This window comes from Sphingobacterium sp. UBA7249 (assembly GCF_002472835.1).
Taxonomy (GTDB): domain Bacteria; phylum Bacteroidota; class Bacteroidia; order Sphingobacteriales; family Sphingobacteriaceae; genus Sphingobacterium; species Sphingobacterium prati.
On record NZ_DKST01000004.1, the window covers coordinates 57,672 to 115,342 of the forward strand.

Genomic DNA, 57,671 nt, shown 5'->3' on the forward strand with positions numbered 1-57,671 from the left:
GGGGATTTGCCTCATAAATGGATGGCATTTGGTTGGGAGGTTGTTGAAGTTAGGCGGGGAAATGATGTTGGTTCCGTCATTGCCGGCCTTCGAAGAGCTCAGTCGATGACAGTCAAAAAAGCTCCGATCATGGTATTGTTGCACACAGAAATGGGCAATGGTGTTGATTTTATGATGGGATCACACAAATGGCATGGTGTGGCACCGAATGACGCTCAATTGGAGTCAGGATTAAGCCAAAATGCGGAAACGTTGGGCGATTATTAGTATCATGCATTAAGAGATTTCGAAATTGATTAAATTAAAATGAAAAAATATACATACACAGAATCCAAGGATACGCGATCTGGATTTGGTGCTGGTTTGCTGGAAGCGGGGAGACAAAATGAAAATGTGGTAGCGCTCTGTGCTGATTTAGTTGGCTCCCTCAAAATGAACGATTTTATCAAGGCTTATCCGGACCGTTTTTTTCAGATTGGCATTGCTGAAGCGAATATGATGGGCATCGCTGCTGGACTTACCATTGGCGGGAAAATACCTTTTACCGGTACATTCGCCAATTTCTCGACCGGGCGTGTGTACGATCAGATTCGTCAGTCCATTGTCTATTCGGATAAAAATGTGAAGATTGCGGCTTCGCATGCGGGGCTTACTTTGGGAGAAGATGGGGCAACTCATCAAATCCTGGAAGATATCGGATTGATGAAAATGCTCCCCGGGATGACTGTCATCAATCCATGTGACTATAACCAAACCAAAGCGGCAACAATAGCAGTGGCAAAACATAAAGGTCCTGTTTACCTGCGTTTTGGACGCCCTGTTGTTCCTGTTTTTACAGCCGAAGATCAGGAATTTGTGATTGGCAAAGCTGTGCTGCTCAATTCAGGTGTTGATGTTACTATTATAGCGACTGGACACTTGGTATGGGAGGCAATCCGGGCGGGCGAGGAATTGGAAAAGCTGGGAATTGATGCAGAAATCATCAATATACATACCATCAAACCTCTTGATAAGGAAGCTATACTGGCATCTATCGAAAAAACGGGTTGCGTGGTGACGGCCGAAGAACATAACCGTATCGGTGGGCTTGGCGACAGTATCGCACAGCTATTGACCAAACAAATGCCTGTACCTCAAGAATATGTTGCCGTAGATGATAGTTTTGGTGAATCGGGAACACCGAGTGAACTCATGGATAAATATGGGCTAAATGCCGATGCCATAGTGGCATCTGTACTTCGAGTACTAAAAAGAAAACAATTCAAATAGTCAAAAAACGGGGACTGCCCCATATTTTGACTACTAATCAACCAATTGTAAAAATGAGAAAGATTATTTGCACAGCATTATGTATGATGTCGATCAGCTTGTTGTCCCATGCACAACAGGCTGCACCAAAGGGATTTGACGTGGAAAGGAAACTGATGTCTACTGGGAAAATAGATTCTATTATTTATCCGTCTAAAACGGTGGGCGTGTCCAGAAAAGCACTGATATATACACCTCCAGGATATAATTCCGAAAAAGAATATCCTGTACTGTACCTCTTGCATGGAATCGGAGGTGATGAACGTGAATGGTTGAGGCATGGAAATCCACAGGTTATTTTTGACAATCTCTATGCCGAAGGTAAAATGGAACCCATGGTGGTGGTGATGCCCAATGGTCGTGCGATGAAAGATGACCGGGCCGGAGGAAATGTCATGGCACCGGATCGCGTAGCTGCATTCTCGACTTTCGAAAGAGATCTGCTTGACGACCTGATTCCCTTTGTTGAAAAACAATTTCCAGTTGTCCAAGACCGTGAGCATCGTGCGATCTTTGGTCTATCTATGGGTGGTGGTCAGGCATTGAATTTTGGATTAGGCCACATCGATACGTTTGCATGGGTGGGTGGGTTTTCTTCTGCCCCCAACACAAAGATGCCACAAGAATTATTACCTGCTCCAGAGGAAGCTAAAAACAAGCTAAAAATGTTGTGGGTTTCCTGCGGCGACCAAGATGGTTTGCTCAATATAAGCAAAAGGACACATGAGTACCTTTTGGATCATCAGGTGCCTCACATATACTATTTAGAATCTGGAGGACATGATTTCAATGTGTGGAAAAATGACCTTTATAATATTTCTCAGTTGTTATTTAAGGCGGGCAAGTAGCATAGCTATGATAACGACCTTACGAAAGGTGTTAGCTATTGGATTAGATGTAATTTAAATAGGGTGTCGTCGCATGAAAAATAATTTTGAAAACTTTAGTAAGAGAAATAATGGGAAATTTTATTGTGAAGTATGGAGGTATATTGACGGTGTTTTTTTTATTGAATACGACACTATCGTGTGCGCAAAAGAGATCCGAGCTGACCATGTGGTATGACCGCCCCGCTGATTCAACGATCTGGGAACAAGCCTTGCCACTTGGAAATGGAAGAATGGGAGCCATGGTTTATGGCATTCCGTCTTGTGAAAAAATACAGCTCAACGAAGAGACCATATGGGCTGGCGGGCCTTATCGCAATGATAATAAGAAGAGTGGGACTGCTTTAAAAACGATTCAGAGCGATATTTTCGCGGGAAGATTAGCCGAGGCCGATAAACTCGCAAACCAAACTTTTTTTACAAAAACACATGGCATGCCCTATCAAACTGGGGGAAACATCCTATTAAGATTTCCAGGACATGAACAGTATCAAAACTATTATCGCGCACTTGATCTCGAGCGTGCTATCTCCTTGACACGGTATACAGTAAATGGAGTCACCTTCACACGCGAAATGTTTGTCTCCTTTGCCGATGATGTCATCGTGATGCAGATAACATCAAGTAAAAAAGGACAAATTAATTGTGAATTAAGCTATGATAATGAATCGCAACACCGTATTTTTAAAAGTGGTCATTCGCTGGTCTTGGAAGGAAAGGGTAGTGATCACGAGGGGATCGCTGGTCAAATTGTTTATCAAACACATACAGCCATACAAAATACAGATGGACTAGTAGATGTTTCGGATAAAAAAATTGATGTGAAGGGAGCAACTCGGATGCGTATTTATATCTCGATGGCGACCAATTTTAAACATTACAATCTACTGGGTGCTGATCCATTCAAGCAAGCTGCGGACCGACTGTATAAGGCAATGTCTGCTCATTATCCATCTTCACTAAAACGCCATACAGGGATTTACGCTAGGCAATTCCAACGCTTTAAGCTTCGGCTTGGAGAAGGAACGAATCAAGTGGACCAGCCCTTGCAAGCCCGTATAGCTAACTTTACAAAAACACAAGATCCTGAACTTGTGGCTCTGCTAGCACAATTCGGACGTTATTTGCTGATCTGTTCGTCACAACCTGGAGGACAACCCGCCAATTTACAAGGGATATGGAATAGCTCCATGTCACCAGCTTGGGATAGTAAATACACCATCAATATAAATACAGAGATGAACTATTGGCCCGCGGATGTCACGAATCTTTCGCATACGCAGTACCCCTTATTTGAGATGATCAAGGAGCTCAGTGAAAGCGGAAAAGAGACAGCTCAAACGATGTACAATGCTAGGGGGTGGGTTGCACATCACAATACGGATATATGGCGTGTGACGAGCCCGATTGATTTTGCGGCGGCTGGAATGTGGCCCAGTGGCGGATTATGGCTATCACAGCATCTTTGGGAACATTATCTGTTTAGTGGAGACAAAATATTTCTAAAACAAGTTTATCCCGTTATGAAAGGGGCTAGCGAATTTCTACTTTCGGCACTTATCCAACATCCAGCCTATTCAGACAAAGACTGGTTGGTGCTTAGCCCCTCAATATCACCGGAGCAAGGACCTTTGTCTGCAGGTGTGACTATGGATAATCAGCTCTGTTTTGATATGTTGACCCGTACGGCTAAGGCGGCAGAAATCCTGGGAGTCGACGGTCTTTTCAAAGATAGTTTGTTGATGACGGCAAAACGTATTCCACCCATGCAAATTGGCAGATATGGTCAATTGCAGGAGTGGCTTGAGGACTTGGACGATCCCCAGAATCAGCATAGGCACGTCTCACATTTATATGGTTTGTTCCCTGGTAATCAGATTTCTCCCATTCGTACACCTGAATTGTTTGAGGCTGCGCGCAACTCATTAATGTACCGCGGTGATTTTGCAACAGGATGGTCTATCGGTTGGAAAATCAATTTGTGGGCACGCTTATTGGATGGAAACCATGCCTATGAAATCATTCAAAAAATGCTGACGATAGCAGATCAAAATCATCCTGAAGGAAGAACCTATCCGAATATGTTTACTGCTCATCCTCCCTTTCAGATTGACGGTAATTTTGGATTGACGGCGGGCGTAGCGGAAATGTTGGTTCAAAGTCACGATGGTGCTATACACCTGTTGCCGGCCATTCCTAATCGCTGGAAGAAAGGCGCTGTACAAGGGATAAAGGCTCGTGGCGGTTTTGAGATCGAACTCTGTTGGGAAAATGGCCGTATAAAAAAGGTTATTGTGTCTTCATCACTGGGTGGAAACTTGCGATTAAGAACAGCATCAGCACTGCGAGGAAAGGGGTTGCAAACGGTTAATAAAGTACAGTCTAACCCTTTGTTAGTTCCAGCAAAAACGCCCGCAGCCATGATTTCGCCGGACGCAAATTTGAAAGGAAACAATTTGCAGAGCTATCATGAATATGACGTGCCTACTGTGCCTGGAGGAAAGTATACTTTTAGTGGTCTATAGAATTAATCCTATTATTTAACCTGATCAACAACTTAACAATGAAAATTATCGTGCTCGCTCTATCTTTTTTTGCCTTGTTTACAAGCGCTTCAGCGCAACAGGCGAAAAACCCGATCATTTTTGCTGATGTACCTGATATGTCGATGATACGTGTTGGCGATACCTATTATATGAGTAGTACAACCATGCATATGAATCCCGGACTTCCGATTATGAAATCAAAAGATCTAGTTAATTGGACATTGGTAAATTATGCGTATAACATTTTGGCAGATACCGATGAACTAAATCTGTCGCAGCATAAAAATGCATATGGACATGGCTCATGGGCGAGTAGCTTACGTTTCCATGATGGTAAATACTATATCAGTACATTTTCCGCAAATACAGGAAAAACTCATATCTACACGACGAGAGATATAGAAAATGGTCCTTGGGAAGCAAAAGAATTTACGCCAATGCTGCACGATCATAGCATATTCTTTGAGAATGGGAAAACCTATATACTGTGGGGCGGGGGGCGTTTACATATGGCCGAGTTGGCACCAGATTTTTCAGGTATAAAACCCGGGACGGAGCGGATACTGATCGAAGATGCTTCCTTGCCAAGTCTGCCCAAAGACGGAAAGATGGGCCTACCTGCCGAAGGATCACAGTTGTTTAAGATAAATGGTATGTATTATCTTTTTAATATTTCTTGGCCACAGGGAGGGATGCGTACGGTTATCGTGCATCGGGCTGCCCGACTTGAAGGACCTTATGAAGGTAAGGTAGTCCTACAAGATCAAGGAGTAGCACAAGGTGGCTTGATCGATATGCCGAACGGGAAATGGTATGCTTATCTTTTTCAGGACTATGGCGCAGTTGGCCGAATCCCATTTTTGGTACCTGTCAGTTGGGAAGATGGATGGCCTATATTGGGTGTTCAAGGGAAGGTACCAGTTGAATTAAACCTCCCAGCTAACAAAGCGCTAATGCCTGGTATTGTTAATTCGGATGATTTTAACAGAAAAAAAGGACAACCAGCCTTGCCTTTGGTGTGGCAATGGAATCATAATGCTGATCCTGATCTATGGTCAGTAACCGAACGCAAAGGCTTCTTGCGATTGAAAACAGGGAAACTTTCGGATGACTTTTTACAAGCCAAGAACACACTGACACAACGAACTATTGGTCCTACCTGCAGTGGCTCTATTGCTATTGATGTGTCGGAGATGAAAGATGGTGATTTTGCAGGTTTGTCGTTGTTGCAAAAAAACTATGGCCTCCTTGGGGTTCGTATGGAAGGAAACAACAAATCACTGGTTATGGTCAATGCGACTACGGGAATTCCGGAAGAGGTAGCCAAGATCAGCCTGAAGGAGCAACGTATATTTCTTAAGGCGAGTTGTGATTTTACAAATAGAAGAGACATTGCCGAATTTTTTTACAGTATCGACGGACGCGATTGGACTGCCATAGGCACCCCGTTAAAAATGAGCTACACGATACCTCATTTTATGGGGTATCGGTTTGGACTTTTTAACTATGCTAGCAAAGCAGCTGGCGGTTATGTTGATATTGATTATTTCCATATTGCTACAAATTAATACGATATGAGACGACAATTTTTTACGTTGGTAATTTTCTGGTTTCTGATCATATTGTCTGTAAAGACAAATGTATTAAGGGCCCAGAATCCAATTGTACAAACAGCATATACGGCGGATCCCGCCCCTATGGTGTATAATAATCGCCTGTATCTCTACACGACACAAGACGAAGAAGAGTCCACTTGGTTTAACATGAACAATTGGCGTGTTTATTCAACCGATGATATGGTTAATTGGACCGATCATGGTGCGATTTTGTCCTATTCTGATTTTGAGTGGGCAAAAGGTGACGCTTGGGCGGCGCAATGTGTGGAGAAAAATGGTAAATTTTACTTATATGTACCTGTTATTTCCAAATTGAACAATCGGGGAGCAATTGGTGTAGCAGTAGCAGACAGCCCGCTGGGACCATTTTATGATCCATTGGGAAAACCGCTTGTACAAAGCGAGGCGGGAGATATTGATCCGACCGTATTTGTCGATGATGACGGACAAGCCCATATGTACTGGGGTAATCCAAAATTGAAGTATGTAAAACTCAATGCAGATATGATTTCGTATCAGGACGATATTGTGGAAGTTCCTATGACGGCAGCATCGTTTGGCAAAAGAGAAGGAGATCCCAAACGACCATCTACTTATGAGGAGGGGCCGTGGTTGTACAAAAGAAATAACTTATATTACCTTTTTTGGCCAGGCGGTCCTTTACCTGAATTTATTGGTTATTCGACCAGTAAAAAAGCAGAGGGTCCATGGAAATATGGTGGTGTGGTCATGCCTGCGGAAGGCAAGGCTTTTACCAATCATCCCGGTGTGGTCGACTTTAAGGGAAAGAACTATTTCTTTTACCACAACGGAGCTTTGCCGGGAGGAGGAGGTTTCACGCGCTCGGTCGCTGTACAGGAATTGAAGTTTAATCCTGACGGTAGTATCCTCCCAATGAAAATGACAACAGGGATTACCGGAGCACTTAAAACTGTGAATCCCTATAGCCTTATACAGGCTGAAACAATATCTTGGTCTGAACATGTTAAATCTTTCCAAAATAATAAAGTAGGCGTTTTTATTAAAGCGCTCAAAAACGGCGCATATACAAGCATAAAAAACGTTGATTTTGGCGACAAGGGTGCGATGAACTTCTTTGCGCGGGTAGGCACTACACACAATGGTGGTATCAGCATGGAGGTGAGGTCAAATGCAGTTGATGGACCTATTCTAGCTACAATCCAAGTCCCGATGACAGGCGGTGATGACAGATGGACGACAGTAGACAAACAATTGTCCAATAAAGTGACGGGAGTCCACGATTTATATTTTGTTTTTAAAGGTAAGGTACCTTCCAATATTCTATTTTTTGATTGCTGGAAATTTGGTGGCTTGGGTGTTTCCAACCTAGGCGGAGAGACAATGTCAGATTAAACATTGATCAGGGAAGCCAAATTCTCGCTTGGCAATAAAATACCCTTGATAGACTAATAGTGACTTATCATCGTGCAGAATCAATCAAAGGTTAAACATCCCAAAGCGGTATGCTATATCTGGCAATAACCCCGAAGAGTGTAATCTGATAAATAACGAAGGATCGTTGGCGGATTCATTTCGTGCCGACAATTGGTATGTAAATATGCATTGAATAGCAATGTAATAATAAAAACAACAATAAATCAATAAAACAGGAATAGAAGTAACTTAATTATACAATTTTATGAAGCAACTAAGTATTGTCTTTAAAAAAAGGACAATGGTATTATTCTTATCCTTTACAGGAATTTTGATGACGACAACGGCAACTGGGCAGCAACAAAATGTCGTGAAGGATGTTAGTAAAGGTTTCGTACATCAATCTATTGGAAATCCTTATTTACCACTTTGGGAGCATCTTCCAGATGGCGAACCCCGAGTTTTTGAAGATCCAGACCTGCCCGGAAAATACCGTGCCTATATCATCGGCTCACATGACTTGCGTTTTACAAGTTACTGTGGACCTGATATCAGAATGTGGTCAGCACCGATAGAAGACCTGACGAGCTGGCGCGATGAGGGAGCTATTTTTACTTATCCAATGGATGGTAAATGGGATGTCATGTATGCACCGGATCTTGTGGAGGTCAAACGAAAAGATGGAAAAAAAGAATATTACTTGTTTCCACACAGTAGAGGCGAGCATCGCGAAGCCATGGTCGTCAAAGGAGATCGGCCGAATGGTCCGTTTAAACCGGTAAATCTGACTGCAGATGGCAAACGTACCTTGCCAGGAAGTATCTTGGGATTCGATCCGGCAGTTTACATTGAATATATTACTGATCCGAAAGATCCTGATTTTGAAATAGGCTTTCGCGCTTACGGCTTCTGGGGATTCCAACGGTCAATGGCAGCTCAGTTGGATCAAAAAACAATGTATTCACTAAGGCCTGGAACTGAAATTATCAATTATCTTTTGCCAGCGAGTGCGCGTTATGGAGAATTACGTGATCCTAAAGGAACGTTGTATCCTGCCATCTTCCAAGGAGAAGACCTAGGGACGTTCAATTTTTTTGAAGCATCGTCCATCCGAAAGGTGGGAAATAAATACGTCACGGTCTACAGTGGATATTCTGGCCCTGAATATGGGGTCAGTAGCTCCAATTCAACCCTAAGGTATGCAGTGGCAGACTCACCTCTAGGACCATGGAAAAGCGGAGGTGTCTTAGTCGACTCACGGGCCCCAGTATTGAATCGTGATGGATCGGCTATCGAGACCACAAATGCTGGCCATAATACGCATGGTAGTATAGAACTAATTAATGGACAATGGTATGTATTTTATCATCGCCCACCACGAGGATTTGGTTTTGCCCGGCAGGCAGTAGTTGAGCCCATCAAAATAGAATGGGATGAAAAAGCAGTGAAAGATGGCGGAATGGTTTCTATCCATGCTTTCGACCCCTATCAGAAAAATTTGACGATCAAAGATAAGCAAGGAAGGGAATATAAAGGTGCCGAAGTGACCTCTGAAGGATTTCATTTTTATGGTTTGAACCCATACCAATATTATTCTGCAGGATACGCCTGCTATCTATCTGATATAAGCTTACAGCAAGACTCATGGGATGTCTGGGATAACCATATGCCGGTGACAAATATGAAAAATGGAAATATTGTAGGGTTTAAATATTTTGGATTTGGAGGGTTGAATCAGGATAAATTTGGATTGAAGGCTTTTAGCGGAAGTAAACAAGGAAATAATACGACATTCAATTTATTTATTACCCCAAAAACCCAAGCCGCATTTAAAGTTAATGTTTGGCTGGATGGTCCCTGGGATAATGATACCTGGAAAGGCACAAAGATAGCCCAAATCTCCATTCCAGAAAATGCTAAGTCTGCTGTGACACAGTTTACAGTTGATGTATCAAAATACGTCGATCATCTGGATCGAAAACATGCTCTTTATCTTGTGGCTGAAGGTGAAGATGGCTCAGCTCTTTTTGATTTTATCGGATTGGGATTTAGTTCGAAAGAACAAAGAATTGAGCGTCCAGTTTCACCTACAGTGGAGATTACTGTAAACGGTAAAAAACTGTCATTACCTTCAATACCGGTTAGATCCACGGATGAGAATGGCCTAGTTGGTTATAATACTTATGAGGTTGTTTCTCCTATTGACGCAAAAGACAAAAAAATTCCTGTTGTAAGAGCATCGGCTGACAACGCTGAGGTTAAGATTATGGTCAAACAGGCGAGTTCGTTGACAGATCATGCTCAGGTTAATTGTATTTACAAAGGCCAAACGAAGAGTTATCTGGTGAAATACATATTAAATTGAACCAATCGGCAATAACGCGCTTTTTCAACTGGCGGGCATAGAAAGGGCAGCAGAATATAAAAGATTGGTGTCAGGTACGGGTGTTAGGGGGGGCTGGCAATATACGTCATTTCCAAATATGAGCTGGATGATGCAACTACCGATAAAATCATTGGATATTGAATCCAGACATAATTATTAAAAAAAATAAACTATGAACATAGTAACAACAATCGTTTTGACCGTAACAACGTTATTAGGAGTTACGTGTGCGCGAGCAAATATACAGGATCTGGAACATGCTCCTGACTCCATATGTTTGAAAGAAGCTTTCGAGGATAAGTTTTTTATTGGTACAGCCCTCAATCTTGATCAGATCTGGGAGCAAAATACCAAAGCTGTTGCAGTAGTCAAAAAACAATTCAATTCCATTGTTGCTGAAAACTGTATGAAAAGTATGTTTCTTCAACCCAAAGAAGGCGAGTTTTATTTTAAGGATGCTGATCGGTTCGTAGAGTTTGGTAAAAAAAATAAGATGCAAATTATTGGTCATACATTGATTTGGCATTCACAGACACCGGCCTGGTTTTTTATCGATAAAGATGGGAAGGATGTTTCCCGTAACGAGCTGATTGCACGCATGCGCAATCATATAAAAACTGTTGTATCGCGATATAGAGGAAAGGTATTTGGTTGGGATGTCGTTAATGAAGCAATATTAGATAATGGAGAATGGCGTAAAAGCAAATTCTACCAGATCATCGGTCCAGAATTTATTGAATTGGCCTTCAAATTTGCTCACGAAGCTGATCCAGATGCGGAGTTATACTATAATGATTATTCAACGTCAATTCCGGCGAAGAGAAAGGGTATTATCGCGATGGTTGAGCGGGTGAAGACGGCGGGCGCATCTGTGCATGGTATCGGTATGCAGGAGCATAATGCGTTGGACAATCCATCTCTTGAAGAAGTGGAAAAGACCATTCTAGGCTTTGCTAATCTTGGGGTCCAGGTTATGGTTACCGAAATGGATGTTTCTGTGCTTCCACATGTGCGCCCAAATATGGGGGCGGAGATCAGTGAACGCCTTGATTATAGTAAAAAGATGAATCCATATGAAAAGTATTTACCTGCACGAAAAATGTCAGAATTGGGAAAGCGCTATATTGATTTTTTTAGGTTATATATCAAACACAAGGATAAAATATCCCGTGTGACTTTGTGGGGCGTTGGCGATGGCGATTCGTGGAAAAATAACTGGCCCATTTTGGGACGAACGGATTACCCCTTATTATTCGACCGTCTATACCAACCCAAGCCATTTGTAAAAGATATTATCGCATTGACTCAAAAAAAAGAGGTAAAGAAAATGAGCAGAAGTAGATATTTATACCCTAATGACTACATGGCTGACCCTTCGACCCATGTTTTCAAAAACAAAATCTATATTTATCCATCGCATGATCGGGAAAGTGGCATAAAAGCTAACGATAATGGAGATCATTTCGATATGCAGGATTATCATGTTTTTTCGATGGATGATGTCGATGCTGAGGTTAATAATCATGGTAAGGTGTTGGATATAAAAGATATACCGTGGGCTGGTAGGCAGCTTTGGGCTTCGGATGTGACCGAGAAAGATGGCAAGTATTATATGTATTTCTCTCTTAAAGACAAAAACGATATTTTTAGAATAGGTGTGGCAATAGCAGATCAACCCTATGGCCCTTTTATCCCTCAGGCTAACCCAATCAAAGGGAGCTACAGCATAGATCCCTGCGCATTTAAAGATGATGATGGTTCATATTATTTATATTTTGGTGGTATTTTGGGGGGACAGCTACAATTTTATAGAAACAATAAAATTGTTTCGCCAACATCATTACCGCATGTAGATGAGGCGGCATTGAGCCCAAAGGTTGCTAAGATGTCCGAAGATATGTTAGAATTCTCGGAGCAGCCTAAGGATCTTGTTATTTTGGATAAAAATGGAGAGCCATTAAAACATGGAGATAATGGAAAACGATTTTTTGAAGCTTCCTGGATGCATAAGTATGGGGGGAAATATTATTTTTCCTATTCTACAGGAGATAGCCATTTGATCTGTTATGCGATTGGGGATAATCCATATGGTCCATTTACTTACCAAGGTGTCATATTATCTCCTGTAGTAGGTTGGACTACTCACCATAGTATCTTACAATTCAAAGGCAAATGGTATCTTTTTTATCATGATTCAGCGCCATCGGGCGGAAAGACATGGCTAAGGAGCATGAAAGTCACCGAACTTGAATATGATGAAAATGGAAGGATAAAGCAAATTAATGGCTTGTCTTCCTAGCTCATTTTCAAAAGAAGGCTGAGGTAGCTTTAGACATTTTTCCAGGTTCTTGATTTAGTCAAATAGGTGTACGTTGCGATTACCGGCATTTTTCTCCTTCAAAACTTTTAGAGCTGTGGAAGCATAGCTAAGGAGGTCGTCAAAGCGTAGGGACAAATCGTTTCGGTAAAGACTATCTTTCTCAGGGCCACAGTGTTTTATTGCTTTTTTTGATTCATAGAATTAGTTTACCAATAGAAATGGAGCGAGTATTTTACTTGGGCAAATAGAAACAGATTTAGTTTTTTTTGTAGAAATAATAAATTATTCTTTCCTATTTAGAATTTAAATGTTAAATTGACACTAATTATTTGTTTTTATAGCTTACTTTATCTGTGAACATGAAAAGTTAAGTGTTAAAACAGGTGTAAATTATAACCAAATTTAGCTAAAATGCAGATTATTTGAGATATGGAGCGGGTAGCCAATGCTGATCGGTAATGATTGAGATATGCGTTGGTGACGAAATACTTGGACGAAATGTTCTTGTGCAAAATAACGCTATTAAAATCTTCGTAGCAGCTGATTAAGAAATTATGACCCTTGTAAACTAATAAAGTCTTTTATAATGAAATTAAAATTTATAATAGGAGTTGCATTTGCGCTGAGCAACGGAATGTTATTTGGTCAAAGTAGCGTGAGATTAGAGCGCCCACACGAGAAACTGACAATAAGCCGGCATATTTATGGACATTTTGCCGAACATTTGGGACGCTGTATTTATGATGGTTTTTATGTGGGTGAGAAAAATGATTCTATTCCTCATAAAAACGGTGTACGGACTGACGTTATTGAAGCCTTAAAGAAGCTGAATATACCGAATCTCCGCTGGCCTGGAGGATGCTTTGCTGACACCTATCACTGGAAGGATGGTGTGGGACCTAAGGCACAACGTCCTTCCATGGTGAATAGCTGGTGGGGTGGGGTAACGGAGGATAATACTTTCGGTACCCATGATTTTCTCAATATGTGTGAATTGTTGGGTGCAGAACCGTACTTGGCCGGTAATGTAGGAAGTGGTGAGGTTCAGGAACTGACGGATTGGGTCCAATATGTGAACTTTTCGGGTAAAAGCCCAATGTCGGATTGGAGACGAAAAAATGGGCGGGATGAACCATGGAAGGTTAAGTTTTGGGGTGTAGGAAACGAAGCTTGGGGCTGTGGTGGGAATATGACTGCCGACTATTACACGGACATCTACAGAAAATATGCCACCTTTATGTCTGATTGGACCAATGGTGGTGGCTTGTATCGTATCGCCTCTGGAGCCAATAGTGCTGATTATAATTGGACTGAAACGTTAATGAAGAAAATTCCGAGTAGCTTGATGAAGGGAATGGGGCTGCATCACTATGCTGTGATTAATTGGGATAAAAAGGGTTCTGCTGTAAATTATTCGGAGGAGGAATATTTCAAAACCATGAAGTCGGCCTGGTTTATGAATGAGCTGGTGGAAAAGAATATCACTATCATGGACAAATATGATCCGAAAGGGAATGTCGATTTGATCGTGGACGAATGGGGTGGTTGGTATGAAGTTGAACCGGGTACAAATCCAGGTTTTTTGTATCAACAAAATACCATGCGTGATGCCATGATAGCTGGAATGACGTTAAATATTTTTAATAATCATGCACGCAGGGTCAAAATGGCGAATTTGGCGCAAGCAGTAAATGTACTGCAAGCTGTTGTTCTGACTGAAGGTAAAAAGATGATTTTGACACCTACCTACCATGTAATGGAGATGTATAAAGTGCATCAGGATGCAAAATTAATTCCCATAACGCTGCAATCAACAGATTTTGAATTGAACAACGAAAAAATTCCGGCGGTATCTGTCTCGGCTTCCCAAGATGCGGAGGGACGTACACATATCTCTTTGGTCAATATTGATCCGAAAAAGAAAAATAAGGTACGTGTGGATCTGGCTTCGTTGAAGGCTTCAAAAGTCAGCGGGCGTATACTCACTTCAGATAATCTGAGGGATTACAATTCATTCAAAATGCCAGCAAAAATCGCTCCTGCTGTGTATAAAGATGCGAAGTTATTAAATGGCGCTGTCGAGGTCGATATTCCTGCATTTTCGGTAATTGTACTGGAGCTAATATAAATTGTAAAATAAACCTTAAACGGATGAAAAAAGTAGTGTCAATGACGCTGTTGCTTGCGACTCTAGGTACTTGGGCCGTGGCTCAGTCCCCGATTGAATTAAATATCCAATTGGATCAGGCCAGTGGCAAAATATCACCGCATATGTGGGGGGTATTTTTTGAAGATATCAACCTTGGAGCAGATGGGGGAATCTATGCGGAACTGGTTAAAAATAGATCTTTTGAATTTGATCAACCTTGGATGGGTTGGAAAAAGCTGGATAATGCGGGCGAGGGGACTTATTTACTGCTGAATGATGGTCAACGCAAAGGAAATAAACGTTATTTAAGACTAAATAATGTGTCGAATTTAAAATTAGGATTGCAAAATGAGGGTTTTCGTGGTATGGGAGTAAAGGACGGGGAAGAATATGAATTCTCATTGCAGTACCGTAGTCCCAATGCGAACATGAAAATCCACGTAGAGGTGTTGGATGAACAGGATAAGGTGATTGGATCGGCTGTATTGCCATTGGCTTTGTCAGCTAATTGGTCTGAGGGGGCCATCAAATTTCCCGTGACCTCAACAACAGCGAAAGCTAAGTTAAATGTTTGGTTTAGTGGTGCAGGAGTGCTCGATGTCGATATGCTATCGTTATTTCCGAAGGATACATGGAAAGGACGATCCAAAGGATTACGTAAAGATATGGTGCAAATGCTGGCAGACATGAAACCTGGATTTATTCGTTTTCCGGGTGGCTGTATTGTAGAAGGGAGGGACTTGGCTAACAGATTTCAATGGAAAAAAACTGTCGGTCCGATAAATGAGCGGGAGTTAATCATTAACCGTTGGAATACCGAATTTAAGCATCGGTTGACCCCGGATTATTTCCAGACTTTTGGTCTAGGATTTTACGAATACTTCTTGTTGTCCGAGGATATTGGTGCAGCACCGGTGCCAATTCTTAATTGCGGCATGGCCTGTCAGTTTAATACAGGAGAGCTGGTTCCGCTGGAACAGCTGGATGAATATGTACAGGATGCGTTGGACCTGATTGAATTTGCAAATGGATCGGCCGATACAAAGTGGGGCAAATTACGCGCAGAAATGGGGCATCCGGAGTCATTCAACTTGAAGATGATCGGTGTGGGTAATGAAAATTGGGGACCACAGTACATTGAACGGCTCGCAGTATTTAAAAAAGCCCTGAATGAGAAGCATCCTGAAATTGCAATCATCGCAAGTTCGGGAACAGATCCTGAGGGAGATCGTTTTGATTTTCTGAATAATAAGCTCAGAGCTATGAATATCAATATCATAGATGAACATTATTATCGTCCACCATCCTGGTTTTTATCGAGCGCGAGCCGTTATGATCATTATGACCGAAAAGGCGCAAAGATTTTTGCAGGAGAATATGCTTCTCATACAACTCGACCCAATGGTCCGGGTAAAAGTACCTGGGAAGCTGCGCTGTCAGAGGCTGCATTCATGACTGGCTTAGAGCGAAATGGTGATGTGGTTGAAATGGCCTCTTATGCACCTTTATTTGGACATGTTGATGGCTGGCAATGGTCTCCCGATTTAATCTGGGTTGATAATTTACAGGTATACGGAACGCCGAGCTACCAAGTCCAGAAATTATATTCTACCAATAAAGGTTCGGAAATTATTCCCATCACCCGTGCCGGGCAGCCGGTCGCCGGGAAGGATAGTCTATACGCTTCTGCGGTATATGACCAAAAGCTAGGTCACTTGATAGTCAAACTCATTAATTATAATAGTAAACCTGTAGAGGTTAGTTTTGATATTGCTAGCAGGAAGAAACTTGCAAACATTGGGGAGAAGATAATCTTAGCGGGAAAAGACTTGAATGGGAGTAATAGTATTGAAGAACCATTGAATATTCAACCCAAACAGGAACCGATTACTTTTAAAGGGAAGAAACTTACCGATAGATTAGCGCCATATTCGTTTACACTGATCAAGCTACAAGTCCGGTAAAAGGCTCATCCAAGAGAATAAAGTAGTGTTGATGGGGTAGCGCGGATTAATATCGCTCTGAGGTAGCCTAATTGAAATAGGCTGATCAAGTGTATTACTAATTAAAAAGTATTTTTGACATGAAGAAACGAATTATTGTCACTGGAATATTATTGTTACTATTTTCGGGCCTGTCCGCTCAGGAACTCAAGGTGTCTGGTCCTGATGGAAAATTGGAAGTAGATCTATCCTTGGATCAAGGTAGACTTTATTATCGAATTCATCTTGAGGGGCAGGAGATGTTAGCGAAGTCGCCCCTGGGATTAAAAGGCGAAAATGTTGACCTGTTCAGTAACATGAGTTTGGTGGATTCCAATACAAAAAATATTGATGAGCACTATGAAGAACCCAAGATTAAACGTCGCCAAGTGCATTACAAGGCAAATGAATTGCAATGTACTTTGGAAAATGACCTAAAACAAAAGCTCATTGTTATCTTTCGGGTCAGTAATAATGATATTGCTTTTCGGTATGGTATTCCGCAGACCGGCGAACCTGCTAACTTAACGGTCAGGGAGGAAATAACTGGTTTCAAATTTCCGGAAATAACAACAACATTCCTCACACCGCAAGCTTCACCAATGATCGGCTGGAAGAAGACAAAACCGAGCTACGAAGAATCATATGTGCCAGACGAAGCGATGGGAACTGCTTCCAAATATGGGCTGGGGTATACCTTTCCCGCATTATTTCATATCGGTAGCCGGGGTTGGATTCTGCTATCGGAGACGGGAGTGAATGCCAGTTATTGTGGTGCCAAACTCAGTGAGGGAACGAAGCAGGGATTGTACAAGATTGCTTTTCCTGAAATAGGAGAGAATAATGGGATTGGTGCAGCAAACCCCACACTATCTTTGCCGGGCTATACGCCATGGCGAACGCTGACAGTAGGTAGCTCTCTAAAGCCGATTGTCGAAACGACGATCCCATTTGATGTCGTCGAAGCGCAATATACAGCGACGAAATCCTATAATTTTGGCCGAGCGACATGGAGCTGGTTGGAGTGGCAGGATGAAAGCATCAATTTTAATGATCAGAAAAAGTTTATTGATTTATCGGCGTCAATGGGCTATGAATTTGTTTTGGTTGACAATTGGTGGGATGAGCGCATAGGAAAGGTTAAGATCGAAGAGCTGGCAAACTATGGACGTGAAAAAGGGGTGGGGCTTTGCCTATGGTACAATTCCAATGGCTATTGGAACGATGCCCCGCAGACACCCAAAAACAAGATGAATAGTAGCGCCGCGCGAAAAAGAGAAATGGCTTGGATGCAATCTATTGGTATCAAGGGTATAAAAGTGGATTTCTTTGGTGGAGATAAACAGGAAACGCTAAAGTTATATGAAGATATCCTTGCGGACGCAAATGCATATGGCTTGGCAGTGATTTTTCACGGCTGTACCTTACCCCGTGGTTGGGAACGTATGTATCCTAATTTTGTAGGAAGCGAAGCTGTGTTGGCCTCTGAGAATCTGATTTTTACACAGCATGCCAATGATATGGAGGCTTTTAACGCTACGCTGCATCCTTTTATCCGTAATGCAGTAGCTGCAATGGATTTTGGGCCGGTGCTGCTCAATAAACGCCATAATAGGGAAAATAATGGTGGTACCACGCGCAAGACAACCGAAACATTTCAGCTGGCGACGGCGATACTATTTCAGACTCCCGTGCAGAATTTTGGCCTAACACCAAATAATCTGTTGGATATGCCCAAACATGTTATTGATTTTATGAAGCAGGTGCCGACAACATGGGATGAGACGGTGTTTGTGGATGGCTATCCTGGAAAATACGTGGTATTGGCCAGACGGAAAAATCAGCAATGGTATATTGCAGCAATTAATGCGGAAGCGAAAACAAAAGAAATTGACATAAATTTGCCAATGCTTTCCGGTAAATCCATACAATTGATAAGCGATACAAAAGAACGTGAATCCGTACAAAAAATGATAAATCTCAAAAGAGAAAAAACGATCAGACTGACTTTACAGCCAAATGCTGGAGCATTGTTGTTTGGAGAATAGCAGTTTTTTATTTTTTTTGCTTTTTTTTGTCGAACTATGAAGAAATTGTTGATTGTACTTGCCTTTCTTTCGCCATGGTTGGTTGTAGGGCAAGCAAGTCGCCCTTATTTTTTTTCACTTCAGGATGGATTGACAAATCAACAAGTGTTGGATATCGTGCATGACGATGATGGTTTCATGTGGGTAGCAACAGAACTTGGACTCAACCGTTTTGCGGGTAAAGCCTTTAAATCTTACTATGCCTCAGAAAAACAAGATGGGCTCTCCGTCAACAGCAACGAAATCAATACATTACTTTATGACGATCGAAAGCTATATATCGGTACACGATCGAATGGATTGAATGTACTCGATTTAACGACGAATAGATTTACCTACTATTTACATAATCCGACCGACGCAAAGTCCATAGCTACAAATGATATCACAGCTATGCTTAAGGCAAGGGATGGAAAGCTGTGGTTAGCGACTTATCATCAGGGATTGCAGCACTTTGATCCGATAAAAAAAGAATTTAGCCATTTAAATAAAAAGAATTTACCTGGATTTCCTGAAAACAGTATATGGTCACTCGCGGAAGATCAAAAAGGAATGTTGTACGTAGGACACGTCAAAGAGGGATTAACGATACTGGATCCAATTCGTCGATCGGTAAAAAGATTCACGCATCAAAATACCGCTGGTGAATTACCGGACAATGAGGTTAAAGCCTTACATTGTGATCGTTTTAATAATATCTGGATCGGTACCCGCAAAGGACTTGCGGTTTACCATAGGTCGAGCAGCCGGATCATGCGTATTCCTTTGGCTGGATCATCAAAAAATGGAAATGAGCCCTTTGTTTACGCAATTAAAGAAATAGGAGATACCATTTGGATAGGAGGAGAATCGTCTCAGCTCTTTGCTTTACAAGCTACCTATGGATATGATAGACGGATTGAGGGCGTTAAGCAACTGCAGGTTTTTGATCTAGGAAAAGGAAATAATGCAATGGTGCAGGATATCGCCGCAGATAGATTTGGTAATATTTGGTTGTCGGTATATGGTGGCGGTGTGGGTGTTATCAGTCATATTAGACCTTTTTTTAATGTTTTTCCATCAGCTGGACTTCTTTCAGATCGGTTGGCAACAGTGAGTAATATAATCGTAGGCAATAATGAGGCGGTTTGGTTGGCAACTGAAGGATCTGGAATTGTGGAGATCGACAGAGATGGCGATTTGCTCAGACAGATGACTCAGAAGAATGGAAGCCCTGAGGATTTTATATTGACAGCGTTTAAGGATCATAATCAACATATTTGGTTAGGTTTGCGAAAAGGGGGAATAGCAGTCTGCTATGCTAGATCGGCAAAATGGCATGAAATTGACCTGGGGGAGCCTGTGTCCGAGGTGCGGGCTATTTATGAAGATCATCGTGGAGCAATTTGGATTGCTGCATACCAAGGTTTATTTATCTACGATCCGTTTACCCATAGCGTTCAAAAATTGTTAATCAACAATCCTATGCTAGGAGACTATGCCCCTAGAGCGTTGGTGGAAGATGGACAGCACAATATGTGGGTAGGGACGTATGGGCAAGGACTCTACGTATATAATGGCAACCGAAAATTGATTCGGAAAATGGATAACGGAAATGGGTTGCGCAACAATACCATTAATCATTTGATGCGTGACAAAAACAATGATATCTGGATTGCGACAAATCAAGGAATGGCATTGCAGGAAGCGAGAAAAAAAATCGGGGACCTGATAATTTTAATGCCTCCAGGTGATGACGCTTGGTTGTTTGTCAATGGGCTCTCGGAAGATCAAAATGGCCATATTTGGTGTTCTACCAAATCAGGTATGTTACGCTATCTACCCAAAGAAAAGCGTTTTCTTCAGTATGACCAATCATTTGGTTTACCACTCGGGGGCTTTATCAATGGAAGTGTGGGGCAAGATCTAAAAGGTCGGTTGTTTTTTGGGATGCAAGATGGAATATGCTATTTTGACCCGAATGAAATCCCATCAAATCTACCGACATCTCCGTTGCGCGTCAGTCGATTTATTGTCTTTCGATCTGGAGAGTCAAATACACAGGAGGACAAATATCCCTCAGAATTCAATGAGATTAGGCTTGCACATGATGAAAATAGTTTTCGGATCGAGCTTGCGGTAATGGATTATGCGTTAGACGGACTGGTCGAATTCGGTTATCAATTGCAGGGACTAAATAATGACTGGATTTTTCTCGGTAACGAGACCAATCTTGACTTTCGAAATATTCCGTACGGCGATCATGAGCTGTTGATCCGTACACGTTTAAAAAATGGATCTTGGTCGCAGACATATCAGCGTTTGCTGATCAAAATCACACCACCTTTTTACCTGAGTCTGACCGCAAAGATCGCTTATCTACTGATCTTTTTGCTGATTATTTCTACGCTCATTTTCTTTTATATCAAAAGAATGAAAGCAGAATCTGAATTGAAACTCAAAGAGCGGCAGCACCGCCAAGATGAACAGTTGCATAGCGAGCGAATGAATTTCTATACGCACATCACCCATGAGCTTCGAACGCCATTGACACTGATACTTGGTCCTCTTGACGATCTTTCTCATGAGGAAGAATTATCTCCAAAAAATAAAGGATTAGTACATACCGTTCAGAAAAGTGCCAATAGACTTTTTACATTGGTCAATCAACTTTTGGAGTTTAGAAAAGTCGAATCGCAGTTTAAACCGCTTGTACTTGAACCGGGCACATTGAGTGAAATGCTCAGGGATATCTTGGAAAAGTATATGACCTTAAATAATAAGCCCAAGGTTCAGCTGCTGTCTGATCTGCCCCAAACAGATATCCGCACGTTATTCGATGGTGAAATTGTTCAGTTGATCGTAGATAATCTACTGTCGAATGCGTATAAATATACCGATGCTGGGTATATCAAATTAAGCCTGGTGTATGAGGAGTCAAATTTGGTCAATTGGGCAATATTGTCGGTTGAAGATACAGGTTGTGGTATTCCAGCAAAAGAGATTGATCGAATTTTCGATAAGTTCTACCAAATTCCAAAGGGGGGAGTGCATGGTACTGGGATAGGTTTGGCGTTGGTAAAAGACCTAACGGTGATTCATCAGGGAAAGATAGAAATTAGTAGTACCGAAGGTTTGGGAACGAAAATATCGGTACGATTTTTAGCAAATAAAGTCGCTCCTGAAAGCGGGACTGAAACAGATTTGGTGATAGAAACGGAAAATAAGGAAACAGAGCATGGTCGTCCGCTGATCCTTTTGGTCGAGGATGATAGGGATTTACGTGAATATTTAGGAAATATATTGCGCATAAATTATGATGTTTTGTTGGCCGAAAATGGTGTAGTTGGTTTAGAAATAGCGCAAAATAGCGTGCCTGATCTTTTGATCAGTGATATTATGATGCCAGATATGGACGGCTTTGTTTTGGCGGAGCGATTGAAAGCGGAGCGAGCGACAAGCCATATCCCCCTAATTTTATTGACCGCAAAGGATACGGAGTTGGATCGGCAACGGGGGTATGAACTCGGTATCGACTCCTATCTAACAAAACCGATTGGGGGAGCATTGCTGATCAAACGCATTGAGAACTTACTTCGTAAGCAGAAGGCTATGAACGGTGCTATTTTACAGAAAATAAAGGTGAATGATCCAAAAGACAGTGTAAAAGGTAAGGAAATCGAGAAAGATGAATTATGGCGCGAAAATGCCTTTGTACGGGATTTTGTGTCCATTGTCGAGCAGCATATGCAGGATGAGGTATTGGATGCGGCTACGCTGGCCGAAAGAATGAATATGAGCCAGTCTACCTTATATCGGAAACTCAAAGGAATCACAGGTAAGAATATCAATCAACTTGTGCGTAAAATACGGATACATAAAGCGGCCGAATTGCTACGATCTGGTGCATTCAATGTAACCGAAGTTTCATTTATGGTAGGAATCAATAGTGTTATTTATTTTAGACAGTGCTTCAAAGAAGAATTTGGCAAGCTTCCATCGGACTATCAAAAATCCCAGACTAAAGCCTGATCAATGTAGGATGATGTATGCTTGCTGTCGTCGCTCCGTCGAGGTAAGCATACACAAGTCTTCTATGTAAAACGCCCGTAGAAAAACTCACCCATCAAAATGAGGTAGTAATAGAAATATATGTAAATTGGAGCTTAGAAGCTGTTTTTTGACCGAAAATTATATGTTATTTGACGGATTTGTATACGGTAGGATGCTTTAAAATCCACTAAGTTTGACGGTATAATCAATTATAAATCTGGGTAGGGAAACAGCAATGCAACTGATGTAAACAATGCAAACCATAGTTTATCATCTCCACTGACTTTTCTGACCAGATTGTATTATTTACTGTTTAATTCGTATAGAAATTTATGAACAACCTAAAAATTGTTTCTTTGTATACCATGCTGAGCGTTGCGCCAACTATGTTATACGCCCAAGGGAAAATTACGGGGCAGGTCTTGAATAAAGCCAATGAACCTATCATAGGTGCAAGTGTGATTATTGAAGGCGGAGGTAGGGGGACCTCAACGGACAAATCAGGAAAATTTGAACTGAATGCCAGTAAGGGTATGCTTGTCGTATCGTTTGTCGGATATAAAACCTATAAAGCACCCTTGAATGGAACGACAAATCTGGTGATTCAGCTGGAAAGTGATGATCATGTTTTGGAAGATGTGGTGGTAGTAGGTTATGGTACACAACGAAAAGCAACTGTGACGGGATCTATTTCGGAAGTGAAAGGAAAAGACCTTGTTAAAAGTCCACAACCAAATTTGTCAAATTCGCTTGCCGGCCGCTTTTCGGGCGTGGTGATTAACAACCGCAGCGGAGAGCCTGGATATGATGGCTCGTCGATTACAGTGCGTGGGCAGGCGACTACTGGAAGCAACGATGTTTTGGTTGTTGTGGATGGTGTGCCTGGACAAATAGGCGGTTTGGAACGCCTGGATCCGAATGATATCGAAAGCGTTTCTGTGTTAAAAGATGCTTCCGCTGCTATTTATGGTAACCGCGCTGCCAACGGAGTTATTTTGGTAACCACCAAACGTGGAAAAAGTGGTAAGCCAACGATTACGTATAGTGGTAACCAGGGTTTTAGTTCACCTACAAGGCTGCCAAAAATGGCCGATGCGGTGACATACGCCATTTTACGCAATGAAATTGCCTACGGAAATAGTCCTGCTGGTGGAATGAACCAAATTTATTCAGAACAACAGCTCCAGCAATTTAGAGATGGTTCTGATCCGCTTTTGTATCCAAATACTAACTGGGCAGATGTTACTCTGAAGAAGACGGCTTTACAAAATCAGCATAATCTCTCTGTTGCCGGTGGTACTGAAGATGTACGCTATTTTATGTCTTTAGGATCTGTCTATCAGGACGGACTATACAAAAAGGGGATCACAAAATATAAACAGTATAATTTTAGAACAAATTTAGATGCTAACATCACCGATCGGTTTAAAGTCGGATTGTCTCTATCAGGGCGGCAAGAAGATCGGAAATTTCCGATTGCGTCGGCTGGCGACATCTTTCGCTCGATTTACCGTGCTTACCCTACTGTCAGTGCTTACTATCCAAATGGGCTGCCGACTCGGGGAATTGAAGGTTCTAACCCAGTGTTGATGGTAACAGATATCGGCGGAACAGTAGACAACCCAAAACAAGTTTTCAATGGTATTTTAAGAGCAAGTTACCAACTCCCATGGGTAGCAGGCTTATCGGTAGACGGTTTCCTTTCGGTGGATAAGTCAGCAAATTTTGGGAAAAATTTCAGTGTTCCCTATGTTTTAAATAATTACAATCAGGCTAAAAACACTTATGAAGAATCAATCGTGGGTGGGAATAATAACAAGGCTACTTTAACCGAATCGCATACCAATGAATCGCTGATTACAAGTAATCTTAAACTGAATTTTGACCGAAAATTCGGTGAACACGCCGTCAATGCATTTATTGGATATGAGCAAAGTAAACGACATTTGGAATATTTTGATGCACAGCGTTTTAACTATCTTTCTACTAAATTGCCCGAATTGTCACAAGGTGGATCCGCTTCCACGGATTACCTGAACTCAGGTTATAGTACGAATTATACCCGGCAAAGTATCATTAGCCGTATAGCGTATAATTATGACGAGAGATATCTGTTTGAGGGACAGCTTCGTGCGGATGGATCTTCGATTTTTCCTGAGGGTAAAAGATGGGGGTATTTCCCTTCCGTATCAGCGGGATGGCGTATTAGCAAGGAAGATTGGTTTTCAGAAAATGTAGGCTTTTTTGACGATCTGAAGATTAGGGCTTCTTACGGTACGCTGGGGAATGACAATGTCAATGGATTCCAGTATTTTGATAATTATACCCTCGTAGGGAATGGCCTGGTCGCTCTTTTAAATGACAAAAGCCAGATAAGTCCAAATGTTAAGTTGGCAAAATTGGCAAATCCAGCTATTACTTGGGAGGTATCCAAGAAGCTAGATATTGGGTTAAACGCTCAATTCTTAAAAAACTTTAGCTTAGAAGCGATCTATTTTCACCAGAAAAGATCCGATATTTTAACGACCCGTAATGCTTCTATCCCTGCAATTTCCGGTATTGTAAACCCTTACGATGCAGATCCACTCGTACCTTCTGAGAATATCGGTAAAGTGAATAGTGAGGGGGTTGAAGCGACACTAAGCTATCAAAAGGCGGGCGATTTTAGTTGGGGAGCGTCCGGTAATTTTACACTTGCCAAAAGCAAAATCATCTTTATCGATGAAGCCGGTGGTACATTGGATCATCAGCGCCAGACTGGAAGGTCGCTGGGTACGTATCTTTTATATAACGCAGTGGGTTTAAACAGAAACGCGGCAGATCTTGCGGACTCTCCTCAGGCTCCTGGTGCTCAGGTCGGCGATTTAATTTATGAAGATTACAATCAAGATGGAAAGATCACCGCTGATGATATGGTGCGAACTAAATACGGTAATATTCCGCAGATCACTTATGGTTTCAGTTTGAATGCTGCATACAAAAATTTTGATGTTGCAGTTTTGTTTGCCGGGCAGGCAAAAGTCAGTCAGTACGTGCTCCCTGAGTCCGGCACAGTGGGCAACTTTTACAGCAGTTGGGCAGATAATCGTTTTAACGAAGTGAACAACCCTAGTGGCACCTATCCAAAAGTAGCTGAACGAGCTTCTTCAGCGGTCAGTGGCGGTTTGTATAACAATACATTTTGGTTGAATAACGCATCTTTCTTGAGATTAAAAAATGTAGAAATAGGTTATACGTTTACAAGTCAAGCCTTGTCAAAACTGAAATTGGGCGGGCTTCGCTTCTATATGAATGGGTTCAATTTAGTGACGTTGACCAAAGTGAAAGACTATGATCCCGAAGGAAGTAGTGGCAGCGGCCAGTTTTACCCGCAACAACGAATCATTAATGTAGGTGTAAATTTAAAATTTTAAGAAGGAAGGTAATCAATGAAATCTTTAAATAAATATATCGTGTTATTAGCCTTGGGAGCAATGATCTTCTCAGCTTGTAATAAAAACTTGTTGGATGTCACCGCTACGGATCGGATCTCGACTGAAGCGATAGAGACTGATACAGCTGTTTTGGAAGCCTTTATTATCAATAAATATATCGGGGAGCGAATTATATCAAATGAAGCAGATGGTACCAATCCGGGCTTTGGTCGGGGATTTGAATACGCGCTATGGTCTTCATTGACAGACGAGTCAATGTATACCAATGATGACAATACTTGGCTTATTATACGAGGACAGCTTTCTCCCGAAAATTTAGGTACAGCAGGTTCGCTCTGGGCACGCAGCTACCGTAGTATAAGGGAATGCAATTACGCTAAAAAGGTGTTGGCAAATATTCAGATGAGCACATCACATAAGCGTCAACTCGAGGGTGAACTGCAATTTATTCGTGCGTTTCGTTATCATGATCTCATTCGAAACTTTGGTCGGGTTGTTTTGATGGGCGATACCGTGTATGGTTTAAAAGATGATTTAACGACAGCGAATTTGTTTCAACGAAAATCAATTCAAGAGGGAATGGACTATGTCATTAAGGAATTGGATGATGCCATTGCGAAATTGCCTAAGGACAATAACGATGCAACATGGGTGACCGGTAGAGCTACAAAAGGTGCGGCTATGGCGCTAAAATCAAGACTGTTATTATACGCAGCAAGTCCACTCTATAATGTTGGCTCTTGGGCAGCTGCTGCCCGAGCCGCACAGGATCTGATGGTGCTCAACAAATATAGTTTGTATACTGGTGGATATCATTCCTTGTTTTTGACAGATCGTAATCCCGAAACTATTTTCGCCCGTTATTATACAAAGAATGCGAACCATGTGCACCTAGAAATTGCTAACGGACCAAATGGTTATGGTGGTTGGGGGGGGAACACGCCTTATCAAAATTTAGTAGATGCCTATGAGATGAAAAATGGAAGAACTCCTTTTAATCCAGATGGAACGATAAACACTGCTTCTGGATACGATCCCAATAATCCTTACAACAATCGTGATCCACGTTTTGACGCGACGATCTTATATAATGGTTCCATGTATAGAGGAAGATCTATCGAAACCTTTACGCCTGGTGGGCAAGATAGCCCGCAAGGAAATGATAACTGGAATACGTCAAAAACAGGGTATTATCTACGTAAATTTATGAATGATGCTTATCCATTGCAAAATCCTTGGGGAAATGCAGGATTTCAGCCGTGGAATTACTTCCGTTACGCCGAAATTCTATTAAATTATGCGGAAGCTGCAAATGAGGCTTATGGTCCGGATGTAACTCCTACTGGTGGCGATTTAACTGCTAGGCAAGCTTTGAACCTGGTTCGTACAAGACCCTCAGTAGAAATGCCTGAAATCCCTATTGGGCAATCGAAAGATGAGTTTAGACAGCATGTGCGTTATGAGCGTCGGGTAGAACTGGCGTTTGAAGAACATCGTTTTTACGATGTAAGACGTTGGAAAATAGCCATGGATACGGAGAACGTTGCAGCCTACGGAATGACAATAACAAAGGGAAGTGGCGGGCTTACCTATACACGAAAAGAGGCATTATCGGGCCGTCGGTTTGAAGAAAAGCACTATTGGCTTCCAATTCCACGTTCAGAAATATTGTCATCAAATGGACAATTGGAACAAAATCCAGGTTATTAATGCTAATTTATTAAAAAATGACTTAGTAGATGCGCTAGTTCGGAAAAAGAAACCTAGCGCATCGTTGTCAGATTACGAACCTTTTACTAATTTATTTTATACATGAGATTTACAATTATAGCATTTTTATGGATGAATATTGCGGCATCGGTATACGCACAGGACTATAAATATGGACCCGCCGAGAAGGATTTTGCAGGTTACCTGTTTGCTTACTTCAAGGGGAATGCAGTAGCGGATGAAGCAGTCTGTTTTGCTATCAGCACGGATGGCTATACCTACCGGGCACTTAATGACAATCGCCCAGTCCTGGATTCGAAGAACATCAGCAAAACTGGTGGAGTACGTGATCCGCATATTCTCCGTGGAGAAGATGGGAAAACATTTTATATGGTATTGACGGATATGACATCATCCAAAGGTTGGGAGTCCAACCGAGGCATGGTCTTGTTGAAATCATCAGATTTGCTGCATTGGTCCTATCAAAAGATTGATATTCAACAACGGTTCAGAGATCATGAGAACTTGAAAAGAGTATGGGCACCGCAAACTATATTTGATCCTGCTGTTGGAAAATATATGGTGTATTGGTCCATGAAACATGGGAATGATCCGGATATTATCTATTATGCTTATGCAAATAGGGATTTTACGGATTTTGAGAGCGAACCACAGGTATTGTTTCTCCCTAAAAATGGTAAATCATGTATTGATGGGGACATTATCGAGAAAAATGGCCTATTTTATCTATTCTACAAAACAGAGGGCCACGGCAATGGAATCAAGCTTGCGATAACAGATTCCCTAACTTCAGGAAAATGGATCGAACAGCCGGGGTATAAACAACAGACCAAAGATGCTGTGGAAGGATCCGGTGTCTTTAAATTAAATCAGTCCGATAAGTATATCCTCATGTATGATGTCTACGGTAAAGGAAAATATCAATTTTGCATATCCGAAGATCTTGACCGCTTTAAGGTAATTGATCATGCAATTGATATGGATTTTCATCCGCGTCATGGAACCATCATTCCTATTTCTAGAAGAGAACTTCTCGCGCTGACTTCAAAATGGGGAACTCCCAAAGATATTCAGATCGGAGGACGAAAGAATCCTATTTTGGAAGGTTTCTACGCCGATCCAGATGTCCTTTATTCCAATAAAACAAAGCAATACTATATCTATCCTACTAGTGATGGTTTTGATGGCTGGGGTGGTTATTATTTTAAGACTTTTTCATCTCCCGATTTAAGTCACTGGAAAGATGAAGGCGTTATTTTGGATCTTAAAAAAGATGTTGCCTGGGGGGCTAGAAATGCTTGGGCACCTACGATCACTGAAAAGAAAGTAAAAAACAATTACAAATACTACTATTATTTTACGGCAGCACAAAAGATTGGTGTTGCGGTGGCGGATCTACCATCTGGACCTTTCAAAGATTCGGGCAAACCGCTGATCGATTTCAGGCCTGAAGGTGTAAAGGGAGGACAGGAAATTGATCCCGCAGTGTTCAATGATCCTAAATCAGGAAAAAGTTATCTGTATTGGGGGAATGGCTATCTGGCTGTTGCCGAACTCAACAAGGATATGATCTCCATCAAAAAAAATACTGTAAAAGTGCTTACTCCGGATAAGACATTTCGTGAAGGTGCATATGTTGTCTACCGTAAGGGGCTTTATTATTTCTTTTGGTCGGAAGATGATACTCGGAGCGAAAATTATCGGGTACGTTACGGGACTTCCACTTCGCCTTATGGCCCGATCACTGTGCCAGAGAAAAATTTGATTTTACAAAAAGATCCTGCCAAAGGGATTTATGGCACAGGGCATAATTCAATCCTGCAGATTCCTGGTAAAGACGAGTGGTATATCGTCTATCATAGATTCAACTATCCGAAAGGTATTGCAATGGGGGATGCCGCAGGATTTAATCGGGAGGTATGCATGGATCGCCTGTATTTTGACGGACAGGGACGAGTTGTGCCTGTTGTTCCAACGCTTTAATCATCAAAACTTAATGTAAAAAAGAGGATGAAAAAAATAATAAAAAACTTGGCGGTATTAGCGCTCGGCATGGGAATGGGAACTAGTGCTGTATATGCTCAACTTGGATTTGGCGCCGCTGAGCGCGTGAATTCTGATTGGCGCTTTCATTTGGGCGATATTAAAGGTCCGGCAGAAATGAAAAATGAAGGCTGGCAACAGATCCGTTTACCGCATGACTGGGGTGTCAAATACCCCCTTAGCCCAAGTCTTGCCAGCGCAACTGGATATTTACCGGGTGGTATTGGTTGGTATCAAAAACAGCTATTGATACCAGTAGAAGACCAAAGCAAAAAGATATTTATATATTTTGAAGGAGTATACAACCGAAGTGAAGTTTTTATCAATGGAAAGTCAGTTGGAAAACGGCCTAATGGATATGTATCTTTTGCATATGATATCAGTCCATATATTGAGTTTGGGAAAGAAAATACAATCGCCGTTAGGGTAGACCACAGTCAGTATGCGGATTCCAGGTGGTATACAGGTTCGGGAATCTATCGGGATGTCTGGCTGGTGAAGGCCAGTCAATTACATATAGACCAATGGGGTGTATATGCTTATCCAGAACTGAAAGGAGAAGAAGGGATTCTTAATTCCGAAATTACTATTGTCAATAGTTCTACGGCGGCTAGCCCAATTACTGTGCAGCAAGAGTTGATTGAGGCGGGGGGGAAACTCGTTTCAAAAAAAACAAAAAAACTTAGTGTTAATACTGGCGAAAAAGAAACTGTACAGCAGCAATTGACGTTAGCAAAGCCTAAATTGTGGAGTTTGGACAATCCTATACAGTATACGTTGCGTACAACACTATGGCAAAATGGGAAACAGATTGACCAGTCCGAAGTAAAGACTGGCTTTAGGACATTTACGTTTGATCCCAACAAGGGCTTCGCTTTAAATAACGAATGGATGAAAGTGAAGGGCGTCTGCCTACATCATGATGCTGGTGTGCTCGGGGCTGAGGTCTATACCGAAGTATGGAAGCGTCGTTTGCTCACCTTAAAATCGCTGGGCGTTAATGCCATTCGTACGAGCCACAACCCCCAAGCCTCCTCGTTATATACGTTATGTGATGAGCTTGGCCTATTAGTCATGGATGAAGCATTTGATGAATGGGAATTTCCGAAACGAAAGTGGTTACAAGGTTGGAATGTAGGTATGCCAGGATTTGAAGGTGCATATGACTTTTTTGAAGAATGGGGTGAGCGGGATTTGGCGGACATGGTCAAAAGGGATAGAAATCACCTTTCTATTTTTGCCTGGAGTATAGGTAATGAAGTTGACTATCCAAATGATCCTTATTCGCATCCGATACTAAACGGTGAAAAAAAAGAAGGCGACTTTACACAGGCCTCTTATGGAGGGTATAAAAAGGAGGCACCGGATGCGATGCGCTTGGGGGATATTGCCAAACGCTTGGTTGCCGTGGTGAAAAAATACGATCGAAGCCGAGCGGTGACAGCCGGTCTAGCTGGTGTAGCGATGTCCAACGAGACTGCCTACCCCGGAGCGCTGGATATTGCCGGGTACAATTATACCGAAAGCCGCTATCAGCAGGATCACAAACGCTATCCGGCACGTGTGATCTTCGGTAGCGAAAATAGACATGATTTGCCTGCGTGGCTGGCTGTACGTGACAACACGCATATATTTGGCCAATTTTTATGGACTGGGATCGACTACTTAGGGGAGTCAGGACGCTGGCCTTCGCGTGGGTTTTATTCGGGACTATTGGATTTTGCAGGCTTTATCAAGCCTCGTGGGTATTATCGTCAGTCTTTATGGACGGAAAAACCCATGGCCTATTTGGGAACTTACCCATTGGGTGGGGGGAGCGGTGTGTCTGACCTTTGGACAACTTCGGAATCAGAGCAGCGGCCACGAAAGAATGAAAACCCTTCGATGGATGCGTGGCCGATCTGGAATTATCAGGATGGCCAGCTGATCCGTGTGGTATGTTATACCAATAGTGCTGGAGCTCGACTGGAACTGAACGGCAATATTGTTGGCGAAGAGAAAGAATACGATGCGAAGACGGGGATCATCTTTTGGGATATTCCGTATAAGGCAGGCAAGTTGGAGGTTGTGGGGTCGGATGTAAACGGAAAACAGGCTGTCCGCCATGCTATTCAATCTAGTCAGCGGCCAGCTTCCATCCAAGCGGTAGTGGTAGAAGATCAGCAAACTAATGCGGGTGCTGTTGTTCAGATTGCTATACAGATTGTAGATGAAAAAGGTGTTCCCGTAGCTTTATCTGACGATGAGGTCACCTGTGATGTGATTGGAGACGCACGCCTACTTGGCTTGGAAGCAGGAAACAATACAGATATGGGCGATTATACGGATAATAGACAACGGGTTTACCATGGTAAAATGATGGTGTATGTTCAATCTTTAGGCAAATCGGGAGATAAAATCAATCTTCGATTTACTTCGCCATGGCTGAAAACAGCTACCGTAGCTTATGTTATCAATTAAAGCTCCGATCAATCTGATCGGAGCGTCCGTATTTCTAAGATTTTATGAGTAGGGGACGTTGATGTCCCCTTAATTTTAACTTCTATTGTAGATGTATTGGAAATTTCTTTTGGAAGTTCAATTTGTATGGTTTTAACTTCTAATTGATTGCCTTTGTTTTTTAACGTTTCGACAGGGATTCCATTGACCAAAATTTCGGTATTATGCACAGCGGTGTCTGTCATAAATTTTAACAATAGCACGCTATTGTTTGTATTTTTCATCTGGTAACTGAACCAGCCCTTGGCTTCACGCCAACGAGTATCTTCCGTTACGCCGGCGTTGCTATTTTCTTCACGAAAGAAGTGATCTGACTCAGGTTGTTGTTCACCAGGAGTCACCTTGTCAATAGTAATAGCCGTCAAGGCCAAGCTTTCACGTTCATCGCGATCGATTTTCTCTTGTTGTTCTTGAAGTTGCGCTGCTGTTGCCTGTGGCCAATATAGAATGTATCGGCTATCGTGGATACCATAGAAAGGTTCCAATTCCATTTTAAGGCTATCTTTACCCTGACGAAGTCCGTTAAGCGTGAAGTGTAACGGTTTGGATGAGATCTGATGCACGAGCGATGGAATTGCGTCGGGATGGGTTGTCAGAATAGGAACATCACGCAAAGGAATTTGCTTGCCAGAAGCAATATGGCCCATCCGGCTGTCGTCAGCCTTGAGTCCCCGTAAATCTTCTGTACCTGAACGGGCTGCAAGTACAATGGGACCACATAATATACTGAAATAATTACTTTGATCAGGTAACTGTTCGACATGGATGCCCATTGGCAGTTCCATTCGTAACAGATCTCCAGGCTTCCAAGTACGTTTTATTTTGAGATGTGTTGCTGTAGAATCGGTAATTGTATAGGGGGTTCCGTTAATTGAAATAGTTGGTATGGCAGCAAGCCAAGTAGGTTTGCGAAGGTACAACGTAAACTCCCGCTTCCGTTGCGTATTTATTTTAAGCGTTGTATAAGCTTCCTTTGGAAAGTTGTTGTCTTGGATAATCTCGACACCTTTTTCCCTCCAATTTAATCGTGAGGGAATAAAGAGATTGACGTATAACTCATCGTGTTTATGCGCATATATGATCTCACCATATTTGGCGTGACTTTCCATTCCCGAACCTACACAGCACCACATGCTTGTTTGGGGCTGTGAATAAACGCGATAATGTCCGGGACGTATTTGTGTAAAATACACGAATCCGCCATGTTGGGGATGTTGGGTGGACAGGATGTGATTATATAATGCACGTTCATAAAAATCCAGATATTTACCCTGTTGGTCTGTCCGATACAACATTTTTGTCAACCGCAACATGTTATACGTATTACAAGTCTCAGGTCCTTCGATGCTATGGACCATTTTGGAGAAATCGTCGATCGGATTAAAATGTTCACTGACGCTATTTCCACCAATGGCAATCGAGCGATGTTGTACGACATTGTCCCAAAAGTAACGTACTGCTTCGGTCAGCTGCTGATCATCAGAGAGCTCAGCAATCCTTCTGAAACCAAGGACTTTTGGGATCTGCGTATTGGCATGTAATCCCGTTAATTTATCACGGTGTTCCATGAGTGGCGTTAAGATGGACTGGTGACTGAATTTTCGCGCAAGTTGGAGGTAGCTGGGATTTTGGGTAATTGCGGCGACATCTGCAAAAACCTCGTTGAGTCCACCGTGTTCGCTACGTAACATATCCTGTATTTGTGCTTCAGACAATTGAGAAACCAATTGTACAGCCCAGTCTGTCATGCTAATCAGCATGTTTTTAGCGGTCTGATCCGCGGTCAATAAGTAGGCATCACGTAATCCGGCATAAGTTTTATGAATATTATAAAGCGGAACCCACTTGTCATTTAGGCTAAAGGTGCCTGATCGGATATTACCTTTTTGAATTTCTTCCCAAATAAGTTTACCCCCAGGTACTCCGCCAATATATCCATTACCGTTGGCATCCTGACATTGTTTCAGATTGGAAATCATGTAATCAAGTCGTTCTTTAATTCGGGAATCGCCAGTTGATGCATACATATAGGAGAGAGCAGAAAGATAATGGCCACCTATATGTCCATCCAAACCTGTGTTTTCCCAGTTCGTATAGGAGTCTTTCTTAGTGGGCAAACCGGCTTCACGCATAAAGGGGGCTAATAGGCGATCTTGATCCATTTCAAGTAAATACGATAGATCGAGCTGCTCAGCGTGCTTAAAAGGACTGGGCAATAATCGGACATCCTCTATAGCGAAATAATTCAATGATTTGGAAATTTGTGCATATAAGGGCAGGCTAAAAGTTGTCGCAAAAATAAGATGGAAGAGGCTACTTTTTAATTTCATTTTATTGCAATTTATAGTCTATAATCAGCATTAAGAAAGCATGCTTTTATTTGGTTAGCGATCTGACGAAATGTATATTGACCGACATATCAAAGATATAAATTAGGTTACATTTATTAAGTGTTTTTTTTACATTTATTTAATATGTGTTCAACTTTCCTTTTGAACAGTTAATTCATAAACAGCGTTTTTAGGAAATCATCTTTCTATATAGTGTGCGCTACGCATTCCTCTTCGCCATAAAAAACACCGATAGCTGTAAAATTTATTGAAATAGCTCGTTTTTTGAAACAATTTCTGATTACATATTGTCTTATGGTTAATTGAACGATTAAAACATGTACTTATGAAAAGAATAATTCCTTTTACTTTAATGTCGAGTTTACTAGTACTCGTTTCTAGCTGTGCCGCGATAGAAGGCATATTTAAAGCCGGTGTTTGGTCCGGAATATTGATGGTAGTGGTTGTAGTAGCCATTATTATTTGGATTATTAGCAAATTGTTTGGTGGATCTAAGTGATATAAATAGATCGCTAATTTATTACGGGCAATAAACGCTTAAATCTTTTCAACTAGATATTTCCAGTATCGTTTGGGGACATGTCTTAAATGCAATTTCAAATTCTTCCGGGATTCGATAGTAGTGCTTTTAAAATAGGTCTTCCAAAGGTGCTGGAATTCTTTTTCTTTGGGATCGAGGTCGACTTCAATGCAATAAGGATCCTGAATATCTTGTCCATGTATGTGGGATACTTCCTGTACGGTGCGACCGTCATAATAAAAACCATAATTGCGCCGAATATCATAGATCAACCATTGCTGATCGGCGAAGCGGTTCTTGAAAAAATCGATAACAAGTGGAATAACATTAAAATCTGGTTCTACAATAGCGGTATAAAGGTTGTTATAGGATTTGACAAATCGTATAAATGCTTTCATCCTATGCCTCTCCCGATTTATTTTCTTAATGCTTTGATGTAGACGCAGCAAGTCTGGCCTACCATAATTTTGCATCTCCAGATGCTGCGATTTAAAAAGCTCCACAATAAGCCGAAATCCGTTCGTCCATTCCAATGAATTATCGGCTAGAAAATTATGATAAAATAGTCTTGCATTATGTTTTCCAATTATTTTCTCCATCCCTGAAATGATACGCGAAGCTTTCTTTGAACAGCTGGAGATCTGACGTTTCTCGGAAAAGATATTGGCTACCATTAATTGTTGTGTTGTCGGTATAATATCGAATTCTTTTCGTTCAAAAGCTTCAAAAACACAGCATAAATAGCCGCAATAACTTCCATCGAAAATATAGTTCATGAAAATAGTGTTAACTGCGTTTGCGAATTGATCAACTTAGGCCGGGGATTATATTCAAGAATGGACTTTTTGATCTGCTCGGGATAGTGAAATCCGGTGCTAACGATACTGTCTTGGCAAATCATAAAGTATTTGGCCCTATTAAAAGCAATCCCGAGTTTACGTAATTGAAATTCTTTTAATTTTCCATATTTGCGTGCCTGCACGATTTTATTTGCAGATTGTCTTCCTATTCCTGGTATTCGAATAATCCAACTATAATCGGCGCTATTGATATCGATCGGAAAAAACTGAGGATTACGCAGCGCCCAGGCCAGCTTGGGGTCTATATCTAATTCAAGCTGCTGATGCTTGTTGTTTAAGATCTCATTCAAGGAGAAACCATAGAACCGTAATAACCAGTCTGTCTGATACAATCTGTTTTCGCGTATCAACGGTGGGGTGGTGCCAATTTGTGGAAGGCTGCTATCCGTTGCGTTGATCGGTATATAACCTGAATAATAAACCCGCTTAAGCTGATAATCCTTGTAAAACTCGTTGGCAGTCTGCATAATCTGTAGGTCTGTTTCCGGGGTGGCACCGATGACCATCTGTGTACTTTGACCTGCTGGGACAAATAGTGGAGCTTTTTTATCAATCTTCTTATGCTGTTGGATGTTGAGGATTTCATTTTGAACAATTCCCAAAGGCTCACGCACGGATTTATGATCCTTTTCCGGGGCGACAAGCTTTAATCCTTCTTCTGTGGGAATCTCAAGATTGACACTCATCCGATCCACATAAAGTCCTGCCTCCTTTAATAGCGACTCGCTGGCTCCAGGGATAGCTTTTAGGTGAATATATCCATTAAACCTTTCTTCTGTCCGAAGTTTTTTTACCACAAGCATTAACCTTTCCATCGTATAATCTGCAGATTTGAATATGCCGGAGCTCAGAAAGAGTCCTTCAATATAATTCCTGCGATAAAAGTTCATTGTCAGATTGACCACTTCCTTGACTGAAAATGCTGCGCGTTGGACATCATTGCTACGCCTGCTGACACAAAATGAACAATCGTAAATGCAGGAGTTGGTCATCAAAATTTTCAACAAGGAGACACAACGCCCATCTTCGGTATAGGTATGGCAGATCCCGCTCGCTGAAGCATCTCCGATGCCGCCCTTATTTTTTCGTTTTCCTCCGCTAGAGCTGCAACTAACATCATATTTTGCTGCGTCAGCTAAGATCCTCAACTTCTCATCAAATCCAAACATGATCAATATCTTAGTAATTACAGCTAAATTACTAATTATATTAGTCTTCAGCAACAGTGTGAATAAATAAAATACCTCATAGCGTCCGGCAAGCGGACAGATTGGCAGTGATATTATTTTACAAATAACATGTATTAACTGCTATTTTTTTGTGTGTAAACGTTACAGTATTCGGTAAAAGTCCTACTAATGTATCTTCCCTTTGGCTGGCTAACTTTAAAGATTTCGCCTATTAAGTTATTCTCTAATTTAGCTATCTGATGTCAAGGGGTAAAAGTTAATTGAACCATTTGGAACGAGCAGTTGTTCAATAGTAAACAATATACTATGGCAGAGAAAAACATAAACAATCAGGAAGCATTGGATAAGTTGAAATCGATTGTAGATCAGATCGACGTGGGCACAATTTGCTCTTTTGGTAAGGAATCCATCTATCCGCATGGTGTCCCGATGAGTAGACAAGAAGTGGATAACCAGGGAAATATATGGTATATATGCTCTGCGCAAAGCGACACGTATAAGAATATTGAGAATGATCCACGGGTTTCGGTTTTTTATGCTGATCCCAAAAATTACACCTTTTTAAGTATTAATGGTACAGCTAAACTGTCCAGAGAGCAGGCTAGGATCGATCGTTACTGGAACAAAATGATGGAAGGTTGGTTTGAAAAAGGGAAAGAAGATCCTAACATCAGATTGTTGTGCGTATCTCCTCAGGAGGCCCATTATTGGGATTCAAATTCGAACATGGTTGTTAACCTCTTTAACATGTTAAAGGCAACGCTAACTGGAAATATCGAAGATATTGGCAAGGAAGGGGATTTAAACCTCTAAACCAGATTTCAAAATCAGTGCATCTTCGATCCTGCTTCTGAAAAGAAGTACAGACCTTTAAAAAAGTTTAACCGGAAGAGAATACCCACCAGAAGAAGATACCTGATCCTTGAACAAAGAGAGCGAAAAGTCTACTTAAATTGTTATGTAGACTTTTTGTTCTTATATCGGTTTTTTAACTGACTTCATGGTCGATAGCTATTTAGCTGAGGTATAATTGTGTAACTTCGAATTCGTGTAGCCTCGAAAAAGTGGTTGGATTTTAAGATATTCGCTATACGATTTAAATATATATTGATGAGATCAGCAATTGCTTATTTAGTTTGTATATTTGGTCATACTATATTGACCAAAATTTTGATATTATGAAAGAGAAAGAACTGAGTGAATTGACCGATCAAGAATTATTAGAAAGAAAAAAGAAGCAAAAAAGTGACAAACTGATCAATGCTGTTCTTGTAGGGTTTTGTGCCGGGGTGATTGTTTACGGTATTGCTAACAAGGGGATCACAATTTTTACATTTATGCTACTCGTCATGGGAGCTTGGGCTTTTATGCGCTGGAAGAAAACCGATGAAGCGCTCGACAATGAACTGAAATCTCGGAACCTGAGTAATAAATAACTACGAAAATGACAACACCGAAGCTTTCAACACTTCGGTGTCATAAAGAAGTTTCACTACTAATTGGAGTGGCAATTACTTATAAAGATGCATTGTCGCGCAGCATTTTTATAGTGTTGTGCGCTTCGAGCTGTTTGTTTAGCTGTATAGTCAACACATTTTTAACGTTTGGAGAGAGCTCGTCAGCGTCTTCGTCCAAAACTTTTTGATAGGTTGCTTTAAAAGCATCTTCGCCTTTTTCACAGCTTTCTAATAAGCTTTTTTTATCGTTGCCCGTAATGTTAACCTTAATACCCATCCAAGCTCTAAAAAGCTTTCCACTTAGCATCGTGCTATCTGTCGGCTCTTTTCCTTCCAATTCTACATAAGGGGTTAGATCTGCAATAAATGACTCGGATTGTGCGACATATTTTGTGAAATCTGATTCCAGTTCATGGAGGCCGTGAGCATGCGCCAATTCGATTGCTTTCCTATAACCTTCGATTCTATCGTTGTTTATCTTGATAATATCGTTGATTATTGCTGGGTTATTGATGTTATTTTCCATATTTAATTTTGATTTATTTCTAATTGAAAAACATGCCGATATGCTGCTTCGTTTGCCAAGGATGAGATTCACGTATTTAACCCGTATCCACGTATTTGTATCAATTGTAAGTCGAAAAGGTACGTGAATGATACAAAAAACGACTATTCAGCTATATTGTATGCCACGATGACTGTATTTTTAAACGTTAATTTCACCTGAGAGATCAGGTTCATCATTATTGTTTTTTCTCTTCTGTTCGGCCTGAACTTCTTCTGAGTCATGAATGCGATCATCTTTAATACCGGACAAATCCGTATTTGGATCTTCATTGTCTTCTTCAGTATCCGCTATACGATCTTCTTCGTCTGTCGAGGAATATCCTTCGCTCGGTTCGGTAAGGTCTGGACTGGGTTCTCTTGGATCTGGATTGGGAATAGTGGCCATGATAAAGATGGACATACCTGGATGCACAACTTGTCGGTTAATGTGTGTTTTCATACGACGATTTTTAAATAGAACTGTACAGAAGCCCCTATAGTTGACCGAAGTAATACTCAATATACTGAATTTTTCTACCTGTTTTTTTTGCGACAAGATTAAATTTTTCACTATGGGGGAAAATAGACTTCGTTATGAATCTTCCCAGGGGCAGCGTATCAGCATGGCGAAGGTAATCGGGCGGAGCGTAGTGGGGTCACGGATAGCGTTGATTCCCTTTGGAAGAGTGCTTCTTGCACGCTGATGATTATTATCTAAGGGATAATGTGTCAGTACGGTAGATATTTAAGCGAAAAAGGTAATATTAAAATGTACGGTTATATTTCCTGGTATACTAGGGTACAAGTCAAAAAAAATCAGCGATTTCTGATTGGTGGGTGGTCTTAAAAAAGTATGTAAGACTAGTACTGTTTTTCTGTGCAGATGAGCCATCAAACTAGTGCATTAATAACAAAAAAACAGCTATCCATTAGCTGTTTTTTTGTTAATTAACCTTGTCGGCTTAAAACCTATTATTTGCTCTTTGTTTTAAAAATTCTATTTTTTTGCATCAAGATAAGGCTTATGATACTGTTCATTGAACCGTTTTTTGTCGTCACGATAGCTGCTGACAGCGCCTAATTTATGCATCATTTTGATGTAACACCAAGCTAGGTCGATCTGATAAGGCTTGAAACCACTACGTGCACTTTTAGGGTAGAGATGATGGTTGTTGTGCCATTCTCCGGCCACGATACCTGGCCAAAGTTGATTGATGGATTTATCCTTTTCATTGAAATCGATGCCTTCCCGTTGTTTATCTTCACCTTTGGCATGGCCTTCATAATTAAATGTACGTACGCCTACGGCCCAGAAACCAGCTGCGCCAAATAAGCAACAAGCTAAGGCATGGCCTCCGATTAGAAAGAATACGGCATACCAAAATGACCAGTTTAATACCCAGGATAGGATTGCGTGGGTGGGATTGACATAGGAACCCCATTTTTGATATTGCGCATAACTATTGCCTGTAACGCCAGTATGCTTCATAAGCGACTTGACTCGGTTATAGGAGTTCTCAGTCAGGTCTTTGGCAATGGGTTGGTGGTTGACATCGGCCAAGAAGCAATATAGAAATCCAGCTTGCGCATTGTATGGATCTCCAGGTTGGTCTGATTTTGCATGATGTACGTGATGTGAAATAACATAGATCTCTTCGGGTATAACATTAATCGTTAAGTTTTGTGTAAAGAAACGCCAAAACGGATTACTGAATTTAAAGGCACCGTGCGTGGAAAACCGATGATGCCAGATGGTACCGTGTGTACCCATAATGATCATACTGTAGATAAAAGCCGCCAACACTGTCCACCAGCTGAGGTGAGCAAAGAGAAAAACAAAGAAAAATGGAATAAGACAAGCTACTTTTAACCAACTAAAAAAGGGAAGCCAGTTGCGTTGGTCTTTAAAGATATTCAATCTTTTAAAAAATTCGCTAAATATTTGTTTTGGACTAGGTTTAATAAGGTCTCCGTTGTCGTCTTTCCATCCGTAGCTGGGAGTTTGGAGCACATGATCTAAAAAGGGCATTCTGTGGTTGATTCTAATTGTTGATAAAGTGCTAAGCTACGGTATATATCGGTTAAAAAGTGTTAATTTCAAAAGTTTAACATATAGCGACATGTATTTAACGCTATAGGCTGTACTGCGCAATAAAACGATAGAGAACCATGCGTGATGCTTACGGTGTGAATAATCGAAAAAGGAAAGAATACATTGAAATCTAAATGGTTATTTTGACATGTTAATAAATGTTCCGTAAGGGATTCAACTGCATTTGTTTTAATATTTCAATAAAATCTATGGAATTAGTAGTCTTTGTGAAATTATTCCTATATTTGGACAACGAGCTTAGTAGAATAGATGGATATGGCATTAAGATTTCTCAAACAAAAAACCGGTCAGCAATTCTTAAACAGAATTTCTTCGCAGAAGAGCTACAATGGTTTCATGCGCGAGCTAAGCAAACTGAAGGTTTTTGGTCGCGTTTTATATGTAGGTGCCCATCCAGATGATGAAAATAATAAGTTGTTAACATATTTTGCGCAGGAGCAACTTGTCGACGCGGCCTATTTATCCCTTACACGGGGCGAAGGGGGACAGAATTTTATAGGTACGGAAAAGGAAAGCGAGCTTGGTATACTCCGTGTACAAGAATGTTTATCTGCGCGGGAGACGGAGGGAACAAGACAATTTTTTACACGTGCCAAAGACTTTGGATTTGTAGAATCTGTCGACGAGACCTTGTGCCTATGGGATGAGCAAGCGGTACTTGCTGATATGGTTTGGACAATACGGTACTTTCGCCCAAACGTCATCATTACACGATTTTCGCCGAATATTGCGGATCTCCACGGACATCACCAGAGCTCAGCAGTCTTGACCGAAGTGGCCTATGATCTTGCGGCGGATCCGCTGGCATATCCTGAACAATTAGAGGAGTTGTCTGTGTGGAAGGCAGAACATCTCCTATGGAATGTCTATCAGGAAAGTGGTGTGAAAGATATCGGCGGCAGAGTGGCGCCATTACCTGAGCACTTTTCGCTTGATATTCCTGTATATAATCGCTATTCGGGTTTACATTACGGAAAAATAGCTGCCGAAAGCCGTAATAACCATCGCTCCCAGGCGATGGCTAGTCTAATACAATATACACCCTCCGTTGAATATTTTGAATTATTGAAGGGAGAACCTATTGATACAACAGTAACGAACTCTTTATTTAGCTCGACAGAAACTTCAGACCAGTATATTCCGGTCTTTAAAGAGCTAATTGATGGCTTGTTGGTGAAGCATTTTCAGGGAGATAACCTTGAATTTTCATTGGCAATAGCGACAATTTTGCTCTGGATGAAAACCGTACCAAACAATAATGCGATCTATGAAAAGCAGACTGATCTGGAGCTGCTTTTGCTTCGTTCACTCGGGGTATCTTTTGAAATCTATTCTACGGACGACAGGTGGGTACCGGGTACCAATGTAACCTTATCTTTGCAGGCGAATATACCACAGGACTCCGATTTGGTTTTGACCAGTGTAACAGTTCCCTTTTTTGAGACAGCATATTTTCAGCCTTATCGATTGTCGCAGACAGAGCGGGTTGAAATAACTGGCCGTCTCAGTCAAACCATTGATCCCTCATTGCCAGCTTGGTTAAAGGAGAAAGGGAGCCGGGGCCGATATTCTCCCCAGTCTTTCAGCGATATTGTACTTTCCCAACAGGATAATCCAATCGTAGCACAATTGCAGTTGCAGTTTGCAGGCTTATCCATAGCAATTCGTGTACCTGTATTGAACAATAATAAGCCCGTGATTATTTCTCCTGCATTTACTGGGGCTTTCGATACAGATATTATTGTTTTAGCGGATTTTACAAGTCGTTCTGTTTCGCTCGAACTGCAATCCAATGTGCCTACTGTAGAATCAATTTGCGTGAGGTTAACAGGGACGGAAGGACTGGAGTTGTTTCCAAAAGAACAGACGGTAGTCATTCAAGGCAATACTTCCGAAAAAATCCATTTCCAATTAACGTCAATTGAACATACCGAAAGGGTGCAACAGGTTGGTTTCGAGATCGAAACTGCTTATGGTGTTCATCAAAATAGTTTTAAATCGGTCAATTACCCCCATATTGAAGAGGTGGTTTATTATCCTCCTGCTGTTTTACGGGTTTTAAATAGTTCGATTGCAAACACAGCTAGTCGAATCGCTTATATCGCAGGTAAAAATGATGGACTTGTTGCAAGTTTGAATCAGCTCGTGAATCATTTGGAACTGATTTCTCCTGTTGAATTGAAAGATAGGGACCTGTCAACTTTTGATGCTGTGGTTTTGGGTATCCGAATTTACAATACTGATCCAGACATAGCGGCTTCTCATAGACAATTGCTGGAATACGTCGAAGCTGGGGGTGTCTTGATAAATCAATATCATACACCCTATGATCTATCTGTAGGAGAGATCGGCATATGCCCTTTAGCGGTTTCGAGCGAACGGATTTGCGACGCCGAATCAAGTATTAGCTTCTTGGACCCTGCTCATCGGCTCTTGAACTATCCAAATAAAATTGTACAACACGATTTTGCCAATTGGGTACAGGATCGCGCATTGTTTTTACCACAAGATTGGACGAGCGGATTTATGCCAATATTGCGCACTCAAAATTCCGATGGGAAAAACGTAGATGGATTATTGCTTGTCAATAAGAAGGGAAGGGGGTACTACATCTATAGCAGTCTGTCCTTATTTAGACAGCTTCCAGCTGGTGTGGCTGGAGCATATAGGCTTTTTGCTAATATGTTGTCTATCGGTAGCTGATTAGATCAATGAAAATAAAACGTTATATAATAATATAAAAAGGAGCCTATATTTGTTACGATGTGCAGGAAAGCTCTAAGCTCTTCTGAGATATAACAAAAATAGACTCCGTGTTTTACCAACGTTTTTTATTGGACTGAAATAGTACCTAAATCTTCAACGCTTCCTTTTACCACTCGAACATCTTCAATGGTTTTGTCCACATATCCTGATACGGTCGGTTGAATAACGATTTTGTAAGTGCCTTCTGACATACCCGGGAAATAGAATTTTCCTGCCGAATTTGCCAAAGTTCCAACAGTATCTACTCCGTTTATGGCGAAAACATGCGCCAGTGAAGCAGCAGGATTAACAGTACCTGTAATTGCTCCAGAAGTTGCTACTGGAATTGCACGGATGACAGGTTTAAGCAAGTATTGGCCATTGCCTGTTTGTACGATTGATTTCGACGCATCAAAATCAAGTAAAAGGGTATAGGCGACATTTGGAATCAATTCGTCTTGCACTTTTATCTTAACACCTGAAGATTGTCCACTAGGAGTTTTTAGCGGATGACGAACTCCATCAACCCAAATTTCATTTCCCTCATCTTCAAGTTTTAATCTTATTTCCTGAATCATACCTGATGGAACATCATCTCCTGCAATCACCGTGTCTTTCCCCATTGTATATTCAAGAATGTTAAATGGGTTGCCGTCGACATCAAGACTTTCGCTACCTGAACTTGTACGGATTTCGATTTCATCAATATTCAGATGAATTGCATCATAATAACCAGGAGCATCTGTTATTTTAATGGTAACAGGGGTTGTTTGTGTGGATTGGTTGTCATCCTTACTACAACTGCCTAACAACGCTGCGGCTGTCAATGCAGTAAAAATTAAATTTATTTTCATAGTTAGTACCTTATAACAATGGCCTACACAAATGCTGTGCCATGTTGACTGTATCTATAATGTTACAGTGTTTTTCGTAAATGTTATTTTGAATAACGCATGTAATTTAAAACTATTTAAATATGCTACGGGCCATTTTTAGGACCATATACTGGGAGATTGTGGTCAATTTGAAAAAATTGTGGTCTAATGCCTATTGGGCCAAGGATGAATAGATCGAGAGTATACCGCTTGGTTAAGTTGCTATCGAGCAGCCAGGTATAGTGGTATATGGGGCCAGGAATAATAGCTGCGATTACGATACGTTAGCACGATGAGCATAGGTCTTATTTTTAAAATATGTTTTGTTTATTTAAACCTTTTTAGCTGCAGCGTTGTGTTATGATTGACATTATTTATTATAAACAAATAGTGCTATGGGACTAACGAAATATAAAGAAAAACGGGCAGCTGAAAAAACACCTGAACCTTTCGGTGGTAAGCCGAGCGGCAAAGAACTGAGATTTGTTGTTCAGAAACATGATGCTTCTCATTTGCATTATGACTTCCGCCTTGAAATGGATGGTGTGCTGAAAAGCTGGGCTGTACCAAAGGGGCCTTCTATGGATCCGAATGTTAAGCGTCTCGCTATGATGGTGGAAGATCATCCATATGATTATCGAAATTTCGAAGGAATTATACCTCAAGGTCAGTATGGGGGAGGGACAGTGATCGTTTGGGACGAAGGAACTTATGAGCCCGTAGAAGGGGCGAAGGATGATATTGCTGCAATGGACAAAAATCTCAGACACCAGCTCTACTCTGGGAAACTCAAATTCAAACTGAATGGAGAAAAGCTGAAAGGAGAATTTGCACTGGTGAAAGCCTATGGAAGGGGAGACAATGGCTGGTTGCTGATGAAACTTGAGGATAGCTATGCCAGCGATAAGGATATCACAAAAAAGGATAAATCCGTTATCTCCGGTAAGACTATCGCACAGATGGAAAAATCACCCGACAAGGTGTATGGGGAGAATATAATAAAAAAAGATACAACATTAAAAGACCAACACAGTGCAACGAAAAAAGCTGCTGAAATCATCAACGATCAGCTCGAAAAGCAGCCTGAACAAAAATCGAGGACTGCGAAGGGAGCAGGTAAACTGTTGAAGAAATTATCAAACGAAGCATTTTATACACATATTGAGCCTATGTTGGCCACATTGGTGGACCAGCCGTTTGATAATGCAGATTGGGTATATGAGGTGAAATGGGACGGTTATCGGGCCATCGCATTTATGAACAAAGGGCAGGTGGAATTAAAGTCCCGAAATGACAAGAGTTTCAATGAAAAATTTTATCCCATATACGATAAACTCAAGGAAATAAAACTCAATGCGGTTATAGATGGGGAGGTGGTTGTGTTGTCTAAAAGTGGTATAGCAAATTTTGGCGCCCTTCAGAATTGGCGCAGTGAAGCGGATGGCGATCTCGTCTATTACGTATTTGATATATTGTGGTATGAAGGTAAAGACTTAAAGGAACTGTCACTTCTTGAAAGAAAAGCGATCCTAAAAGAAATTCTTCCACAAAATGAACAAATCCTTTTTAGTGAGCATTTTGATACTTCTGGAATTGATTTTCTGAAAGAAGCAAAAAAAATGGGCTTAGAAGGAATGATGGCGAAGCGAAAAGATAGTATCTATCACGCCAATAACCGTTCCCATGACTGGTTGAAAGTCAAGGCCAATAAGCGCCAGGAAGTTGTTATTGGAGGTTATACCCTAAACGATGATTCTAGTAAGGTATTTAGTAGTTTGCTTGTAGGTGTATATAAGGGTAAAAAACTGATTTATACAGGTAAGGTGGGGACTGGTTATAATGCCAAGTTGCAAAAGGAATTGATGGTACTATTTAAGCCATTGATAACAGAAAAGACACCTTTTGCGGACGAACCTGATGTCAACAAACCTTCACGCTTCCGACCCAATCCACCACATGCTTCAGTGACTTGGTTGCGTCCTGAATTGATCTGTGAGGTCAGTTTTACAGAAATGACGAATGATGGTGTTATGCGGCACCCTTCATTTGATGGCATGCGGGAAGATAAGGATCCAAAGAAAGTGATGCTTGAACAGGAACAGCTTACACAACAAGTCGTTGCAGATAAAATCAATACTCCGGTTAAATCAAGGTCTGCTGTAGAACGCAGGACGCTGTTAAACCCAACAGAGAAAAATCAAGTGAAAAAGATCAATAAGCACGAACTTAAATTTACTAATCTTAATAAGATTTTTTGGCCTAAAGAAAAGATTACCAAACGCGATCTTATCAATTATTACTATCAAGCTGCACCTTTTATATTACCATACCTGAAAGGTAGACCGCAAAGTATGAATCGATTCCCTAATGGTATCAATGGGGAGGGATTCTATTTTAAAGATGTTACTAATACCGCGCCGGATTGGGCTGAACTTTATTTATATCAAAGTGAAGCGGATAATCGGGATAGACATTATCTCGTTGGGAAGGATGAAGCAACTTTATTATACATGGCCAACCTCGGTTGTATAGAAATGAATCCTTGGAATAGTACAGTCAAAAAGCCTGATTATCCAACCTACTGTATCATTGACCTTGATCCGGATAAAAACTCTTTCGATCAGGTGATTGAAGCAGCACAGGTGACCAAACAAATTCTGGATAACATGGGCGTGCCTAGTTATTGCAAAACAAGTGGTTCTACAGGGCTCCATATTTATATTCCTTTGGGAAACAAATATACCTACGATCAGGCTAAGGAGTTTGCACGTATCATCGTGACTTTAGTGCATGCTGAAATACCAGCTTATACTAGTCTTGAACGTACTGTACGTGACCGCAAAGGAAAGATGTACTTGGATTTTCTTCAAAACAGACCTCACGCGACGATTGCATCGGTCTATTCGGTCCGGCCCAAACCAGGAGCTACCGTGTCCACGCCGCTCCACTGGGACGAGGTAAAGAAAGGGCTGAAGATGACCGATTTTACTATTTTTAACGTGATTGAACGGATAAATACAGTGGGTGATATTTTTAAACCGGTATTGGGCAAAGGGATTGACTTAAAAAAAATAGTCAATGCACATGCTATAGATCGGGAATAAAAGAATAGTAATTTATTGATTTTAGAACATCCTTGAATATAATGACATTTCATAGGGAACAGTTATAAAATGCCGTTAGATAAATATCGCAATTTGGACAGCGGAGGTAAATCAAATCGATGATTTACCTCCGCTGTCCAATGTTTTAACAGTTTTGATGTTATTGCAGTTTTATTGCTTCAGAAGGGCCAATAGTTCTTTTGCAGTCTCTTCTGATGAACCAGGATTTTGGCCAGTGATCAGCTTACCATCTTTGACCACATGACTGCTCCAATCATCACCTTTACTATACTGTCCGCCAAGATTGATCAATTCATCTTCAACTAGGAAAGGGACAACATCTGTCAACTGTACAGCGTCCTCTTCGGAATTAGAAAAGCCGGTAACTTTTTTGCCTTGCACCAGTGAACGGCCGTCAGGATTCTTTACAAATCGAAATACTCCAGGTGCGTGGCATACGGCAGCTACAGGTTTATCGTGTTTCCAGAATGTCTCAATTAAAGAAATCGAAGTTTTGTCATTTGCAAGATCCCAGAGTGGACCGTGGCCGCCTGGAAAGAAAATTGCGTCGTAATCTTGTTCATTAACTTCAGGTAAAGGCACACTGTTGGCCAATTTGCTCTGAAGTTCGTTATCTGCATCGAAGCGCTTTGTTGCTGCTGTCTGGAAATCAGGAAGTGCGCTTTTGGGATCTATTGGTGGTTGCCCCCCTTTTGGCGAAGCGATCGTGATGTCGATGCCCGCATCAGCCATAACATAATAGGGTGCTGCAAACTCTTCTATCCAAAAACCTGTTTTATTTCCTGTATCTCCCAATTGGTCGTGTGAGGTCAGTACGACCAATACCTTTAAGTTTTCTTTTTTCATTTTTAAGAATATTTAATTTTCTAAACGATAACACAAAGTAGGATATAAATTGTCAGATCCTTATGTGATATACATCACATTTTAGGGAATGGTTTTGCTTTTTTGATCTACATCACATTATTTAGCTTGGTAGAGCCTGCTGAGCGTCTCACGGGAAACTCCAAGATAAGCTGCAATCAACTGTTTGGGAACAAGATTATAGAGTTCGGGATATTGCAGCATTAGTTCCTCATAACGGCTGCGGGCATCATTGTTTAGCAAGGACAAAATTCTCTTTTGCAATCCTATATAACCTTTATTGGAACGCCATCTTAAAAATGTTTCCACCTCATGGATTTCTTTGCATACATGTTCACGGTCCTCTCCCGACAAACAAAGTGTGTCTGCATCGCTTACACAATCCAGGTTGACTGTTGCTCTTGTATTGTTGTGCAAAGCATTGTAATCAGATGCCCACCATGTCTGCGTAGCGAATTGTAGGATATGCATCTTTTGTTCATCATTGACTACAAAAGTTTTCAGGCAGCCATTTAGGACAAAATATTCGCATTCTACTGTATCGCCAATGTTAATTATCGACTGTTTCCTTTTAAATGATACTGGTTTGAAAAAGGAAAAGAAATAATCGAACTGTTCGTCATTTAATAGGACGGTCTTGTTGATATGTTGCCTGAGAATTTCGCGATCGGTCATAGCTTACAATTATTGAATGGACTAAAATTAAACAAAATCTGATAATCACAACGTGGTGTCTATATTTTTGTGCGTATCTACATATTTTGGTAATACACCAGATAAACTGGACAGAAAAGAATGTTAATATATGTCTTATCACCAAGTTAATACCATCTTCTAAACTAAAAATGAAATAACAGTACTTCTATATTGTATTGAGAGGGAGTTAACAGGGAATTACCCCTGTTACCCCCTGCTATCTCTCTGTAATTACGATGTTATTATTGAATTTGGTGTTAATCAATTATCAGCTTGTGCAGGAAAGAATGAAGATTAAGTATTCGTCTAAAATAGGATGTTTAACCGGTTTAGCTGGGATTGAAAATCTGATTTTTTTACTTTTTATTTTGTTTATACAAAGTTTTTTTCTACTTTAGTGTTGCCCATCACGGGCACTTTTCATAAAATAGGTTAATAATATGGCTAAAACACCCGGAGTACCCCATGCTATCGGGTGTTTTTTTATTATAACCGTTAGCTGAGCAGACCATGGATCTTGTAGAAAGAACATGCGTGTTAAAACTGCGAATCATAAATCAAGTAATACGAATTGTAAGCAAAATGAAATAAGTATAAAAGGCTCTTTACATTTGATCTAGGAATTACTGTAGCTGAATCCCAGTATTAATATTATGGAAATTATTAAAGCCTTTATCATTTATTTGATTAGCTATACCTTTACTTATTATAGCATAAAATACTCCCTTTCCGATCACATTCTGATCAGTACAATGAATATTGGTATTTCTGCATTGGTTGCAGCGGGCGTTACAGCTTTTTTGTCTGCCGATCTGATAAAAACAAAAAAAATGAAATCTAAAAATTCTGTGATTGGGAATTCAAAAATTAGATCGACAAACACGGAGCCTTTGGGTTAGAGCTCCGTGTTTTGTTGATAGAAGAAAAGATTATTAAATTATCTTTTTTCGAATTTGTACGCAAGTGTTGCCATAAAACTGCGCGGCGCAATTGGATTCACGCTATAATTTTCGTGGATGTAATAATTAAATGCATTAGTGATATTGGACAATTTTCCAAGAATACTCCAATTTTTGTAGGCGTATCCGGCCGAAAAGTCAATGGTAGTGAATGGACTGACGGAAACCAGACGATTTAAGCCGTCTCTGATATTTGCCTTCGTATTGTTCCATCCTGCGTTACGTCTTCCTGTGTAGAAGGAAGAAAATCCTAGTTTAACTCCTTTTAAGCTCCCATTTTGAAAGGTATAAAATACGGTTCCGTTTGCAGTATGTGGCGTAGATCCGACCTGTCTTTCTCCTTCAGCATTTCCCATCTCACTGGTCTTTGTATATCTCCTAAAATTATAGCTATAACCAGCTATAATATTTAGTCCTTCTGTTAATTGTCCCCGTAAATCCAACTCTATACCCTCTGATGTTGTTTCTCCAGTAAACTCTTTCATTTGAGTATCTTTGATGCTGCCATCTTCTGAGATAACGGCTTGCGCAAATCTATTATTTTTAATTCTATATACGGATGCATTTGCTGTTAAACGGCCATTCATAAATTCATTTTTTACACCAAATTCATATTGGTCGATAATGGAAGGTCCTAATGAACGATACTCGCGGTCGTATCCAGTGTTGGCTTCAAAGTTACTCGCGTAAGTTACAAAAATGCTCGAACTTGAAATAGGCTGATAAATCAAAGCAAATTTTGGAGACCATGCTTTGTCTATCTTTGGGCCTGCTGGTTTGTTTTCAGTCAGAGTCTGGTTTCCTTGGTCATCCGTAACCCTTGATTCGGGAGTTTTTTGATAGGTATATCTTGCTCCAGCTAGAACTTTAAATTTTTCTGATAGCTCTATTAAATCCTGCACGAATACACCTGAACGGTAAATATTTGTTCTTGTCGAATTTTTAAATGGTGCGTCGGGGATATCCGTTCGTTCTCCCCCCGGTTGATAGATGTTTATGAGGTCATAGACTTTTGTCTTTCCATCTACGCCGACTACATTTCCCTTATCGGAAATGGCAAAAGTAAAGTTTTTAACATCGGATTGATCTGCATCCCCTCCGATCAATAAATTATGCTTAATTCCTGCAGTATAAAATTTTCCGGTTAAATTTACCTGTTGGTTAGTGGTAATTTCTTTAGATCTCGTTTTATTTAAGGCAATATTTAAATTACCATTTGTTTGAATTTGAGCGCGCTCAGCTCCAAAGTAATCGCGATTATAAGATTGGGCGCCTAACGCAATATTTAGTTTCCAGTTGTCATTAAATTTGTGATTTAATGCGGTTTGGAAATTTGCCTGCTCGGTCTCATTAAATGCCCAAATTGTGTTTAGGAATTTATTTCTACCGATAGATTTATCGATTTTTCCGCCAATCGTGCCAATACCAAAGTCGGGTGTATTGTTTGCTTTTAGATAATCTCCGTTGAGTTCAATCTCTGTCTTGTCAGAGGCTTTTATAAGTAACGAAGGGTTTACATAGGTACGCTTATTTTTGACGACATCACGAAAGCTGTTGGCATTTTCATAAGTACCGATCAATCTAAAGGCTACATTGTTGGATAATGGACCATAAACATCTACTGTTGGTTTATAAAAATCATAACTTCCCGTTCGAAAGCTCACTTCTCCTCCGTAGTTAAATTTAGGTTTTTTTGTGACCATGTTGATAACGGCGCCACCGCTTACACCACCATATAGCAGAGCTGCGCTACCTTTTAAAATTTCTACGGCCTCTAATGTGGAAGCCTCTATTGAGGCACCATTGTTGGTTCTAATACCATTCTTAAAGATATTGTTCGCACCGAGACTGTAACCTCTTGCATAGAAATTTTCATTTACTCCACCACGATTTGCTCCAAGGGCAATACCATTCGCATTTTTGAGGGCGTCACTTAATCGGTTGACTTGCTGATCGGAAATGACTTGTTCATTGATAATCTGTACACTCTGTGGTAAGTCTTTGTCAATAATACCTGCTTTCCCAATATTGATAGTTTTATTGTTATGAGAATTATACCCAAACACTTCAACCTGCTCCAATTGTGATTCAGAAATATTAATGGCGATATTAACCGCAGAAGCTTTACCGTCCTTAACGGCTACGATTTGTTCTGCTACCGCGTTGCCTATACTCTTGACTCGAATAGTATACATTCCGTCCGGAAGGTTGGTAAATTGAAAACTACCGTCAGAAGACGTTGATGTTGATTTACTAAACCCACTAATTGTTACCGTTGCCGACTCAATTGGCGCACCGTCTTTGGTTCTGACGCGTCCATATACCCCTTTACTTTGAGCTGAAACATCTAAATGTGTAGCTCCTACCAATCCCAGACTTAATATAAGTCCCAGAAAAGATCTTTTCATTATTAATATTGAATTAGTCTAAATTATTTGTCGGCGCAAACATACGACTATTTCGGTTATTTAGACTGATTTAAAATAAAAAACATATATGTTTTTTATAAATTCGTAGTAGAAGGTTTTCAAGTGCTTCGGATTATTGAAAACATGAACATACCATTCTTTAAAAAAAATCTAACCACATCAATTGAATAGGCCACAAACAGTACAGGCCTTACGAATCGTAAATAACAGTATGCGAATTGTAATTGGCAAAGTATATAAAGAAATAGACCTGATATATTTGGAATTAGGAGATCAACACAATACCGATCAAGGTATGGATGTTTTTCATTAGGTTAGAAGAAAGCCGCTTGGGATTCCCCATTCCAGCGGCTTTTATTTTGTAATTTTTTGATTGTGGGATTTTTATCTATCATTGGTTCGGTTGGCCATCAGCAAGTTTGTGTACTGTCGTTAGGAGAATTTTTATCTTATTCCTTTGTTATTCTGAATTTTATATAGGTTGGATAGGTATTTTTATATATCTTTGATAAAGAACCAAAAGCCTTTAGCCTTCCTGCTTTCAACATGGGAATATTTTGACTTTTTGGGAACGAGTAATTTTTGAATTATGAAATATCTTTTTGTATTGTTGCTCGGTTTATTCTTATTGTCAAGTTGTGACAAGGAGGAAGTTGATCCAGATTCTATGGAGATCGACGGGGGCGCATTATCTAAAAAGTTTCAATTTATTGGTCGTTCTGTCGGTTTTTCGGTAAACCAGATCTATGTGGACCAAACCATAGATAAAAATTTTTATTTAGGGACGGTGTGGGGATTGAAAGATACTATGCCTACAGTAGAGTTGGAATCCTTGCGTGGTCGCTATAAATCTTTCAAAATAACAATAGTACCAACGACTTCTGCAATTTCAGGTTCCAAAATTACTCCAACTTTCGAGGGAATTCGTTCCTATGCCCGTAAAAATAAAAATGCCGAAGCGGTTATGTCGGGTTTTTCTATCACAGATTTTTTTGATTATGAGTCGATCCGCTATCACCTCAATAATAGTCCTGACGTAGATAGTGTTTTAAGGCTTGCTGAACACAATGATTCAACAACAATCAAAAGAGCATATAGTTGCTTGATGCGCAGCGAAAATATTGCATTTTCATTAATCGCGGAAATCAATGAGTTTTCGTCTGCCTTTAGCAGGAGTGATGTTTCGCAGTTAAAGCAAGCGGGAATTAATCCATATTATACGAATGTAGTGAACTACGGTACACATGTGATAATGATGGGCGAAAGTGATTATCCGCGAATTGATTTTAAAAACGTACTCGATAAACTGTTGGATGGTCAGCGACTGAGTGAGGATGAAGAAAACATCTTAAATGCTTCAGACCTGTTGATTTATTTACGTGGTGGTAGAAAGGAAAGCTTTATCAGACGTGAAAGTGGTTTACAGGGAATAATGAAACTGATAAAAGAATTTAAGAAAGAGTTTGAAAAACAAAGCAAATCATTTGATTTTCCCATAAGCTATTCAATGAGAAACCTGGACGATTTTTCACCGTTGAAGTTCTGGTATTCTTATGATTTTCTTGTTCGTGAGGAGGAAAATAATTAATGATAACAGTGTGTATCGTTACAGTCCTTTATAATGTGCGGATACCCTACACACTTTACCTTGTTGATCCAGTTCCATATATTCTGCCGATAAGGAATTATTGACACTTTTATAAAAGAGTATTATCGAGTTGACTCCTTCGAGTATATGGAAAAGCTCAAAATGTAAATCCGGGTATTTTTCAAGAGCTTTTTGGAAATATGTTTGTAACTCTTGTTTATTGTTTATGCATCCGGCCGTATTGACTCCCATTTTTTGAATGACAGGTGAACAAAAATTAATGTTTTCGCTGTAATGCTGCATAATTGCTTCTAAATCATGTTGGTTCCATGCATCTATCCAATGCTGAGCTAGCAATAAGGGTTGATAAGAATCAGATTGTGTTGTATTCATAATATATAGTGGATAATTCTCAAATAGCAATATTAGAACTTATTTCAAAAAAGTTAAATCAATATACGTAGTTTCTAACATTTTATAGGCACACTATTATAAATGGAGCCGCTGACCACAGATTATTTCTATTATAAATTGAACAAACGGTTGCGTTTCGTATCGAGTTGTCAAAGCTAATAATTCTCATTATCATCGCGAGACTATACTCAATGGGTACATAAATAAGATAATTGTGAAAAAATATATATTCCTGACAACAATTCAGATGTTGTCTTCTTTACTGTTGTCGGCACAAACGACGAAAACCGACGCTTCATTGCGATTATTGGGGACCCGGAGCTGGATTCGTGTGGACATGAAGGATAGTCTGTCAAATTTGTCGGGTGCGAAAGTCTTTTGGTCCAAAACGAGTAGGAAGCCATCTGTAGCCAATGTCGTATTAGGTAAAGGTACAAAACGTTATTATATTCAACAGGTGGATCCAGAGACGACGTATTATATTTGGGTAGAGTCTGCAACTGGTAACCTCTTGGCTCAAGGGAAGTCCTATACTTCTAAAAGTTGGGAATTGGACGAGGCTGAACTTGAGGAAGTACAAAAAAAACCAAGTTCAGGAGCTGTTCCGCCTGGCATGGAAGTTTATTGGCAGGATGAGTTTAACGATCAGCTCTTAAACCGGAACAAATGGAGTACCAATTATTTTTCATCTTTGAATTATCTGAATGAAAAATCAAAACAGGAGATGCTGCAGGATCGGTTACCCCAACCAGCTTATACACTTGATGGAGATGCAATCAACCTTTATGTAAACGATACTATCCCAACCCGAATTTTTACAGAAGGTGGGAACCAAAAAATTTCATCCATTCAAACCTACGACTGGAAAACGAATGAAAATCTACTGGACAATAGTAAGGGCGGTTATTTTGAGGTAAGAGTAAGACGCAATCGCCAGGGTAATCCAAAGGGAACAAATACTGCATTTTGGTTCGATTCACCCGGACCAGATATTCGTTATTATCTTCAGGAGGGATCTGAAGCGGGTGGAATAAAGGGGATACGTCCAAAGGGACAGCTTTTCGAAATCGATGTATTTGAGTATATCACGGCGCAGTTTGTGATTCATGGACATGTTGATTCAAAAGGGGTATTTCAACGTAACCTTGCGACACATATTGCCGAAGGTTACGAACATGTAGGACAATGGGTTACGCATGGTGTTTTATGGACACCAACAAGTATCAAACACTACATAAATGGTAACCTAATCAAAGAATACACCAATAAAAACCAAATCTATTCACCTAATCATTTTATGAATATTTTTCTGGGTGCGTATGGATCCGAAGGTGGAGTGAATATGGAGGTTGATTATATGCGGGCCTACAATTGGCCTTTGAAGGATGGAAATGAACTTCCTAATCCTGATTTTGAAGGTAGGGCTGGGTTTTCGCCCTGGGAAGGAGACGTAAGGGTAGAGGACGGAGCTGGAGAAAAGAGGAGTAAAGCAGTGGTATTGGCATCGGGGCAGAAAATTGAGCAATATGTTTATCTGGATCCAGAACAGTTATTTAACCTTACATATTGGGGTAAGGGGGGGAATATAAAGTTAGAGGTAGATGATGTGACTGTTGTCACCGGAAAACTGTCAAGCTTAAAGCAACAAATGCAGAATTTAGGTAAGAAAGGCAAGAAACGAGACATTAGTTTTGTAACCGGTCAGGAAATCAAACCAAATAAAAAAATTGTGCGAATCACATTTACGAATACAAGTAAGGACAGGGTATATTTGGATAATATAATCCTAAAGAAAAAATAGGTTCTAGTATGTTTTAACTCGTAATATGTAATAACAAAAGTATGGCTCCATAATCGATTTTTATTCAGATATGGGGCCATTTGCTTGATTTATCGATTATAGGGATATTCCTGTATCCAATGAAAAGAGCGCTTTATCAATTCTAGTTTTTGATGATCCTGTTTGATGAGTTTAATTTTTTCTATACGGTTTTCAAAAGTTTTCGTCAATAAGATATCTCCATTGATCTCGATTTCATAATCGTATTGATAATTGTTCAATGTAAGTTTCCGCTGTTGCGAATCAATTAATACAGAAAGGGGCTGCGGATTGTAGTCTATGTCACGGACAAAGGCACGATCGTTGTCATGCTGAAAAATGATCAGTCGCCATCCCTTCGGAATGGTTTTGATATTTTCATCATTCTTTTCAAAATGGTAGATTCCGTAGAGTGGTGATTTTCTATAATATGCGTTTATCATCTCCCGAGTTTTAAAACCACCAACCACCTGCTGTGCCCCAAAGATGGTAAGTATCAATATTTTGATGATGACAAGTCCTTTTCTCTTCCAGGCCTTATTAAATAAGGGTTGTTGGCTAGTGATCAACTGTGCTGGTTGCCCTTTTATAAATAAGGAAAACAGTGATTGTGCGAAAGGCAGTAACAAAAACAGTGAAAGTAAAAACAGTGCGGTCGAAATCATTTTCACAGGGACATCGTAAAAATAATTAACGGACATAATG

36 protein-coding genes (2 of these 36 cut by a window edge) are annotated in these 57,671 nt (G+C 40.6%); 24 read left to right on the forward strand and 12 right to left on the reverse strand.

The window, feature by feature from the left end:
* From B4A24_RS02805 to B4A24_RS02880, 16 genes are all read left to right on the forward strand, one after another.
* On the forward strand, positions 1-267 hold the end of the coding sequence (locus B4A24_RS02805) for a transketolase (RefSeq protein WP_293942443.1). It extends 585 nt beyond the left edge of the window; 267 of the gene's 852 nt are visible here — the last part of the coding sequence; the start codon falls outside the window, past its left edge; the stop codon is at positions 265-267.
* 39 nt (positions 268-306) lie between these two features.
* Complete coding sequence (locus B4A24_RS02810) at positions 307-1,269, forward strand: transketolase family protein (protein ID WP_293942445.1); 963 nt, start codon at positions 307-309, stop codon at positions 1,267-1,269.
* 53 nt (positions 1,270-1,322) lie between these two features.
* The gene (locus tag B4A24_RS02815) at positions 1,323-2,156 is read left to right on the forward strand and encodes an alpha/beta hydrolase (protein WP_293942447.1); all 834 of its coding nucleotides are present in this window, start codon (positions 1,323-1,325) and stop codon (positions 2,154-2,156) included.
* Between the two features lie 110 nt (positions 2,157-2,266).
* The gene (locus B4A24_RS02820; RefSeq protein WP_293942449.1) at positions 2,267-4,720 is read left to right on the forward strand and encodes a glycoside hydrolase family 95 protein; all 2,454 of its coding nucleotides are present in this window, start codon (positions 2,267-2,269) and stop codon (positions 4,718-4,720) included.
* Between the two features lie 38 nt (positions 4,721-4,758).
* Entirely contained in the window at positions 4,759-6,309 is a 1,551-nt protein-coding gene (locus B4A24_RS02825) for a glycoside hydrolase 43 family protein (RefSeq protein WP_293942450.1), read from the forward strand.
* 6 nt (positions 6,310-6,315) lie between these two features.
* Positions 6,316-7,731, forward strand: coding sequence for a glycoside hydrolase family 43 protein (locus tag B4A24_RS02830; protein WP_293942452.1), 1,416 nt, complete (start codon positions 6,316-6,318; stop codon positions 7,729-7,731).
* 322 nt (positions 7,732-8,053) lie between these two features.
* Positions 8,054-10,117: a hypothetical protein gene (locus B4A24_RS02835; protein ID WP_293942454.1), complete on the forward strand. Its 2,064-nt coding sequence runs from the start codon at positions 8,054-8,056 to the stop codon at positions 10,115-10,117.
* A gap of 193 nt (positions 10,118-10,310) precedes the next feature.
* Positions 10,311-12,437 carry an endo-1,4-beta-xylanase gene (locus B4A24_RS02840; protein WP_293942456.1) on the forward strand — a complete coding sequence of 709 codons (2,127 nt, stop codon included), beginning with the start codon at positions 10,311-10,313 and terminating at the stop codon, positions 12,435-12,437.
* Positions 12,438-13,044: 607 nt separating this feature from the next.
* A complete protein-coding gene (locus B4A24_RS02845; protein WP_293942458.1) occupies positions 13,045-14,586 on the forward strand; it encodes an alpha-N-arabinofuranosidase in 1,542 nt (513 codons plus the stop codon).
* 23 nt (positions 14,587-14,609) lie between these two features.
* Positions 14,610-16,571 carry an alpha-L-arabinofuranosidase C-terminal domain-containing protein gene (locus B4A24_RS02850; protein WP_293942460.1) on the forward strand — a complete coding sequence of 654 codons (1,962 nt, stop codon included), beginning with the start codon at positions 14,610-14,612 and terminating at the stop codon, positions 16,569-16,571.
* A gap of 119 nt (positions 16,572-16,690) precedes the next feature.
* Positions 16,691-18,637, forward strand: coding sequence for a glycoside hydrolase family 97 protein (locus B4A24_RS02855; protein WP_293942462.1), 1,947 nt, complete (start codon positions 16,691-16,693; stop codon positions 18,635-18,637).
* A 36-nt stretch (positions 18,638-18,673) separates the two neighbouring features.
* Positions 18,674-22,687: a hybrid sensor histidine kinase/response regulator transcription factor gene (locus B4A24_RS02860; RefSeq protein WP_293942463.1), complete on the forward strand. Its 4,014-nt coding sequence runs from the start codon at positions 18,674-18,676 to the stop codon at positions 22,685-22,687.
* 353 nt (positions 22,688-23,040) lie between these two features.
* Positions 23,041-26,121, forward strand: coding sequence for a SusC/RagA family TonB-linked outer membrane protein (locus tag B4A24_RS02865; RefSeq protein ID WP_293942465.1), 3,081 nt, complete (start codon positions 23,041-23,043; stop codon positions 26,119-26,121).
* Positions 26,122-26,136: 15 nt separating this feature from the next.
* Positions 26,137-27,852, forward strand: coding sequence for a RagB/SusD family nutrient uptake outer membrane protein (locus B4A24_RS02870; protein WP_293942467.1), 1,716 nt, complete (start codon positions 26,137-26,139; stop codon positions 27,850-27,852).
* 102 nt (positions 27,853-27,954) lie between these two features.
* Positions 27,955-29,856, forward strand: a complete 1,902-nt coding sequence (locus tag B4A24_RS02875; protein ID WP_293942469.1) for a family 43 glycosylhydrolase — start codon at positions 27,955-27,957, stop codon at positions 29,854-29,856.
* A 27-nt stretch (positions 29,857-29,883) separates the two neighbouring features.
* The gene (locus tag B4A24_RS02880) at positions 29,884-32,376 is read left to right on the forward strand and encodes a sugar-binding domain-containing protein (protein WP_293942471.1); all 2,493 of its coding nucleotides are present in this window, start codon (positions 29,884-29,886) and stop codon (positions 32,374-32,376) included.
* Between the two features lie 8 nt (positions 32,377-32,384).
* On the opposite strand, the gene B4A24_RS02885 is transcribed toward B4A24_RS02880, so the two are convergent.
* The 3 genes from B4A24_RS02885 to B4A24_RS02895 form a co-directional block, all read right to left on the reverse strand.
* The gene (locus B4A24_RS02885) at positions 32,385-34,745 is read right to left on the reverse strand and encodes a glycoside hydrolase family 127 protein (protein WP_293942473.1); all 2,361 of its coding nucleotides are present in this window, start codon (positions 34,743-34,745) and stop codon (positions 32,385-32,387) included.
* A 558-nt stretch (positions 34,746-35,303) separates the two neighbouring features.
* On the reverse strand, positions 35,304-36,062 hold the full coding sequence (locus tag B4A24_RS02890; RefSeq protein WP_293942475.1) for a TIGR03915 family putative DNA repair protein: 759 nt from the start codon (positions 36,060-36,062) through the stop codon (positions 35,304-35,306).
* A complete protein-coding gene (locus B4A24_RS02895) occupies positions 36,059-37,315 on the reverse strand; it encodes a putative DNA modification/repair radical SAM protein (protein WP_293942477.1) in 1,257 nt (418 codons plus the stop codon). Before B4A24_RS02895 ends, B4A24_RS02890 begins: the two co-directional genes overlap by 4 nt.
* Positions 37,316-37,642: 327 nt before the next feature.
* On the opposite strand from B4A24_RS02895, the gene B4A24_RS02900 reads away from it, so the two are divergent.
* Together B4A24_RS02900 and B4A24_RS02905 are read left to right on the forward strand one after the other, a co-directional pair.
* Positions 37,643-38,149, forward strand: coding sequence for a pyridoxamine 5'-phosphate oxidase family protein (locus B4A24_RS02900; RefSeq protein WP_293942479.1), 507 nt, complete (start codon positions 37,643-37,645; stop codon positions 38,147-38,149).
* Positions 38,150-38,514: 365 nt separating this feature from the next.
* Positions 38,515-38,772 (forward strand): hypothetical protein, encoded by a 258-nt coding sequence (locus B4A24_RS02905; RefSeq protein WP_293942481.1) that lies wholly within the window; start codon positions 38,515-38,517, stop codon positions 38,770-38,772.
* Between the two features lie 79 nt (positions 38,773-38,851).
* Here the strand turns inward: B4A24_RS02905 and B4A24_RS02910 are convergent, their stop codons facing one another.
* Positions 38,852-39,319 (reverse strand): PA2169 family four-helix-bundle protein, encoded by a 468-nt coding sequence (locus B4A24_RS02910; RefSeq protein WP_293942483.1) that lies wholly within the window; start codon positions 39,317-39,319, stop codon positions 38,852-38,854.
* 180 nt (positions 39,320-39,499) lie between these two features.
* Entirely contained in the window at positions 39,500-39,799 is a 300-nt protein-coding gene (locus B4A24_RS02915) for a hypothetical protein (protein ID WP_293942485.1), read from the reverse strand.
* Between the two features lie 112 nt (positions 39,800-39,911).
* On the opposite strand from B4A24_RS02915, the gene B4A24_RS02920 reads away from it, so the two are divergent.
* The gene (locus tag B4A24_RS02920) at positions 39,912-40,043 is read left to right on the forward strand and encodes a hypothetical protein (protein WP_293942487.1); all 132 of its coding nucleotides are present in this window, start codon (positions 39,912-39,914) and stop codon (positions 40,041-40,043) included.
* A gap of 293 nt (positions 40,044-40,336) precedes the next feature.
* Here B4A24_RS02920 and B4A24_RS02925 read toward each other — a convergent pair whose 3' ends face one another.
* The gene (locus B4A24_RS02925) at positions 40,337-41,368 is read right to left on the reverse strand and encodes a fatty acid desaturase (RefSeq protein WP_293942489.1); all 1,032 of its coding nucleotides are present in this window, start codon (positions 41,366-41,368) and stop codon (positions 40,337-40,339) included.
* A gap of 339 nt (positions 41,369-41,707) precedes the next feature.
* Between B4A24_RS02925 and B4A24_RS02930 the strand changes: the two genes are divergently transcribed.
* Entirely contained in the window at positions 41,708-44,155 is a 2,448-nt protein-coding gene (locus B4A24_RS02930; protein ID WP_293942491.1) for a PIG-L family deacetylase, read from the forward strand.
* 128 nt (positions 44,156-44,283) lie between these two features.
* Here B4A24_RS02930 and B4A24_RS02935 read toward each other — a convergent pair whose 3' ends face one another.
* The gene (locus B4A24_RS02935) at positions 44,284-45,051 is read right to left on the reverse strand and encodes a DUF4382 domain-containing protein (RefSeq protein ID WP_293942493.1); all 768 of its coding nucleotides are present in this window, start codon (positions 45,049-45,051) and stop codon (positions 44,284-44,286) included.
* A 416-nt stretch (positions 45,052-45,467) separates the two neighbouring features.
* Here B4A24_RS02935 and ligD point away from each other — a divergent pair, with 416 nt between their 5' ends.
* Entirely contained in the window at positions 45,468-48,176 is a 2,709-nt protein-coding gene (ligD, locus tag B4A24_RS02940; RefSeq protein WP_293942495.1) for a DNA ligase D, read from the forward strand.
* A 171-nt stretch (positions 48,177-48,347) separates the two neighbouring features.
* Here ligD and B4A24_RS02945 read toward each other — a convergent pair whose 3' ends face one another.
* A complete protein-coding gene (locus B4A24_RS02945; RefSeq protein WP_293942497.1) occupies positions 48,348-49,043 on the reverse strand; it encodes a type 1 glutamine amidotransferase domain-containing protein in 696 nt (231 codons plus the stop codon).
* Positions 49,044-49,160: 117 nt separating this feature from the next.
* Positions 49,161-49,736 (reverse strand): Crp/Fnr family transcriptional regulator, encoded by a 576-nt coding sequence (locus B4A24_RS02950; RefSeq protein WP_293942499.1) that lies wholly within the window; start codon positions 49,734-49,736, stop codon positions 49,161-49,163.
* A gap of 674 nt (positions 49,737-50,410) precedes the next feature.
* Between B4A24_RS02950 and B4A24_RS02955 the strand changes: the two genes are divergently transcribed.
* Positions 50,411-50,656: a hypothetical protein gene (locus B4A24_RS02955; RefSeq protein ID WP_293942501.1), complete on the forward strand. Its 246-nt coding sequence runs from the start codon at positions 50,411-50,413 to the stop codon at positions 50,654-50,656.
* A gap of 38 nt (positions 50,657-50,694) precedes the next feature.
* On the opposite strand, the gene B4A24_RS02960 is transcribed toward B4A24_RS02955, so the two are convergent.
* Positions 50,695-53,124 (reverse strand): TonB-dependent receptor, encoded by a 2,430-nt coding sequence (locus B4A24_RS02960; RefSeq protein WP_293942502.1) that lies wholly within the window; start codon positions 53,122-53,124, stop codon positions 50,695-50,697.
* Positions 53,125-53,734: 610 nt separating this feature from the next.
* On the opposite strand from B4A24_RS02960, the gene B4A24_RS02965 reads away from it, so the two are divergent.
* Positions 53,735-54,733: a hypothetical protein gene (locus B4A24_RS02965; RefSeq protein ID WP_293942504.1), complete on the forward strand. Its 999-nt coding sequence runs from the start codon at positions 53,735-53,737 to the stop codon at positions 54,731-54,733.
* A gap of 18 nt (positions 54,734-54,751) precedes the next feature.
* On the opposite strand, the gene B4A24_RS02970 is transcribed toward B4A24_RS02965, so the two are convergent.
* The gene (locus B4A24_RS02970; RefSeq protein WP_293942505.1) at positions 54,752-55,126 is read right to left on the reverse strand and encodes a YybH family protein; all 375 of its coding nucleotides are present in this window, start codon (positions 55,124-55,126) and stop codon (positions 54,752-54,754) included.
* Positions 55,127-55,361: 235 nt separating this feature from the next.
* Between B4A24_RS02970 and B4A24_RS02975 the strand changes: the two genes are divergently transcribed.
* Positions 55,362-56,948, forward strand: coding sequence for a glycoside hydrolase family 16 protein (locus B4A24_RS02975; RefSeq protein ID WP_293942507.1), 1,587 nt, complete (start codon positions 55,362-55,364; stop codon positions 56,946-56,948).
* 89 nt (positions 56,949-57,037) lie between these two features.
* Here the strand turns inward: B4A24_RS02975 and B4A24_RS02980 are convergent, their stop codons facing one another.
* On the reverse strand, positions 57,038-57,671 hold the 3' portion of the coding sequence (locus B4A24_RS02980) for a hypothetical protein (protein ID WP_293942508.1). 623 nt of this gene lie beyond the right edge of the window; only the last 634 of its 1,257 coding nucleotides appear in the window; its start codon lies beyond the right edge, outside the window; it ends in the stop codon at positions 57,038-57,040.

Excerpts from the sequence above, each read along its gene's own strand:
- B4A24_RS02810 (WP_293942445.1), top strand. The coding sequence starts at position 307 with ATGAAAAAATATACATACACAGAATCCAAGGATACGCGATCTGGATTT.
- B4A24_RS02815 (WP_293942447.1), top strand. The coding sequence starts at position 1,323 with ATGAGAAAGATTATTTGCACAGCATTATGTATGATGTCGATCAGCTTG.
- B4A24_RS02820 (WP_293942449.1), top strand. The coding sequence starts at position 2,267 with ATGGGAAATTTTATTGTGAAGTATGGAGGTATATTGACGGTGTTTTTT.
- B4A24_RS02825 (WP_293942450.1), top strand. The coding sequence starts at position 4,759 with ATGAAAATTATCGTGCTCGCTCTATCTTTTTTTGCCTTGTTTACAAGC.
- B4A24_RS02830 (WP_293942452.1), top strand. The coding sequence starts at position 6,316 with ATGAGACGACAATTTTTTACGTTGGTAATTTTCTGGTTTCTGATCATA.
- B4A24_RS02835 (WP_293942454.1), top strand. The coding sequence starts at position 8,054 with ATGGTATTATTCTTATCCTTTACAGGAATTTTGATGACGACAACGGCA.
- B4A24_RS02840 (WP_293942456.1), top strand. The coding sequence starts at position 10,311 with ATGAACATAGTAACAACAATCGTTTTGACCGTAACAACGTTATTAGGA.
- B4A24_RS02845 (WP_293942458.1), top strand. The coding sequence starts at position 13,045 with ATGAAATTAAAATTTATAATAGGAGTTGCATTTGCGCTGAGCAACGGA.
- B4A24_RS02850 (WP_293942460.1), top strand. The coding sequence starts at position 14,610 with ATGAAAAAAGTAGTGTCAATGACGCTGTTGCTTGCGACTCTAGGTACT.
- B4A24_RS02855 (WP_293942462.1), top strand. The coding sequence starts at position 16,691 with ATGAAGAAACGAATTATTGTCACTGGAATATTATTGTTACTATTTTCG.
- B4A24_RS02860 (WP_293942463.1), top strand. The coding sequence starts at position 18,674 with ATGAAGAAATTGTTGATTGTACTTGCCTTTCTTTCGCCATGGTTGGTT.
- B4A24_RS02865 (WP_293942465.1), top strand. The coding sequence starts at position 23,041 with ATGAACAACCTAAAAATTGTTTCTTTGTATACCATGCTGAGCGTTGCG.
- B4A24_RS02870 (WP_293942467.1), top strand. The coding sequence starts at position 26,137 with ATGAAATCTTTAAATAAATATATCGTGTTATTAGCCTTGGGAGCAATG.
- B4A24_RS02875 (WP_293942469.1), top strand. The coding sequence starts at position 27,955 with ATGAGATTTACAATTATAGCATTTTTATGGATGAATATTGCGGCATCG.
- B4A24_RS02880 (WP_293942471.1), top strand. The coding sequence starts at position 29,884 with ATGAAAAAAATAATAAAAAACTTGGCGGTATTAGCGCTCGGCATGGGA.
- B4A24_RS02885 (WP_293942473.1), bottom strand. The coding sequence starts at position 34,745 with ATGAAATTAAAAAGTAGCCTCTTCCATCTTATTTTTGCGACAACTTTT.
- B4A24_RS02890 (WP_293942475.1), bottom strand. The coding sequence starts at position 36,062 with ATGAACTATATTTTCGATGGAAGTTATTGCGGCTATTTATGCTGTGTT.
- B4A24_RS02895 (WP_293942477.1), bottom strand. The coding sequence starts at position 37,315 with ATGTTTGGATTTGATGAGAAGTTGAGGATCTTAGCTGACGCAGCAAAA.
- B4A24_RS02900 (WP_293942479.1), top strand. The coding sequence starts at position 37,643 with ATGGCAGAGAAAAACATAAACAATCAGGAAGCATTGGATAAGTTGAAA.
- B4A24_RS02905 (WP_293942481.1), top strand. The coding sequence starts at position 38,515 with ATGAAAGAGAAAGAACTGAGTGAATTGACCGATCAAGAATTATTAGAA.
- B4A24_RS02910 (WP_293942483.1), bottom strand. The coding sequence starts at position 39,319 with ATGGAAAATAACATCAATAACCCAGCAATAATCAACGATATTATCAAG.
- B4A24_RS02915 (WP_293942485.1), bottom strand. The coding sequence starts at position 39,799 with ATGAAAACACACATTAACCGACAAGTTGTGCATCCAGGTATGTCCATC.
- B4A24_RS02920 (WP_293942487.1), top strand. The coding sequence starts at position 39,912 with ATGGGGGAAAATAGACTTCGTTATGAATCTTCCCAGGGGCAGCGTATC.
- B4A24_RS02925 (WP_293942489.1), bottom strand. The coding sequence starts at position 41,368 with ATGCCCTTTTTAGATCATGTGCTCCAAACTCCCAGCTACGGATGGAAA.
- B4A24_RS02930 (WP_293942491.1), top strand. The coding sequence starts at position 41,708 with ATGGCATTAAGATTTCTCAAACAAAAAACCGGTCAGCAATTCTTAAAC.
- B4A24_RS02935 (WP_293942493.1), bottom strand. The coding sequence starts at position 45,051 with ATGAAAATAAATTTAATTTTTACTGCATTGACAGCCGCAGCGTTGTTA.
- ligD (WP_293942495.1), top strand. The coding sequence starts at position 45,468 with ATGGGACTAACGAAATATAAAGAAAAACGGGCAGCTGAAAAAACACCT.
- B4A24_RS02945 (WP_293942497.1), bottom strand. The coding sequence starts at position 49,043 with ATGAAAAAAGAAAACTTAAAGGTATTGGTCGTACTGACCTCACACGAC.
- B4A24_RS02950 (WP_293942499.1), bottom strand. The coding sequence starts at position 49,736 with ATGACCGATCGCGAAATTCTCAGGCAACATATCAACAAGACCGTCCTA.
- B4A24_RS02955 (WP_293942501.1), top strand. The coding sequence starts at position 50,411 with ATGGAAATTATTAAAGCCTTTATCATTTATTTGATTAGCTATACCTTT.
- B4A24_RS02960 (WP_293942502.1), bottom strand. The coding sequence starts at position 53,124 with ATGAAAAGATCTTTTCTGGGACTTATATTAAGTCTGGGATTGGTAGGA.
- B4A24_RS02965 (WP_293942504.1), top strand. The coding sequence starts at position 53,735 with ATGAAATATCTTTTTGTATTGTTGCTCGGTTTATTCTTATTGTCAAGT.
- B4A24_RS02970 (WP_293942505.1), bottom strand. The coding sequence starts at position 55,126 with ATGAATACAACACAATCTGATTCTTATCAACCCTTATTGCTAGCTCAG.